Raw genomic sequence first — 57671 nt, forward strand, 5'->3', positions numbered from 1 at the left:
AGACTCTCTTTGAAGAGAACGGCACCGCCTATATGGCGATGGACTTTGTCGATGGGCGCGATCTGCAGCACATCATCGACAATGAGCGTGAAAAGCTGACTCCGGCTTATGTGATGGAGCTGACGCGCACGCTTCTGAATGCGCTTGATTACCTGCACCGCGATGCACCTGAGCGCGGCAAGGAACGCCTGCTGCACCGCGACATCAAGCCGGCCAATATTCGCATCGACACGCTGGATACACCCGTCATCATTGATTTCGGCGCGGCGCGGCAGGAAACCAAGAACCGCTCCCGCGCGGCGGGCACGTTTCGCGTGGTCTCGGACGGCTACTCCCCAAACGAGTTCTATGTCGCAGGCACGGAGCAAGGCCCGGCCTCCGACCTTTATTCGCTGGCGGCCACGCTACACCATTGCATCACGGGCAGCGCCCCTGCCCCAGCCGATGAACGCGCGCAGAAGGTCTCCAACGGCGAAGAGGACCCGTATGAGCCCATTGCAGGCCGCTTTCCCGACCATGACCCGCGCCTTCTGGCGCTGATCGACCGCGCCCTGTCGCGGCCCCTTAAGGACCGCCCTGCCGATGCGGCCGCGTGGTTTTCCGCCATTCCCGATGCCACCACACGCATTGTCGCCGCAGCCCCATCCGCGGTCGCAGTCGCGGCACCCGTAGCGGACACGCCCACCCCACCCCCGGGCAATGGTGGCTTTTGGAAAGGGGCTGCTGTTGGCGGCGGTCTTCTCGCGCTTTTGGGCGGTGGTGCCTATTTCGTCTTGCCCGATGGCGGCAGCACCGCAGGCAGCGATGCTGAAATGCAGCGCATGTTGGACGAGGCCACCTCGGCTCGTACGGATCTTGAGGCGGAGCTTGAAACCATGGCGACAGAGGCCAGCGCCTTGCAGGCAGAGGTCGCCAATGCAGCGCAAGCCCGCGAGATTGCCGAGGCCCGCGTGGGCGAACTGGGCGATACAGTTGCAGACTTGCGAGCCCAACTGGCCGCCGCAGAAGACAGCGACGATGGTGCGACCGTTGAGCTGCGCAATCAATTGAACCAGGCGCTGACCGATCAGGACAGCGCACGCGAGGCGCAATTGGCGCTGGAAGCGGAAATCACGAGCCTGCAAGCGGCTTTGGAAGCCGCACGGGCCGAGGCCCCTGCCCCGGAAGAAATGGTGCAACTTGAATCTGCACGGGCCGAAGCCGAAGCTGGACAAGCCGCCGCAGAGGCCCGCGCCGCAGCACTGGCCGCCGAGCTGGCGGCCCTTGAAGCCGCCATTGAGGCGGGTGGTGGTGAGATTGATGCCGACGCCTTGGCCGCACTGGAGGCAGAGCGTGCCGCGGCCATGCGTGATGTGGAACGCGCGCAGGCCGATTTGCAGCGCATGGCCGAAGACCTGTCGGAGGCTGAGGCTGAGGCCGACCGCCTGACGATGGAATTGCGAGAGGCACGTGCCGAGATCGACCTGATGCTGGCCAGCGGCACAACGCCCAATCCCGGCCCCAACACCCCCGGTGGAACCGTGTCGGGCGGCGGCGGCACGACGGCGAATTGCCCGACCTGGGCCGTTCCGGGCGCAGAATTGCGCTATACCGGTACCGAGATCTACACGCCGCAGACCCAGTTATTGCGCGCCAGTGGCACAGCTAACCTGGGCGATTGTGCGGATCTGCCCGCCAATGTCGTGGGCTTTGTGGACCAGATCCCTGATTTCACGCTCTACACCTCGGAGATGGCGCAATTCCGGCGTCTGGAGTTGGAAGTAGAGGCCGGTGAATGCGACACGGTTCTGCTGGTGAACACGCAAGACACGGTTTGGCATTTCGATGATAATACCGGCAGCATCACCGCCCCGCTTCTGAACCTGACCGGTCAGACAGCGATTGAAGGACGGATCGACATCTGGGTGGGCACGATCGACGGCGCCGGATGTGATGCGACGCTGGAAATCGAGACTTGGCTGAACTGATCACGCGTCAGAGCGTGGACGGATCATATTCCGTTTCGATCCAGAGCCTTATGGGTATGTCACCGTGCTTTAGGCGGTCTTGGTAGGCATCGAGAAAGCGGTCCAGAACGCCTGTCTTGGACCAGCTCAGATGCAGATGGCGCAGTCCAAGCGCGCGTTTTGCCTCAGCCACCGGATGACCTTCGATATGGATCCCCCATAGCGCGGCCGCCAACCCAGTGCGATCAGCGCCGGATTTGCAGTGGATCAGGGCGGGTCGTTCTAGCGTGTCGAATATATCGAGCAATGAAAGCAGGCGCTCAGGACGTGGGGCCGATCGCGCCTCTAGCGGGACATTGCGCAGCCGAAGCCCAAGGGCCTCGCAGGTTCGCGCCTCAAATTCGTGTACGGCGAATTGGGCGGGGCGCAGGCTGATAACCTCAACAATTCCACGCGCTTTCCACTGCCTTAGGGCGTTTTCATCGGGATGGTTTGCCCTGAACAGGCCGGGTGCGACCTCTCCCTCATTGCGCCAATGGCGCCGCAGGAGGCCGTGATCGTTCACAGCCGCAAAGTACCGCCCCTGCCACAGGCCAAGGTCGCTATCGATCCTTTGATCGTAGCGCCCCCGGGCCACGTCCAAGGCCCCGTGCAACTTCTGCATAAACGTCAATGCCATCCCGTTTGACGTGTCGCAGCACGGACCAGATTGCAAGCCCTGCCCGTACGATAGGGAAAACATGCGTTTACAGGCGGATGCGCGCGCGCAATTGTGCCTGCAGCCATGGCTGATGAAACACCAACCCCGCGCGGCCCGGATGCCGTCACTCACCAACTGCCCGCCGGAGAGCTTCCGCCGGGTTGGAAACTGTTGGGCGGCCAATATGAGATCAAGCGACTGATCGCGTCGGGCGGGTTCGGGATCACCTATCTTGCACAAGATACACTCGAGCGGGATGTCGCGGTGAAAGAGTGCTTTCCGCTAGGGCTGGCACAGCGGCAGGCGGCGACCCATGCTGTCAGCGCGACGTCGGCCGGCACTTCCGAGCATTTTGAGACCGCGCGTGCACAGTTTTTGCGAGAGGCCCGGATGCTGGCGCGGTTGCGGCACCCCAATGTCGTACATGTCCAGACCCTGTTTGAGGAAAACGGCACCGCCTATATGGCGATCGATTTCATCCATGGCCGCGATTTGCAGGAAGAGATCGTGGGGGCCGATGGCGCTTTCTCACCGCACCGCGTGCTGGAACTGGCGCGCGATCTGCTAGGCGCTTTGAAATATATCCACGACCAATCGGTCCTGCATCGCGATATCAAGCCACAGAACATTCGGATCGACCGGTTCGGAATGCCAATGCTGATCGATTTCGGCGCGGCACGGGCGGAAACTCAGGCGCGTTCACGCATGGCGGGAACCTTTCGCGTGGTGACAGACGGCTACAGCCCGCATGAATTCTACGTCTCAGGCGCGCAACAGGGGCCGTATTCGGACCTGTATGCACTAGCGGCGACACTGCACCACGTCATCACCGGCGCGGCGCCCATCGCCGCCGATGAACGTGCCAGTGCCATAGCGACTGGCCAGCCCGACCCGTACCAGCCGATTGCCGACGCGCACCCAGACCATGATGGCCGCCTTCTGCACCTGATCGACCGTGCCTTGCGCATGACTCCCGGAGACCGACCCAAGGACGCGGGCGCGTGGCTGGCAGCGCTGGCCGATGCGCCCACCACGATGGTCACACCAATGGCTGCCCCCGTGGCCGAAGCCCCTGCCCCTGCGCCCAGATCGGGCCGCCGGTTTCTGGGTGGAGCTCTGCTGGGTGGCGTCTTTGCAGCTTTAGTTGGGGCCGGCATCTGGTCGACCCAACCCGCCTGGCTCTCGCCCGGTATGGACGAGATGATGGCCGAGATGGGCCGACTGGAAGCCGCGCTGGCGGAGGCCGAGGCCGCACGTGGCGCGGCAGAGGCGGAGCTGTCTGAGATGCAGGCCGCCCTGAACGCGGCAGAGGAAAACCTCGCCCGACTGGAGACTGCGGACGGGGATATGGCCGCAACAATGGCCGAGCTGGAGGCAGCGCGCGCCGCCCGGGATGCCGCCGCCGGGCAAGTGGCCGAGTTGGAACGCTCGTTAGAGACGCTGGCCGTCACGCAAGCCGCCCTCGAAGATGCGCGGGCCGCGCGGGATGCCGCAACCCAGCGCGCAACTGATCTGGCCGCAGACAATGCAACGGCCACCAATCGGATCACAGAACTTGAAGCGCTGTTGGCAGCTGCACAAGCCGCCTCCAATGGATTGACGCAGGACGCGGAAGCAACCGCCGCCGAGATCGCACGGCTGGAGCGGGAACTAGCGTCAGAGCGGACCCGCGCAGCAGCTTTGGCCAATGTCGACAACGACCTGACCGCAGCGGAGGCCGCCTTGGCCGAAGCCGCCGAGGATATTGCCGATCTGGAAACGCGCCTTGCCGCCGCCCTTGAGGCCGGCGAAGGCTCTGCCTCGATGCGCGAAGAAATGGACCGGCTGGAGGGCGCGCTGGAAGTGTCCGAGGCAGAGCGCGCCCGCTTGTTGGCGGATCTTGCCGAAGCTGAAGAAGCCATGGGCGCGAGCGATGCCAACGCCTCGGAAATCGAGCGGCTCCGCGGCCGCATTGCTGAGTTGGAGGCCGAGAATGCCAATCTGGCCGAGGCGCTTGCCCTGACCGAGGCCGCATTGGCGGACGCTTTGGGCGAAGGGCCGATGTATCTGGTGGAGACCGCCACGCTCAGCGCGCCAAATGGCACTCTCTCGCTGCTGCCGCGCTTCTCTTGGGACAACGCCACGGTCGGTCTGGTCGACAGCACCGGCGGCATCGCCCTGTTCGATCGCGAAAGCGGCGTCTACCAAGCCCATCTGGCGCGCGGCATTCCGGACGAGATCACACGCTTGGGCTTTTCGATGGAAGGCGGCTACGCCATTGCCACAACTGGCCCCGGCACCCCCAACCGGCTCTACGACATCGCCAATCGCCGCGAAATCCTGCGGTTTGAGCCGACAACGGTGACAACCGCGAACCGTGCCATTTCCCGCAGCGAAACGCATTTCGTCTATACCCGCGCCAGTGTCGGTGGACAGACCGACATCGTGCTGGTTGATCTGGCCAACACGACCCTCGGCGCGCCGTCCGAACAGATCCTGACCTCGGTGCCTGATGGAACGTCCGTGCGTGTCACTTTCGCTGAGAATGCAGATCAGATCACGGTCATCACGCCAAGCCTTGTGCGGGTGTTTGAGACCGATGGGCGTCTGAGCCGCACCGCGGGCAACCGTATCGGCCCATTCGTGGCCATGTCGCCCATGGGCGGCGATCAGGGGCTGTTGATCCTGCGCAATGACGGGGGTGTCACGCTCTACGACAATGCCCTCGACCAACGCGAATTGGCGGACTTCCCTCCGTCTTCACCTTACACTCGCTATCGCCTGTCCGGCGACCGGCTGAGCTTCATGCGCGCCAGCGGCACCGCTTGGGAAATCATTGATCTGGTCGGGCGTAACATCCGGGGCAGCGGATCATTGCCCGAAGGCACGGCAGACGCCTTTATCTCGGTCTCCTCGGACGGGCAGATGCTGTTTGTGGGCGCAGCGGGTGGCAACACGGCGCAGTTGATCGATGTCGCCACCGGCGGCGCACTGCACGATTTCGGAGAGGCGGCACAAGGCTATTTCAGCTTTGACAACAGTCATATCGCCGTGGGCATCCCGGATCAGCCACAAGCCACGATCTTCCGGCGAGAAGGCAGCCCGCCCGAGCCGCTGTTTGACGAACCCGCGATTGTGACCATCGCACCGCAAGCCCCGCCGCCGGTTGTGCGGATCGACACCGGCAATTGCGCGCCTCTTGGCCCGGCAGAGGATGGCAGAGGGATCACGCCTGATCTGGAAGGCCGATCGCTTCTGTTCCCGGTTGAGGCCGGGGGCGAGATGAACCTGTCTGAATGCTGGTCCCATCTGCCGCAGGAATTGACCAATCTGGTCGAGGCTGTAGACCGCCCCCTTTTCGTCACGCCTGCCCCGGCCTATTCGACCACCATCCTCAGCACGTCACGGGCCCTGTCGCTGGACGTGTCGGCCCGTTCGGGCTGTGACGGCCAGTTGGTGGCCCAATTCGGCCAGACTTGGCGCGTGGCAGATCCGTTATCGGTTGATGGTGCATTGCGGTTTGGCGATGCGGGTGAGATCGATCAACCGTTGCGCGTGTGGCTGGCCACGGCAGATGCCAATACGACCTGCGACGCGCTCATCGAATTGCGCACAAGCGCGCCCAGTGGCGAAGGGATTGGAGAATAGGGTCAGGTGGCGAGCAGATAGATGCTCGACGCGATGATCCAGATCGACGCCAGCGTCTTGAGCCAAAGCGAGCCAAGCAAAGACGCAATGCCTTTGGCTAGGAACCCGCCGACAATGGCGCCGGGCACGGCGATCAGGGCAATCTCCAGCCGGACCAATTCGTTGAAGTAGCCATCCCAGAAGCCGGTGATCACGCAGATGACACTGACCCAGACGGCCACGGCTATGGCCACTTTCGTTGGGAAGCGGCGCAGGATCAGGTAGATGGCAAGGAATTCACCGATCCCGACCGAGAAAAGCGCCGTGACGGCCCCGCCTATGACGCCCAAGCCCATTAGCACCCACAACTCTCCGGGGGAGACCCAAAGCTTTCGGTCCTTCGCCGCCTGACGGCGCTGCACCCAAGTGAAGATCAGAAGCGTCACGCCAAGGGCGAGTGAGAATATCTTGAAGTAAAACAGCAGTTGCGCGCCCTCGACCTCGATAAAGGCTTGGGTCAGGAGAAGCGCGGGAATGCCCGTGGCCAGCGGCGCAAAGGTAAGCGCGGCAAGCGTCTGGCTAGAGACTTTCTCATCCCAGGCGAGGCCGTCTTTCACGAAGATCGAATACGCCCATGTCAGTGCCCCGATAGACATGCCGAAGCATTGGATGGTGAAGGAGACGGCCACGGATTCCTCAGGCTTCAGCGTGGCGATCCTGAGCAGTTCCGACGGGATCATGATGCCGCCGTCTTGCAGGGCCGCGAAAACGGGCACGAAGACCACACCACCGCCGGTGCCCGTTGCATTGGCGATGATCGCGCCCATGATGCCGACGGGAAAGAAGAACCAAAGGCCCATCAAGACGTCGAGGGTCACCTCACTTTCCTGAAACAGCAGATAATATGCGCCCGCCAGCAGCAGAAGGTGGATCGGAATCCACGCCTTGATGACCGGCTTCATGGCGGAGCTGTGCATCATCAGAGCTTGCCGAACTGGCCGCCCTTAAAGCGCCAGCGCACGAAGATCGCCTGCATCGGTCCAAGCAGGGCAAGAAAAGACGGGATGAACACGCATGTGAAATGGAGAGTAGCAAGGCCGATGGCCGTGGTGCTTGAGAAATCCACAAGCGGTGCCGATTGGCCTTCGACCGAGACCGGCAGCCACGGGATCAGGCCCGCACGGGCGACGGCGAAGACGATGCCGAATTCGACCCATGAGAAGAAGAATTGATAGGCAAAGGGCCAGTCCCGGTCCCACCGGGTGGTCTGGATGAAGATGTAGATCGGGTCGAGCAACAGGCCAAGGCCGGTGATCGTGACCAGGAACAGCAGGAACGGCATGGCGATGTCATAATCCCATTTCCATCCAGCAAGGATGAAAACGAAGGCCAACGTGACCGGCACACCGATGAAAAGAAACAGGAAAAGGCGGGTTTGCAGCCGTCCGGCGAGGGTGAGGATCATATCGCGTTCTCCTTCACGGCCGGGCGCCGACCATCCACTTTGTCCACCCCCCGAAGGACCGGAATGGCCCAAGGTTGCGGACTTTGTGGATGCGTTCTGTGACAAGATGATCGACGGATCGGATGGCGGAATATTGCAGGCCAAGGAAGCTATCGACCGCGAGGTAAGGCCCGCCCGTAGTGATCGTGCCGGCGGCGTAAACGCGGCCTTGATTGTTCCGCAGCCCCTCGATCTCAAAGTCATTGGTGCAGCGCAGGCCTGTGGCCCCGCCCTTCTGCGGCCCCTGTTCGGTGACGCGATAGCCGTGGTTGCGCGGCAGATGGTAAGTGTCGAGCAGGTCGGCCAGGAACGGCGAGCGCCGGATATCGGCAATCAGGCCGGTGCAATCGATCAGGTAATCGGCGTTCAGGACCTCCTCGTTGCCCTCGACCGTGTTGATCGAGACCTGCACGCCGTCGGGCTGATCGGGCCCCGGCGAAGGCAGCGGCTGCAGGTCTGAGATGTTGCCATAGACGGGCCTGTACCACCCCTCCTCCGCGCCGCGTTCGGCGATGGCGATCCAGTCGGAACGTTCGGCCGTGGTCGTCCCGCCAAGCTGCGATAGCATCACGCCGCGATCTTCCTCGCCGGCATTCTCGTATTCGACCCGCAGGTCGCCGCCCCAACAGCTTTTCGGCCAGTTGAAGGGCTGGATTTCCACATTGTTGCGCACCAACCGGCGCGCTTTGCGGAAAACCGCCCCATCGCGAGGCCCGATCGGCGTGCGCATCGAGTGCAGGATGCGGATCTGCGGGTTCTTGGCCCGCGCCTCGTAAAGCCGCTGGATGATGCGAGAGGCCACGATGCCCCTACCCCGCACCACAACCTGAACGGGGCCACCGCGCCGTTCGGCCTCCACATACATCTGATCGTGTGGCTCATAAGCATTGGCGACCTGCGCGCGACTGTCGGGGTGATTGGTGATAAACGTCTGAAAATCATCGACAAATCGTGTGGCCGGATAGCCTGTCGCCAGATGCACGACATCTGCGATGAGATAGCGATTGCGTGCCTCACCCTGCGCCTCACCACCCCAGAGCTTGTAGGCCACAGCATAGCGCCCATCGCTCGTCTTGCGCAGACCAAGCACCTGCGCCTTCACGAACATCTCGGGCCAGCCGATACGTTTGGCCTCGATATCGAGGCTGTCGAACACATCGCCCGCGCGCGGCGTGTAGCTTTCCGAAAGCGTCGGCTCACCGAAGACCTGGAAAATGCCCTTCACGCCGATGCCTTTGCCGACCTCGCGCAAAGCATAGCCCGGAAAGCCCCAGATATTGTCAGGGCGGCTGAGGGAGTTGGAGCGCAGGCGTTCATGGTCGGGGATCTGGGAGTTCTTGCAGTAGCGCTGGTAGGTCCGGTAGCAGACCTCTTCCGTCCCTATCGCCCTGATATCGCTGGCGGAAATGCCGTAGCAGCGCAGGTGGTCGACCCAGACAAAGCTTCCCAACCCGCCGCCCACGGCACAGAATTTGACCTCTTCCACCGGGTGGCCAGAGGCGCGCAATGCTTCGATCCCCACGATATCTTTGCCAGCAAACTCCATCTCCGGGAACGTCCGGCGCGACGGCGGCGGGGCATCGTCATCGGTGATGACCAATCGGCTGACGAGGGAGGCATCCACCTCCACCCCGGCAATGCGCGTGGCACTGGCCGCGCTTTCCGCCGGAGCCAGCAATTCCAGCAACCAACCGGGGATGGAAACCTGATCGCCCACCTCCAGCACTTGCTCGGCCACCCGCGTGCCGTTCACGTAAGTGCCATTGGTAGAGCCCTCGTCGCGCACCTGCACATCCTCGGCGCTCAGCACAATCGACATATGCTTGCGGCTGACCGCATCGCCGGTAAGCGGAACATCAGCCTCATCGGTTTTGCCAACCAAAAAAGCACCGGGTTCTTCACATAGAAGAATGCGCGACGAGCCCATCGTGTTGCCGTCTATGCCAATCTGGCGAACGCGGAAGCGGACCGGAAAAGTAATCATATCAGCCCCTTACGAGTGCACCCAGTACGATGTTCCATCCCCAAGGCGTTGCCCGCAATAGCGGCAATTCTCGCCTGGCAGATAAGGGTTGAGTTGGCGGCAGTCGCGGTTCGTGCAGCTCAAGCCCTTGCCCTCTTCCGCGGACATGATTCGCAGGAGCTGCCCACGAATGTCCAGCGTGGCGAGGTGATCCATCTGCACCGCTTCACCTTCATCGAGGGTGCGACGGTTGTGTTCGACCTCATTGCTCATGCCGCAAATGGCTTCAACGCCGCCCGCGCCATCTGGACCGACCATCACCAAAACCTGCGCACCTTCCGCCTTTGCGGCCTCCAGCGCCTGCGCTGCGCGGCCTTTGCGCCGGCGCATCAAAACCTCAGGGCCGTTGGCGACCAAGGCAATCGACACACCGTCCAGGTCAAGCGCCTTGAGCCCGCCTGTCGACGTGCTGTCGTAAACGAGATGCAGGGGCTGCCCGATGGCATCGACTTGCGCTTCCTTGGGCGAGCAAACTGTTAAACGCAGGCCTACCGTTTCAAACGCACGCATCGCGCCGGGTGCCATGCGCACGGTGCCGCCGCGCCCCAATGGCACGGGTGCAGAGCCTTCCTGCCCGATCTGGGCCACGCCATTGGACGACAGGTCCGTCACAACCAACCCACCATCGCCGGATGGCGTGATCGTCAGATGCTGGCGCGAAAGTGTGCCGTAGCCTTCGCCGAAATGGACAACGCGCCCGTCACCCGCGCTGACACGGCCCACATTATCGGCGCCGAAACGGCCGATCTCCACCGGAAGGCGCAGGGTTTCGGTCGCCAGAAGGACATTGCCCCCGGTCACTTGCCGAATTGAAAGCTCCACATCATCGGTCATCTTGGTGTTGGTCCCCGTGGTCCGTGTCTTCGGTGTGTTCTGTTATCTGCGACGTTGCAGGATGGTCACCGTTCCATCCGGTTGTCGAATGATGGCAAAGCATTGCTGTGCTTGGCAAATTCTTTGAATGCTGCCCGTGAAGGGCGGTAACATCGGCAGCACATTGGCCCCATCTTCTGCGCCAATGGCAGGGTCGATCAGGGGGGCGGAGGGCGTGCGCGGGGCCATCTGGGTCGCGCGGTCATCTTCGCCGATTTGCGGGCTGGTCGGTTCAACGCCAATCGGCGCGCGTGGAAGGGTTTGCGGGGCAAGCGGCACGGGCTGCGGGGCGGGTGCCGGCGCGGGCGCTGCATCCTCACCGCCGGAAGGCGCACTCAGACCCTCGCTGAGCGTTCCAACCCCGGGCACGGCACTAGGTTCGGGCGTTTCGACTTCTTGCGGTTGAGGCGAAGCTGGCGCAGGCGTGGGTGCTGGAGCGGGTGCGGGCGAAGGGGTCGGTGTTGGTGCAGGAGCAGGCTGCGGCGCGACGCTCGGTGCTTCGGGCGCTCCCTCTCCGATTGCAGGCGTCGTATCGGTCAGCGCAGATGGCTGAGTTTGCCCAAGACTGGTGCCTTGGGTCGAGCCTGTTTGCGCCCCGCCAACGGCAGGCGCATTGGGTACGACCTGAACGGGGGCAAGCACCTCCGCGCCATCTTCTGCGGGGCCTTCGGTTGGCGCAGGCGTCTGTTGCACATCTGCGCCCAGATCGCCGTCTAGCGTGGAGCCTTCGGTGCCACGATCCGCTGCGCCCGCATCGGGTGTATCGCTGTCCGGCGTATCACCGCCGCGCACGGGCTGTGGCGATTGTGGCTCCTCCGCCGGGGTCGCTTCCTCATCAAGAACCGGTTCTTCACTGCCCAGTTCGGTGCTTTCAGGCGTGTCTTCCGTGGGTGAGGCTTCCGCCCCCGCCGGGGCAGTTTCAGCGGCTTCTGTGTCTGCCGGACCCTCAGAGGGGTCAGCCTCTGCCTCTGCTTCGACGTCACCGTCCTCGGTTTGAGACGCTGGGGCAGAGCTGGTTTCAGGGTCGGTTCCTTCCGTTTCTGACGCAGCAACGGCCTCTTCCTCAGCGGGATTGGCCTCCAAGGCCGGGTCTTCAGCAGGGGTCGTATCTTCGGGGCTTTCAGCAGCGGGCACATCGGCGTCAGGGACGGCCTCGGGCGCGTCTTCCTCATCCGCTGCCGGTGTTGCAGGATCATCTTCGAGCAGCGTGTCAGGCGCTGGGTCCAAGGTTTCGAGTGTGGCAGGATCCGTATCTTCGACGGGGTCAACCTCGGCTGAGGCAGCCTCATCACTGGGTAGGGAGTCATCGGGAACACGCGCCTCGTCCTCAGCCACAGGCGTTTCATCCGCCGTGGGCGTGATCGTGTCTTGCTCGCTCGGCAGGCCGAAAATCAGCCCAAGTGCCAGTGCCGCCCCGCCGAGAAGGGCCGCAGGCACCAGCAGACTTCGTCGTTTTTCGGGCGGGTCAGGCTCAGATGGCTCCTCAGGCACGGCACTGGCCGTCGCCGCCCCGCCGCCGGTCGCCGCAGCTGCCGTGGCTCCGGCAACGGCGCGCTCGCCATCAGCATTTGCAGTGCCGGTTGCGGCCGCGATTCCGCCGCCGCCACCCATGCCTTGGGTCAATTGCAGCACCATGATCGCGGTGTTGTCCTGCGCCGGATCATCCAGATCAAACAGCGCCTGCATCAGGGCATCCGCAATCTCGCGGCTGCTCGCTTCCGCGCCAAGCCCTTCCAAAACCTTCACAATTTCAGCTTCATCAAGGTATTGCAGCCCGTCCGAGGCCTGGATCAGCACGTCGCCCGGATCGAGCACGGTAGCCGTCTTTGGCACATCCATCGACTTCACGCTGCGCCCCATCAGAACCGAGGTGAGCGCGTTACGATCCGGATGATTTGCGGCTTCTTCTTCCGTCAACTCGCCTGATTTCGCCATCTGGTCGATGATCGGCGCCATCGAATGATCTTCGTTGAGCTGCTTCAGCTTACCTTCCCGCCAAAGGTACAGCGGGCTGTCCCCTACGGAAGCCCAGTAAAGGCGATCCTCAAACAGGACCGTGGCAAGAAACGTCGCCCCCATGCCTTGCAACCGGCGATCATCGGCAGCGCGATCCTTGAGAACATCATTGGCCGTCTCGATGGCCGAGGTCAGCTCGGACTGGAGGGTTTGTTCCAGCGCCGCGCCGTCATGCATCAGGAATTTCAGGTGACTGACCGCGTCGATCACCACAAGGCGGCTGGCGAGATCCCCCGCCGCATGGCCGCCCATACCGTCTGCCAGCACGGCAAAGCCGCGATCCATCCCGCCATGGAAATCGGCAAGCAGCGTGTCCTCCTGATAAGGGCGTTTGCCCTGCCAGAGGGCCGTGGCGACGTCATATCCGATGGCGGTGCTGTCCCCGCCCGTGCCCTGCGGGGCGCTCATGCGTCGGCCCAATCGAAATCAGGGCCGCAGAGCGCGACAAACCGCAAGGCCGAGGCCCCAATGCGGATCGTGTCGCCGTGGGAGAGGCTTTCGGCGGTGAGCACAGGGGCGTCATTCAGGCGGACAAGGTTGGTTTTGCCGCCATGGCTGAGGTGAAAGCGTCGCGTTTCATGGTCGTACGTCACATAGGCATGGGCGTCTCGGCTGATCGTATCGTCGCCGAAATCGACCTGTGCGGCGTTCTCTGGCCCGCGCCCAACGGCGTTCATGCCCGCGCTCAACCCCACTGCCGCGCCGCGACCGGGCCCACTTGTCACCACAAGCCAGCCAACGACAGGCTGCGCATCCGGTTCTGCGGCCTCTGCCACCTCATCCACGCGCGATGCATTGCCATAACCATGAATGCGCGTCTTGGGGCGCGCGTGGCCGGAAGCATCCCGCCCCTTTTGCGCAGGCGGTGGATGCGGCGCTTCATCGGGGGTTGGATCATCCACCATCCGCGTGGACGCGCCCGTAGATTCCGCCGCTGGCACACCCAACGGCCGGGTCACGCCGGAGCTTGCGCCCGGTAAGGGCGGGGGTGTTGCGGGGCGCGGCGGGAGGCCGCCATCCAATTCGTCGTCCGTGAGGATGGGTTTCTTGGCCATGATCATCCTTTCACCGGCGCTGAGGCGGGTTGGGTTCAGTCGCCGAGTGTCTTGCTGTGTGGGCGTGGTCCAATTGGTAACACACTGGCGGCAAACGTGAAGGAATTTGGCAGCTTAGGCGAGTGGCGGAAATCCCTGCCGCGTGACCCTTTGCAATCACGGGCCCGTGTGCGGTGCTCTACGACCTCACCGCGCCGCAAAATGACAGAGCGTCAATCGTTGTCCGTCACACCGGCCCCTGCCCCTTTGGCCCGACTTTCCTCGGTCGCCGGGGCGTAGGTGCGGGATGCAAAATCCAACAGGATTTGCAGAGTCGCATCGTCAACGTCTGCACGGCGCACGGTCGTGCAAGGCTCAGGCGAAGCACAGCGCCCAATCCGCACCTCTGCCAGTGTTTGAGTCATGTCCGTGCCGCCGATCCCCCCGGCCCCGACCTGCACGACCTGATCGTCCACTGCCAGCGACACACCTGCCTCCGCATCTGCAAGCGCCACCAGAAACGGTGCAAGCAGCAACGGACAATGCACCTTAACCTGCATCCCACCTTGCAATGCGCCCGCATCGGACAGCGCCGCGCCCGTCGCAATCGGGCAGCCTTCCGCCACGCCATCAGTCGCCTGCAACAAAGTGGCCAAGGCGCCCGCGCCATCTTGGCCCCGCTCAACCAACCATCGTACGGCGAAGGCGGCTTCTTCTGCCATCCCGTGGCTGCGCCCTGCCCCGCGCGTGGCCTTCAATGCAAGGGATTGCACCTCACCCAGCGACAGGTCGTGCCTCATGGCGCAGGGTAGCTCCAATCATCAGGGTCAGCCGCCGCCAATTCATGCGGGAACGGCGCGTTCTGGAACATCGTGATCCGCAGCCAGCGGTCCGAGCGTGGATCAAACCGCGTCGCCCCAAAGAAGCTGAGTTTTGCACGCAATAAGTCGATCGGGGCCATATCGGCGTGGGTGGTGTTATCGCGCACCTCTGCATAGGGATGCGCCTCGGCAATCTGCAGGCGGCGCACCGTGTGGCGATGCTCCGGGTGGCGCAAAAGAAATGCGGCGACGGTGCCTTGCGCGCCGTCTAGCGCGGAATAAAGGGCTGCCGCATCCCGCGCCGGGCAAAGCGGCTGCGCGTACGGGTCCAAGTCTTCCTCCGCGCGTTCGCCCAATCGCGGCTCCAGCTTCTCGGCGGAGACATACCAGACCCTCGCCTGCTCTTCTGGCGCATCCCAATCCGTAGTCAGGGCTTCCGGATGCACCGCCTCGATCAGCTCCCGGATGTCGGCCACATCGCGCCCACCGTCGATCCGCACCGGTCCTTCATCGGCGGCCATGCAACCTGCCGCCGTGTCCACAATCGCGCCGTAGGGCTCAAGCAGCAGGGCGGCCAGTTGCTCCTGCCCCTCCAGGCCAAGCGTTCCTTCGCTCCAACGCCACAGGCGGTCCCACGGCAAAGGCGCCGCGAAATCAAATCGCTCCAGATGCGCAGACAGCGCCGCCATATCGGCCCGCAACTCCGCAAGCTTTGCCTGCTGGATCGGATGCTCCGACTGCCAGTCTTGCGCGTTCTTGGTCGCGCGCGCCGCATAACCGCGAAACACGTCGACCTTGTCGCCACTGGCCTGCGCCAAGCCCCGAACCTCGGCCAAGGCCCATTCGCGCGCGGCGATCCAATTGTGGATCAGGCGGGGGTGATTCATCAGGAACGGCGCCATGCCGAGGCCCGTCGAATTGCCTATGCCAAAGCGCCGCCGGAGCGCTGGATCAAGCGGCACGGCATCCGCGTTCCGCGCGCGGGCCATATGTTCCACCAGATCAAGCACAAAGGCGCGGATCAGGTAGACCGTCAGCATCTCTGCCTGAAACGGCGCGCTCAACTCGGGTCGGTCCGCGATTTCCACCCGATCCGCCGCGCCGAACTTGGCCGAGCCGTAAACAGCCGTCGTCCGCATCAGGTAGCCTACGCTTTCGACCAGATCGAGGTCCGGTTGCCGCCCCTCGGCCAGCCGCCCAACCACATGATCCCACAGCCGGACAGAGCGGTTCGCGCGGCTGAGCGTTAGCTCCCGACCCGAGACGCGGCCGGCCTCCTGCTTCGGCACATTGCCCCGCAACCGTTCGATATCGGCCGCCTCCGGCACGTCATCGAAAAGCGCAAACGTCGCGTCCCATGCGGTGGCGATCACCCGGTCAGAGCGTTGATCGGGCGGCAGATCATGCGCGAAGGCCACCAGCGAATAAGTCCGCTCAGGCCCCTTGGCGCTATAGACGGCATGGCCCACGCCCGCCGCGTCCACAGACCAGTCCGCACAGGAAAACTGCCAGTTCTCCGCCTTCATCCGTCGCAGGAGGATGCGCATGAAGCTGAGACGCGACTGGTGAAAACAGCCCATTCGCTTGAGTTTCATCACCACCTGCGGATCGCGCAGCGGAATGTCCTGATGTGCTGGCGCCTTCATGCGGCTGGCCCGAAGTTCTTGTCGAAGAAGTCCAGCCAATTGCCGCCCATAACAGCATCCACACCCGCCTGATCGAAACCGACCGCGCGTAGGCCCTCCTCCAGCTTTGGAAAATCGGAATTGGAGCGGAACCAATCGGGCTGCGGCGGGAAGCCCGCATTGTCAGCCGAGCCTTCGCCGTAGTCGATTTTCTTCGTCCAGCGCCCGACGCGCATCCATTCCACCACGCTGTCAGGCTGGTCCTGGCATAGATCGCTGCCAATCCCGAAATGCTGCACGCCATAGCGGTCCGCCATGTCAGCAATCATACCACAGAAACTGTCGAGCATGCAGTTAGAGCCATCTTTCAGATGATGCGGATAGATCGAGAACCCCATCATCCCGCCGCCCGCGACGACGGCCTCGATCACCACAGCCCGCTTGTTGCGCCGTGCCGGGTGCCAGTCAAAGGGATTGGCATGCGTAATCGCAATGGGCCGCGTCGAATGCTCCGCCGCCTCAATGGTCGAGCGATCCGCCGAATGGCTCATGTCCACCACCAGCCCCACCCGGTTCATCTCGGCCACCACCTCGCGGCCCATCCGCGTCAGGCCCATATCCTCGGCCTCGTAACAGCCCGTCGCCAGCAGCGATTGGTTGTTATAGGTCAACTGCATGAAGCGCAGCCCAAGCTGGTGCACAATCTCCACCAGCCCGATGTCATCCTCGATCGGAGACGGGTTTTGCGCCCCAAAAATGATCGCAGTCTTGCCCGCCGCCTTCGCCGCGCGCACCTCCTCGCCCGAGCCTGCGCGCACGATCAGATCGCCATGATCCTCGAAATACCGGTTCCACCGCTCAATCTGCAGAACGGTTTCCCGGAACACCTCATGGTAGACGATGGTGACATGCACCGCATCAACGCCGCCCTCCCGCATCTCCTCAAAGACGCGGCGCGACCAGTTGCAATATTGAAGCCCATCAATGCGCATGCTGACATCTCTCACTGACCCGGCGAACCCGGTCAAGCACCCTGCTTCCTTGTTTCAAAAATACCTCGGGGGAGTCGCCTCTGGCGACGGGGGCAGCGCCCCCAAAAAGGGGTGGGCGGGCGGGCCCGCACGCCCCTCACCCAAAGTAAATCGGCCAACGCGCCCGTATCGCTGCATCCATCGCCGGATCAACCTGACACGCGCCCTGCGCCAGTATCTCCTTCTTCCGCGCCGTCGCGTTCGCAATCAGATCGGGCTTTTCGGCCTCTTCCCATTCCTTCGGGCTCATCCGGTTGCCTAACGTCGGATAAACGAAGTCCGACTGCATCAGCGCCAGCGTTTTGTCGGTGCCCAGATAATGCCCCGGCCCGCCCAGACAGACCTCGGCCATTTGATCGAGCGCCATCGTCTCGTCATTCACTTCGATCCCCCGCACGCACCTTTGCGCCTGCCCGATCAGATCATCGCTCAAGATCAGGCTCTCCAGACAGAAACCCAGAAGCGAGGCATGCATGCCCGCCGCCTCGTAGACCATGTTCAACCCGGACAGGCCCGTCATAACGTTGGAGCACATCTGCTCCCACCCGGCCTGCATGTCGGGCATCTTCGCATCACTCGCCCCACCGGCCGCACCGCCCGGCACGCCATAAAACTGATGCATCTGCGCGCAGGCCGCCGACAAAAGCGCCTGCTCACCGGACCCCACGCTCATCGCCCCGGTGCGCAAATCCAACCCGAAGGGCCAGGTCCCGAATACCGCAGGATGCCCCGGCGCCATCGCATTCACATAGACAAGCCCGGCCAGACATTCCGCCGTCGATTGCACCACAGCGCCAGCTATGGTCGAGGGCGCCGTTGCACCTGCCATACCCGCACTCAACAAAAGCACCGGCATGCCCGCGCGGATGCAATGCTCCATCGTCTCACAGCTTTCCGTGGCGAATTTCATCGGCGGCACAACGAAGCAGTTGGTGTTGGAGATAAAGGGCCTCTCCCGCCACTTCTCCTCCCCACCTGCGAGCACATGGATCATCTCCATGCAAGGGGCGACGTGAGACGGATCACTGAACGACATGCCAATATGCTTTTGCGTCCCCGCCACGCAGGCGTAGATCGAGTTCAGGTCCATCTCCAGATTGTCTGCAATATCGCGGCAAACCATCGGGCGCTGGAAAAAATGCACGTTATCAAGAACCTGCGTGATGCGCGCCGCATCGTAGAGGTCCTGAGACGTCGAATGCCGATACGAATTCGTCTCGACCTCCACCACATTCACAGCCGCCCCCGCCGTTCCGTAATGCACTTTGGTGCCGTTCAGATGCAGGTCAAAGCGCGGATCCCGCCCGGGCAGCGTCACGTTACGGTTGGCCTTGGCCAGCATGTCCTCGACCAGTGCACGCGGATAGCGCAGCCGCCCGTCCTCGCCCAGAACAGCGCCTGCCGAGACCATGATGTCGATGCCCGATTGCGGGGCGTCGGCCAGTCCAATCGTCTCCAACGCCTCCAAAGCCGCATGGTGGATTTGCAGGATCTGCGCCTCGCTCAAGACCTTGAGCGTGCCGCCCTCCATCCCCGGACGGATCGGCCTCACATCATCCGGCAAAGCCGCCGCTCGTGCCGCAACCCGCGCTGCCCTTCCGCCGCCGCGCCGGCCCTTACGCTCCTGAACCTCAACCATCCGCGCTGCCCTCCCTAAGCATTGCATCAATCTCATCGCCCGACGCGCTCGCTTTGAACGGGGTCAGATCCCCAACCATCAGCCCGGCCATTCCGTCCCGGATCGCCGCATGGGTCAGCCGCGCCACCTGTGATCCCAGCGAAATCCGCCGCACACCCATCCCTGCCAGCTCCGCCACCGACAGGTCCTGCAACGGCCCGACCGCCAATGCATTCACGGGCGCTGATACCGCGCCCAACACCTGCGCCAACTCGGCCTTGCCCGGCGGCACAGGCAGGTAAAGGCAATCAGCTCCCGCATCCTCGAACGCTTGCAGCCGCCGGATCCCTTCCGCCAAATCGTAGACGCCGTTCATGATCCCGTCGGCCCGCGCCGTCAGTACGAATGGTCGCCCCAGAGATCGCGCAGCAGCCACGCCAGCCTTCACCTTTTCCAAAGCCAAATCAAAGTCATAAGCCGTCACGGACTCACCAAAGGCCATATCCTCGATCCCGCAACCCGACAGGCCCGCCTCGGCCGCCAAGCGGACAGTTTCGGCCACATCTTCGGGCGCATCTCCGAAACCGTTCTCAAAATCACCCGAGACCGGCAGGCTCGTCGCCGCCACGATATCCTCGGCATGGGCCAAGGCCTCGTCTCGGCTCACCCCCCCCATATCGGGCCGCCCCAGCGTGAAGGCATGGGCCGCCGAGGACGTGGCCAACGCCACCGCCCCCATTGCCGCCATCATCCGCGCGCTGCCACGGTCCCATGGGTTCGGCATCACGAAACATCCCGAACCATGCAAATCCGCAAACGTCTCGTGCCGCTCCGCCATCTTCATGCCAGCCTCCTCAGCGCACCGCGCAAAATCAATTTGTGGGGGATCAGAACCACGAGCAGATACAGCCGCCCGGCCCAATGGTTGTACCAGATCGAAGTGGTCACAGCCGCCGCGCCGTCGCGCATCTCGGTCAATATCGTGAAGGTCAGATGACGGTCTTTCAGGCCCAGTTCATAGGCTTCATCCGTCTCGGAGATCACCGGAAGGTCAGCCATCCCCTGCCCCATATCCGGTGTGTGTAGGCCGAATATCCCAACGACCCTATTGCGGATCGCCAGCGCCGCTTCAGCCCAACGCGGCATGGTTCTCAGCGCAGTTTCATAAGCTCCACGCGCCGTCGCAATCTCGGGCCGCACCGGTCCGGAATGCGTGTCCGCCCAATCTGGCGGCCGCAATGGGCGCTTCAGGCCGGTCACCGCCCCAGCCTCCGCGCGATTTCCGCGATATGGGCAGGCCCCGTCTCGCAGCAGCCGCCGACAATTGTGGCCCCCATCTCGACCCAAGTCATCGCGTGATCGGCATAGGCCTCTGGCCCCATATCCCGCCGCGCGCTCAGATCGCTGGCGGTGGTGCCGCCCTCCAGAAACGCCTTGGTGATCTGGGTGAACGCATTGGCGTATGCGCCATACGCCACACCGGTCCTCGCCAGAACCTCCAACGCCGCAGGCATCACCTCGGGCGCGGAGCAATTGGCCAATACTGCATCCGCATCCTTTGCGACGGCTACCGCATCCGCCACGGACTCACCTGAGCGCAAAAGCGACCCGTCCTCATCATCCACCGTCAGCGCCAGCCAGACCGGCCGCAACGTCTGCCGCCCCGCCTCCAGACAGGTCCGCGCGGCCTCAACGGAGGCAATCGTTTCAAACAGTAGCACGTCACAGCGCGGGGTCAGCGCCTTTGCGACCTCCGCGTAAAGCGCCACTGCCTCATCGAAAGGAGGGTTCAGGTCCGAGCGATAGCTGGCCCCGAGCGGCCCGATCGATCCCGCTACCTGCGCCTTGCCGCGCACCGCGTCGGCTTCATCCAGCGACCGCGCCAGCAGCGCCTCGAACTCCGCCTCCCGATCGGGCAGTTCAATCCCCTCACCTGCATAGTGGTTTGAGCTTGAGCCGCGAAGCCGGTCACGATGGATCGCGTAGGAATTGGTCGTCACAACCTGCGCGCCCGCGTCCACATAGTCGCTGTGGACCCCGGCCACCAGGCCCGGATGGTCGATCATCACCTGCGTCGACCAGAGCGGTTGGGCAGGCTGTCCTGAACGACGGATCAACTCCTGCCCCATGCCGCCGTCAAGGATCGTCACGTCCGCCATGTCACGCCCCCTGCGAGGAGGGTCGCAGACCCGAGGAGCGACGGCTCACGCACGGATTCGCTCATTCTGCGGATCCCAGAGCGGGCCATCACCTTGAACGGTAGCCTTGCAAATCTCGCCATAGATATTGACGTCCAGCTCTGTGCCAGGCTCGGCTAGATCAGCACGGACCATGGCCAGAGCTACGGAATGCCCAACCCGGTAGCCCCACGCTCCGCTCGTCGTCTCCCCCACCACGTCGCCATCCTTGATGATCGTCGACATATAGGGCGCGTCAGCCTCTCCGGCATCGACCTTGAGCGTCACAAACCGCTTTTTCACACCGCTCTGCTTTTCAGACAACAGCGCCGCCTTGCCGGGGAAATCCTGCGGTTTGTCGAACTTGATGAACCGCTCCATCCCGCCTTCCAACAAGGTGTAGTCGGTCGACAAATCGCCCTTCCAAGCGCGGTAGCCCTTCTCGATGCGCAACGCGTTCAGCGCGAACATCCCGAACGGTTTCGCACCAGCCGCCAGAACGGCCTCGTAAATCGTAGGCATCACATCGTTTGCCGCGTGGATCTCCCACCCCAGTTCACCGGCAAAGGACACGCGCGCCAGAAAGGCGCTTTGACCCGCCACTGTTGCCGTCTGATGCGTCAGCCACCCAAGAGACAGATCCGCGTCCGTGCCAATCTGCTCGAACAGATCGCGCGCCTTGGGGCCAGTCACGATCAGCGTCGATAATTCGGTCGTGTGATCGGTCAGGCTCACGCCCTCTGGCAGCCCATCGCGCCATAGCACCTCGTAATCATGCCACTGCGCAGGCGCAGCGGTGATCAGGGTGAAATGGTCCTCGTCATGCCGGATCAGCGACATCTCGGTCAGGATCCGGCCCCGCGGATCAGGGAAGTAGCCAAGGTTCATCCGGCCCACTTTAGGCAGCGCGCCCGCGATCCGGCCGCGCAGCCACTCCGCGGCACCGTCACCCGTCAGGTTGAAGCGCGAGAAACCAGGCAAATCGAGGACTCCGACACTATCGCGCACCGCCTCGCATTCTTCCTTCACCCGCTGTTCCCACGGGCCAGCACGCCCCCAGGTCTCGGTCGCCTCAAGCGAAGTATCGTCGCCGTCCTTCGCAAACCAATTTGCCCGCTCCCAGCCCGCAAACGCGCCCATCTGACCGCCCAGGTCACGCACCTTCGCATCGTTCGGCGACAGCTTCTTGTCGCGGCCCGCAGGCCAGGCCTTCCACGGGAAGTGCATCCCGTATTCGTGGCCATAGGTCTCAAGCGCCTTGGCCAGGCAATGCTCGTGATCGGTGTAGTCGGTGTAACGCCGCGGATCGACGGCCCACATGTCCCACTCGGTCATGCCTTCTGTGATCCACTCGGCCAGCACCTTGCCAGCGCCGCCGCCCTGCACGATGCCAAAGGTGAACGAGTGCGCCTCAAACGCGTTCTCAACCCCGGGCATCGGGCCGATCATCGGCAGACCATCGGGCGCGTAGGGGATGGGGCCGTTGATATTGCGGCCCACACCGCCCTCAGCCAGCAGCGGCACCCGCTCCATCGCATCCTCGATATACCATTCCAGACGGTCCAGATCGTCGGGATACAGCTGGAACGAGAAATCCTCGGGCATCGGGTCCTCAGGCGTCACCCAATGCGCCTTACAGTTGCGCTCATAGGGCCCGAGGTTCAGACCATGCTTGTCCTGCCGCAGGTAGTAGGAGCTGTCCACATCTCGGATCATCGGCAGCTTGCGCCCGTTGGCCTCGGTCCATTCCTTTACCTGCGCGATTTCCTCGGTCAGGAAATACTGGTGCGACATAACCACCATCGGCACCCGGCGCCCACCGAAGGGGCGGAACCACTCGCCCACGCGCTGTGCATAGTAACCGGCGGCATTGACCACGTATTCGCAGCGGATCTCGCCCTTTTCGGTCTCAACGATCCACTCGCCATTCTCACGCCGCACGCCGGTGGCGGGCGTGAAGCGATGGATCTGCGCCCCCAGATCGCGCGCGCCCTTGGCCATGGCCTGCGTCAACTGCGCGGGGTCAATGTCGCCATCATAGGGATCCCACAGAACCGCGCTCAGATCGTGGGTTTCCAGAAACGGGTAATACTCCTTGGCCTCCTCGGGCTCCAACATCTTCATGTCGATGCCCTGATACTGGGCCATGCCCATCACCCGCTCGAACTCCTGCTTGCGCTCTTTCGTGTGACCCAATCGCAAGGCGCCGGTCACATGGTAATTCATCGGATAGTCGACCTTTTCGGCCAGCCCGCGATACATCTCCAGCGAATAGCGCTGCATGTTCAGCACTGCCCAAGAGGTCGAGAAGTTCGGGCAGTTCCCCGCCGCGTGCCAGGTCGAGCCTGCCGTCAGCTCGTTCTTCTCCAAGAGCACGCAATCGGTCCAACCGGCTTGCGCCAGATGGTAAAGCGCCGAGGTCCCGACGGCCCCTCCCCCGATGATAACGACGCGTGCGGTGCTTGGCAGATCAGCCATGTTTCTCTCCCCTTGCGGGCGCTGCCATCCCGGCGCGCCTCCTGATTGTCTCGCGCGAAAGTATCGTATCGGAAACTCCGCAGTTCAATTCGCAATCAGCATCTGTTTTAATCGGACAAACCGATTAGACCACATCCCGCTCGCCCGCCGTCTTCCTTGTTTCAAAAATACCTCGGGGGAGTCGCTTCAGCGACGGGGGTGGAACCCCCAAACGGGGTGGGTGGGCGGGCCCACCCACCCGGCAAAAGGCGACACGGCCCATGCAGATCGAACAGGTCCAGACCTTCCTAGACCTCCTTGAAACACGGAGCTTCAATCGCACCGCCGACCGCCTCGACGTCACACAATCCACGATCTCGGGCCGTGTGAAAGCGCTCGAAAAAGCCCTTGGAGAGCGGCTTTTTGAGCGATCCCGCTCCGGCACACAGCCAACGACCGCGGCCCTTCGGTTCGAAACCCACGCCCGTGTTCTGCGCCGGGCCTGGGCCGACGCGCAGGCCGACGTCAAACCCTACGGCGCAGCCGTGATGCTCCGCATCGGCATTCAGCACGATCTTCTCGATAACCACGTGGCCGATTGGCTGACCGCACTACGGTCTGCCCTGCCGGATTGCGGCTTCTATGTTGATGGCGACTACTCCCGGCAGATGTGCCGCGACCTTGAAAACGGCGCCCTTGACCTCGGCGTCGTCTTCACGCCGCGCCCCTCGCCAGATCTGTATTTCGAGTCGATGGGTGAGATCCCATATCGCATGGTCTCGCTTACCGCAGACACGCTCGCTCAAGTCAAACCAACCGAATACATCCTGCCCAACTACGCCCCGGCCTTTGCGCAAACCCATGCAACACTCTTGCCGGGCCTCAGCGAAGGCACGATTAGCTCTGGCCAGGCCGCTGCCGTTCGCGGTCTGTTGATCGCTTTACAAGGCACCACCTACCTGCCTGCCGAGATGGCCGATGCCCTAATCGCCGATGGCACCGCGCAGGCGGTTGAAGACGCCCCCATCATCGCACAGCCAGTTTTCACCGCCATGCACCTGCGCAACCGCCACCGCGCGGGGTATCGTCGTATGGCCAAGGTTCTGCGCGGGCGAATGGCCTTAACCGGCCGCCGCTGACACGCGCACTCAGTAAAGGCCGATCTCACGCACCATCAACTCCGCCTCGTGGTCGCGTCCGTACGCCACTAGTCCTATGCTGATCACCTGATCCGGAGTGAAACGCGGCGCCATTCCGGCGTGGGAGGGCGTAAACTCCGCAAAAGGCAGCGAGATCTCAGTCCAATCCGCTCCGGCGGTGAACGACGCACGGTAGGAATGCCAAACCCGCGTCAGCCCCGTGATACGCAAAAACACGTAGTACGTCTCGCCGTTGCCCCGCACCGTAAGGCGCAGGCCCTCTGTCTGCTCCGGCCAGCCGCCCTCAAACCGTCGTCGCACCTGAATGAAGCCACCATTGTTCGCGGTGCTCACCTGCCCGCGCAGTGCTATAGCCCCGTCTTCCAGCACCGCCCCTCCTTCGGAGACGCCGCCCATCACACCGTCGGCGACGTAATCCCAACGCGAGTCTGCGCCCGCATCAAACGCGTCCCAAACCTGTGCCATCGCCTGCCCCATCCCAAATACACTCCACAGTGCCAAGCCAAACAGGCCCGCGCGGAAAGCCTTCCTTGTCGCTAAAGTCCACTCCATAATCGTCAAGTTAGCTCACAACGGGTGACGACAAAGAAGAATGTCCGCGGTTAGTTTGTAGCTATAGAAGTCGCCGAAACACTTCTAGAAATGTAGAAATATTCTTCTGCGCTTATCGTTGATTTCGTTGAAGAAAATCGCCCCAACCCCGTTTGATCACGCGTGATCAACATTGAGACCCAACACGGTCAGCCGCGTGTTACGACAACCTCGTATCCCTCTTCCTCCGGCTCGTCGTCGACCAGTTCCATCGGAAATCCATCCGCCCGTACATCCAATCCCGTCGCCGCCTCCAGCAACTCAATCATCCGGTCGCTCTGCGCGGCCTCGCCCAGCACGCGCTGCCCGTCGGTCAACATCTCGATCATCTTCGGGCTGATCTCCAACGGCACGTTATTGCGCTCAGCAATCGCCTGGAACAGCCCCACGTCTTTCTGGATCAAATCAAGAGTGAAGTTCACATCGCGAGAGCCCGAGAGGATCAACTGGCTTTCCGTCTCATGCACAAAGGAGTTGCCGGACGAAACCGCTATCGCCTCGTACGTTGTCGCCAAATCTACCCCCGCCGCCCGCATCACGGTCAACGCCTCGCACAGCATCAGCAGATGCCCCGTCGCCAGATAGTTGGTCATCACCTTCAGGGTCGATGCCGCGCCCAAAGGCCCCGTGTGCAGCACACGCCGCCCCATCTTCGTCAGCAGCGGGAACACCTGATCAAAGACGGACCGCTCCCCACTCATGTAAATCGAGATATTGCCTGTATCCGCCCTGTGGCACCCGCCAGAAACAGGGCATTCTGCTACTGCACCGCCGCGCGCCTCAACAAGTGGCGCGATACGCAGGATCTCTGCAGCATCGGTCGTGGACATCTCCATCCAGATCTTGCCAGCTGTAACCTCGGGCAACATCGCGTCAACTACCGCGGCACTCGCAGCAGGCGATGGCAGGCATGTGATAACCACGTCGCAGTCGCGCATCATCGCGGCAGGATCAGCGCCCGCAACAGCCCCCCGCGCCACGAACCCCTCAACCAAATCCGCATCAAGATCGTGGACCCGCAAATATACGCCGTTGCGCAACAGCGAGCCCGCCAGTTTACCACCGACGGAGCCCAAACCGATAAACCCTACCTGCATATGCCTGTCCCTTCCTGTGCGCCGCCACGCTCCCCCAGCACGCCGTACGCCCGCCCGCCTGTTTCCGACATCCCGTCAGCCAACGGAACCGCCAAGCGCCTCCAACTCCGCGACAAAGCGGCGATGTGCTGGTCCACCATGGGCCAAAAGCTTAACCTCGATCACGTGTTCGGGGTCTTCCTGCACCACGGACAAGAGAAGCGCGGGCTGACCATTCGGGGGCCAATAGCCCACAGCGCAATCGGCCTCGTACGCGATGGTCGCAACCTCGGACCATTCATCCTCTTCAGCAATCTCGTCATAGACGTCGTCCGGGATTGCCACCTGCAAAGGCCCACGCCCCCGTTGCGCGGTGATTTGGCGGGCCAGAGCATCGGTGAGGCGCATGACCTCGGTATCGATTGTTTCATAATCGAGGGAGAGTGACCGGGGCGGAAAGGTCAGAGCCAGGGGCAGATCGAAGGCGAAAAGCTGATCCTCCGCCGCGTGCGAAGGCGCGGAGGGGGGCTGGCTCGTCCAACCATGCCGCCATTCATCCCATTTGTCCTGAAGCCGCTCCCACAAGCTCGGGCGCAGGACGCGGTCCACGTCAAATGCGATCCCCTTGGCCTTTAGATCTGCAGCAAACGCACGCGCTTCAGCCATAGAACGCTCCGCCTGCCGTTCCATTGCGCTGGCAGCCGCGTCCTGCCGCGCGCCCGATAAGGCAGAAAGCTCCGCGACCGTTTCCGCCTGCAACAGATCGGCAAGGTCCGGAACCGTGCCGCCGTGCGGATGGTTCCACAGCTCATCACAAACCCTCACGTCAAAACCTCACAGACGTGCACAGCGTTCATGACCTCTGGCGCACCCACCGGGATCGTATGGAAAACTGGCGTGCGAAAAATCTCGCGCCAAAGACCATCAGCCTCGTAGCGAGCAATAGCCTCTAGATAAGCAGGCTCCTGCCCTGCATCGTGACGCATGGAGTAGATCAGGAAGCCGCCCTTCTTTGTGACCCGAACAAGGTCCTCGAATGCGTTGGGCGGGGCATGGCCGGGCGTGATCGTGCCCGCCGTCAGTGTCGCCGCAAACTTGTCATCCGCAAAAGGCAACGAGCCGCCAAGGGCCGCTTCGACAAGATCGTCATAGAGGCCCTTGCCCCGCGCCACGCCCAACATGCCCGGCGACAGATCCAGGCCAGTAAAGCCGCGATATCCCAGCAGATGCAACGGCTCCACTTGAAGCCCTCCACCGCAGCCAGCATCAAGAAGTGGTGTCGCAGAACGCGGAACGTACGAGGCGACTGCCGCTGCCATAATCCACGGCAAGCGGTAGCCGCCTGACATCAACTCCGTCTCATAAGCATCTGCCCATGCGTTATATTTCGCCTTCGCCGCTTCGGGCGTTGTTGCGTCATAGGCGTTGTCGAGCTCGGTCATCTGTCCCCCGGTGTCCGGTGCGTGAAACGACGATCACGCGCCCAATGGTGTGCGGTCAAGCAGCGTCTGGTGGATTTGGACTCATCAAAATCAACCCCTGGGCGAAAGAAATTACTTTGGGAATGAAAAGAATCGCGATTAGCCTTTTCGCCACAGACCAATAAACCCCGCGAAAAGCGGGTCAGAGGGCCGCCTAGGGCTTGCGACCAGCAAGTAAGGGACTGGCGGCACACTGCCATAAAGCGCGCTAGGACGAGGAGACCTGCATGGCTATCGAACCCCCACTTACAGATCTACCGATCAAAACCGCAGAGAGCGGCTTTTATCGGGGATTTAGTGTCAACGTTGCAGTTGTAAGTAAAATCATCATCTCTGTCCTGGTGGTGTGGTGTATCTTCTGGCCGATCCAGGCCGGGAATGTCCTGGGCGACTGGAACGGAGCGATCCTTTCCGCCTTCGCCGGTTGGTACATCTGGGTCGTTGCAGCCTTCATCATTGTCTGTCTTGGCTTGGCAATTTGGCCCACAGCCGGGCGCATGACGCTTGGCCTTCCAGGAGAAAAGCCCGAATTCTCAAACTTCTCATGGTTCTCGATGATGTTCGGTGCCGGTATCGGCGTCGGTATGTTGACATGGGCCGTGGCGGAACCCGTCGCGCACTTCCAGAACAACCCGTCGGTCATCACGGGTGAAACGACCGCGCTGGATGCCAACAATGTGCGCACGGCCTACGTCTGGTCGTTCCTGCACTGGGGTCTGGGCGCGTGGGCGTGTTACGCTGTTGCTGGCCTTGCCCTTGCATTCTTTAGCTATCGCCGTGGTCTTCCGCTCACCATCCGGTCGTCGCTGACACCGCTTTTCGGCAAGTCGCTATCGGGCGTTTTGGGTCACATCATCGACATCGTTGCTGTGGTTGCGACCATCCTTGGTGTCGCGCAAACGCTCGGCTTTGGGGTGGAGCAGTTCGTGGCCGGCCTGAACCGGATCGGTATTGGTGGCCTCGTGCTTGAGGATGGCTCAGCGACAACGCTCGGTATCATCGTGGCATTGGCCGTGATCATGGGGGCTTCGACGCTGTCGGCGCTGTCCGGTGTGGGCAAAGGCATCAAATGGCTGTCGAACATCAACATGGTGCTGTCGATTGTCCTGCTAGGCTTCTTCATCATCTTTGGTGCGACGTTCTTCGGGGCCTCGGCCTTCTTCGTGGGTATCTTCGACTACCTGCGCGAACTGCCGTTCTTGAGCTTCAACGTCTATTCGTCCGACGGGGTTGAAGGGTCTGAGTCCTTCCTGCTGACGCAATGGCAGGGCTGGTGGCCAGTTTTCTACTGGGCATGGTGGATCGCGTTCGCACCCTTCGTGGGACTGTTCCTTGCACGCATCTCCAAGGGTCGTTCGATCCGTGAGTTCGTCCTGGGCGCCATGATCGTGCCGTCGCTGATGTGCTTTGTCTGGTTCTCCTGGGCCGGTGGCACCGCCATCGATCTGGAGCTGAACGGCGACGCCAACGGTGTGATCCTGGATGCGGCCAATGGTGACAAGATCTTCGCCATGACCGAGTTCATGCTCGCGCCCATCGCGCAGGCTCTCGCCTGGGGTATGGCGGTGCTGATCGTGGTCTTGCTGATGACGTTCCTTGTGACGTCGGCTGACTCCGCCGTTCTGATCGTGAACACGATCAACGCGGCCGGTGACGAAGGCCCCAAAGCACGTCCGCACATCCTGTTCTGGGGTGGAGCGCTGGCCCTTGTGGTTGGCGGCTTGCTGATCTCGGGCGGCACAGGCGCGATCCAGACCGCCATGGTCATCGGGGCGCTGCCATTCTCGGCCGTGATGGCCCTGATGTGCATCGCGCTGATCAAGGCCATCTTCAACGATGGTAGGCGTGAAGCGGCGGGCGTGGCCACCACCCATGATGAGGTGCCTTCGGCAACACCTGCTGAATAAGGCTACTGACTGACCAACAGAAACGGGCCGCCATTAGGCGGCCCGTTTTCGTTTTGATGAACAAATGTGCCGGACACCTCCCGCAAGCTTTGGAGCGACAATCGCGCGGTGTCAGTGGGAACCATTCCATATTGAAGCCCATTAGCACTCGCTTCCGGTTTTCCTTACCTTCTGCCATGCTTGATCCGTGAGGACCTCGGCATAAGGTATTGAACATCGTTCACGAAGCGATCACCGAGCCACATTGAGGACGAGGAAGGATAGCCTATGGCCCAAACAGGAACGCTTTCCCGCCGCGCCTTGCTGTTGGGCGCAGGCGCAGCAGGCGGATATTTCGCAGGTCGCGCTTGGGCGCCAGGCCTCAGCCAGCTTGAGGGCGTGAACCGCATCGGCAGCACGCCTGAAGGATTGTTCCTCAACGACGCATCTGAGCTTCAAGCTACGCCGATCCACATCCACCGCCGCCCCACGGGCCACGACGATGCCCTTGTTGAAGCATTCCGAAGCGAACTTCGCGCCGCCCAAGCCGAGGGGCGCCCGGTCTGCGTCTCCGCCGCGCGCCACTCCATGGGCGGGCAGAGCATCCCCCGTGACGGCCATGCCATCACCGTCGACAATGCATGGTTAGAGCCCGACACTGCCAACGGCACTTACCGCGTGAACGGCGGTGCGCGCTGGCGCGACGTGATCGCGGCCCTCGACCCGATCGGCTTCTCCCCCGCCGTCATGCAGTCCAACCACGACTTCGGCGTCGCCGCGACCTTCTCCGTCGGCGCCCACGGCTGGCCCGTGCCCTATGGGCCCATGGGCGCGACCGTCCGCAACATCCGCATGGTCCTGCCCTCGGGCGAGCTTGTCACCGCTTCGCGTACGGAAAACTCCCAACTCTTCCAGATGGCAATGGGTGGCTACGGGTTGACGGGCCTCATCGTCGATATGGAAGTCGAAATGGTCCCCAACCAGCGCCTCGCGCCCGCGTTTGAGACCATGGCCGCCACTGACTTCCCCGCAGCCTTCCAAGCTGCCGTCGACGACCCGACCAAACCCATGGCCTATGGGCGCCTGAACGTCACCCGCGACACCCTCTTCGAAGAAGCGCTGCTGGTCACCTATTCCCCCACCGAGGACCAATCCGACATCCCCGCCGCCACCGAATCCGGCTGGATGTCCTACGCCGCCTCCTACCTCTACCGTGGCCAGGTCGGCCGCGAGGGCATGAAAGATTGGCGCTGGTGGGTCGAGACGTCACTTGGTCCGCGCTTCGCCGGCGAAAGCACTCGCAACAGCCTGATGAACGAACCCATCGTCACCCTCGATGACCGCGACTCGACCCGAGTCGACATCCTGCACGAGTATTTTGTCCCGTTCGACGCCTTCGACGGCTTCCTTCAGGCCTGCCGCGACGTGATCCCCGACGCCTTCGTCGAATTCCTCAACGTCACGCTTCGCTTTGTGGACGCCGATACCGACAGCTTCCTGCCTCACTCCCCCACCCCGACGATCGCCGCCGTCATGTCCTTCACCCAAGAACTGACCGCGCGCGCCGAGGCCGACCACCAGCGCATGACGCAAGCCCTGATCGAACGCATCATCGCAATCGGCGGGCGCTACTACTTGCCTTACCGCCCCCATGCGACCCTCGATCAATTCACCCGAGCCTATCCCCGCGCGGCAGACCTCGCCTCGCTCAAGCGCGAAATCGACCCGACGCTTACCCTCCGCAACAATCTGTGGGACAGCTACATGGCCAACCTCTGACTAACGCCACTCAAAAGACGCCCTGTCTCCCAAGATCCAGAAATATCTCCGGTCGAAGGCGATGCTTCTCATGCGCGAAAGGCCGGCGCAAACCGGACAACGAGGCAAAAGACTTGCGGCGCAAGCCACTCCTTGAGATCACGCCACACCAGGCCCCAAACGCAAAGACCCGAACCCATGTCCCTGATCCGTCGCCTCTGCCTCATCTACGCTGTCGTCCTCCTTGCCGTGGCTGCGATCAACTACATCCCCGGGCTCACCGATGATGAAGGTCTCGCCTTCGGCATCTTCGCTCTCGACCCGTTCGACGACGCGCTCCACCTCGCCTCCGCCATCTGGGCGTTCCTCGCCGGCCTGATCTCAAACCGCTCCGCCCGGACGTTCCTTTTGATCTTTGGCGCGGCCTACCTCGCCGATGGCATCTTCGGCATCTTCACCGGCTGGGGCTTCCTCGATTTCGCGATCTTCACGAATGAGAGCCTCGGGCCTGAATTCACCTTCCTGCGCGTCGCGGCCAACGCACCGCATATCGGTCTGGGCGCCATTGCGCTTGGGGCTGGCCTCATAGCAGGCCGCCAGACATGAAACTAATCGGCACTTTCCTGAAACGCGCGCTCCAGCTTCTGCTGATGCTGGTCCTCACGCTCGCCGCGCCCTCCATCTACGTCGAAGCCATGTGTCGCGGCTCTGGTGAACCTGCGCCCGCCAACCCGCTCAGCTCGGAAACGCGGCCCGAGATTCGCACGCTTCTGACCTATCCCGAATGGCACATCGTCCACGCCTATGACGATTACGCCACCGTCATTGACCAGGGCGATCCGCACGATTTCGGCTATCTGCGCGCAATTGCTGGCTATTGGTCGTCTCTCTGCACGCTGACCCGTGCCAGCGCGGAGCTTGGGGAAATCGACGGCGGCACGCGCCAACTAGTGCACGTCATCGGCGTGTCCTTCACCTTCGAGATGCTGATGAAGGGCCTCTACGAAGAGACCATTGGCCGCGTCGCGACTTGGGTTCGCGGCCCGCAGCAGACCCGGCTCGACAACCTTTCAGCCCTGCAAGCCGCCGAATACGCGGCCTTCCTGCAGCAGGTCCCTTGGTACCGCTACGATTTTCGCGGCGATGCCGCCACGCTGAACGCGGCGGCTACCGATGCGTTCCGTGATCAGGAGCGCGCGTTTGCCCTCGGCCTCGAACACCTGTCGCGCGCCGCTTACGCGGATGTCATCGCGCAAGCCGTTGCCGCCACGGGATTTGATGATCTGACCCTGCAAATGGTCGTCAGCGGCCTGACGCCCGTACAAATTGAAAGCATCGAAGGCGTCACGATCCTCGGCGATGTGCAAGGTGGCGGGATCGAGATCGAAACACCCCGCTATCGCGAACTGACGTCCATCCTCGCCTCATGGGCTGCTCAGGGCGCTAATTTCCTAGATATGGCGGGGAACGACCAAATCATGTTCACGGCCCTGTCTGAAAGCCCGGAATTTGCCGACGCGCTGGCCTCGCTTCCCCGGCAAGGCTATGGCGACACGCGGCACCTGTTTCTTGTGCCAGTAACCTCCCTTGCCGATGCCCTGCGGGAGCTGGAAGCGGCGGGCCTGACGCTGGAACATATCCATGATTATTGAGCATCTTGGTTGCAACGGCGTTTCGGTAAGATCGTGCTGAAACGCATTCTGATAGCACTTCCGGTCGTGTTGATCGGCTGGATTGCTATCCTCGCTTTGGTCATGCGTTTGGGTGGCGAGGCACCTGCGGCATTCGTCCCCTTTCCTCCAGCTGGTCTGATCTCAGCCCTGCCAGAAAATGTCACGATCACAGGACGTTCGCCCATTTCTCTCACTCTGAGGTCCGAGGCAGACAACCTTCCAGCACAGCTTTATGAGGCAGGCGCATACCTTGTTCTCCCTGCCGGGTTGGAGGCCTGTATCCCCAGATTTCTGCGCGATGATATTAGACGCAACGAATAAACGCCTCCGCTCACCCCCCCCTGACATTGCGCTGTCAGTACACTGCATGACGCAAGACCCGAAAGAAGCTAGCCTTCACGCCATGGACAGCGTCACCGAGACATACCAGGCCTTCAAAGGCCTGCACGGAAATCGCCTGCTTGAAATGCGCGACCTGATCTTCGCCGCAGCGGATGCCACAAACACCGCGCCACTGACCGAGACGCTCAAATGGGGCCAACCCGCCTATCTGCCTGCAAAGCGTGCCGGCACAACGGTTCGACTGGGTGCGGATGCCGAACATCCAGCGATGTTTGTCCATTGCCAGACTGATCTCGTTTCCCGGTACCGCGTTCTCTTTCCCACGGAATTCACATACTCCGGAAACCGCGCCGTGCGGCTCCCCGCATCCGGCCCGTATTCAGCAGCTGCCTTCCAACAGATCGCTGCAATGGCGCTTACCTACCATCGCGACAAACGCTGAACACCCTTTCATGTTGCCCAAAAAACCTCCGGGGAGCCGCCCAAGGCGACGGGGCAGAGCCCCTGAGAAATGGGGGAGCGCGAGGGGGGCTCCCCCTCGCATTGGTCGACGACGCAGTCGGCGAAACACCAATAGGAAAGGGCGCGCCGATCCCTCAGCACGCCCCCATCCCTCAGATTATTCAACGGCTTCAGCGATGTAGGTCGAAGCGGTCGTTCTCCATGACCTTGACCCAGGCGGCGATGAAATCATCAACCATCTTCCGCTCCGCATCGTTGCAGGCATAGACCTCGGCCACGGCACGCAACTGGCTATTGGAGCCAAAGACCAGATCGACCACCGTGGCTGTCCACTTGACCGCACCCGAGCCATCACGGCCTTCCAGCACGCCGCTGTCCGTTGGGGTCCACGATGTCTCCATGCTGAGCAAGTTCTTGAAAAACTTGTTGTTCAAGACTCCAGGCGTGTCGGTCAGAACGCCATGCTTGCTGTCACCATGGGTGGCACCAAGCGCCCGCATCCCGCCCATCAGAACGGTCATTTGCGGCATGGTCAGGCCCAGAAGCTGCGCCTTGTCGACCATCATCTCCGCCGGCTCGCGCAGGCTGAACGGCGCATGATAGTTGCGGAACGCGTCAGATTTCGGCTCCAGCACATCATAGGCCTCAACATCCGTCTGCTCTTGGCTCGCATCGCCGCGGCCCGAGGTGAAGGGCACGGTCACGTCGTGGCCACCGGCTTTTGCCGCCGCTTCAATGGCAGCGCCGCCGCCCAGAACGATCAGATCAGCCATCGACACCGGCTTGCCAAATCCGCTTTGAATGCCTTCCAGCACCTTCAGAACCTTGGACAATTCGGCCGGGTTGTTGACTTCCCAATCCTTCGCAGGGGCAAGACGGATCCGCGCGCCGTTGGCCCCGCCGCGTTTGTCGCTGTCGCGGTAAGAGGCCGCAGAGCCCCAAGCGACGCGAACCAGTTCCTGCACCGACAAGCCACTGTCCATGATCTGCGCCTTCAGCGCGTCCACGTCAGCGTCCGAAAGGGTCGGCCCCTCCGGCACCGGGTCCTGCCAGAGCAGCTCTTCACTGGGCACATCCGGACCCAAGTAGCGCTGGATCGGCCCCATGTCGCGGTGGGTCAGCTTGTACCAAGCCCGCGCGAAAGCGTCGGCGAACTTGTCGGGGTTGGCGTGGAAATCGCGGCTGATTTTCTCATAGGCCGGATCCATGCGCATCGCCATGTCTGCTGTCGTCATCATGATGAAGGTCTTGCCCTGCCCATCGGCAGTAGGCGCCATGTCTTCTTCTTTCAGATCAACCGGCTGCCATTGGTTTGCCCCGGCAGGCGACTTCGTCAGCGCCCACTCGTAGCCAAAGAGCATGTCGAAATAACCCATGTCCCACTGGGTCGGGTTCGGCGTCCAAGCCCCTTCGATGCCTGAGGTCGTGGCGTGTACACCCTTCCCGGATTCGAAGTCATTCTTCCAACCAAGGCCTAGCTGTTCGATCGGCGCGCCCTCTGGCTCCGCGCCCACGAGCTCGGGATCGCCAGCGCCGTGTGCCTTGCCGAACGTATGGCCACCTGCAACCAGCGCGACGGTTTCTTCGTCGTTCATGGCCATGCGCGCGAATGTATCGCGGATGTCGTGGGCCGATGCGAGCGGGTCCGGGTTACCGTTCGGGCCTTCAGGGTTCACGTAAATCAGACCCATCTGCACAGCGGCCAGTGGGTTGGACAAATCGCGGTCGCCAGAATAGCGCTCATCCCCTAGCCAAGTCGCCTCTGGCCCCCAATAGATATCCTCATCGGGCTCCCACACGTCTTCGCGACCGCCGGCAAAGCCGAAGGTTTTGAAGCCCATCGACTCCAAGGCCATGTTGCCTGCGAGGATGAACAGATCGGCCCAGGACAAGGACTGCCCGTACTTCTCTTTCACCGGCCACAGCAAGCGGCGTGCCTTGTCGAGATTTCCATTGTCGGGCCAGGAGTTCAGCGGTGCAAACCGGTGCGTGCCATTCCCTGCGCCACCGCGACCGTCATAGGTGCGATACGTCCCGGCGGAGTGCCATGCAAGGCGGATCATCAGGCCGCCGTAATGGCCGTAATCCGCGGGCCACCAGTCCTGGCTTTCCGTCATCAGCGCGACAAGATCCGCCTTGACCTGCTCCATATCGAGCTTTTGGAATTCCTTTGCATAATCAAACGCTTCACCCATCGGGTCCAGCTTTGGCGAATTGCCATTCAACGGCTTGAGGTTCAATTGGTTCGGCCACCAATGCTCATTCGCGGTGCTGGCGCTTGGTTGCTTGCCCGGCCCGTGCATTACGGGGCAACGGCCTGTCGAAATCGGGGCTCCGTCCATCATGTCTCTCTTCCCTATTGGCTATTTGACTGGCACGCGGCGCACCGGTCTTGCGACTCGCGATTGTCTTGAGGTTAGCAGCCACCGATCATTAGCTACAGTTGGATTTTCTGATAGTCATGATAAGCTCACCTGATGAATAATCTGACGCTTAAACAATTGCGATATGTCGAGGCACTTGCACAGCACGGCCATTTCGGGCGCGCAGCGGATGCCTGCGCAGTGACCCAACCTGCCCTTTCCATGCAGATTAAAGAGTTGGAAGAAAGTTTTGGCTTGGCCCTGTTCGAGCGCGGCGGAAAAAACGTGCGACTGACGGGTTTTGGTGAGCGGTTCCTGGAGCGGGCACGCAGGATTTTGCGTGACGTGGACGAATTGGGCGAGCTGGCCAGGGCCGCGGAAACCAGTCTTGTCGGGCGGCTGCGCCTTGGGATCATACCCACCATCGCACCTTATCTGCTGCCTCGCATCATAGGCGCACTCAGCAACAGCTACACAGACATCGACCTCCATATTCGGGAGACGCTGACCCCGAAATTGATCGAAGATCTTGGCGCGGGGCGGCTTGATTGTGCTGTGCTGGCTTTGCCGGTGTCCGAGCCTGGACTAACAGAAGTGCCGCTCCATGATGAGGAATTCGTTCTGATCCGCCCGGCCAGCGATGCGGAAAAGCCGGTCCCTGACGCCGAGACACTGGCCCAGATGCGTCTGCTTCTGTTGGAAGAAGGGCATTGCTTCCGCGATCAGGCGCTGGAGTTTTGTAATATCCGCTCTCCCCTGCCGCGCGAGGGGTTGGATGGATCTAACCTGTCGACCTTGGTGCAAATGGTTGGTGCTGGGATAGGCGTGACGCTGATCCCGGAAATGGCCGTGGGCGTGGAAACACCATCCGCCGATGTGTCTGTCGCACGGTTTGGACGGCGAAAGCCGAGACGCACAGTGGGTATGGTTTGGCGCAAAAGCAGCCCGCTTGGCCATCAGCTAAACGGGATGGCCGAGGTGCTGAGGGCCGCTGTTCAGGTCGTGTAACGCCAAGCGCCGACGCGCGCCTTGGGCTTGCGCCGCCAGATATGGGGCAAAATGAAGGTGGCGAAGAAACGGTCCATCGTGTGCTTGCGCGTCATCTTGCGATGGCGACGGGACAGCAGCGGGAACGCGAAATCCGCAAACCGTTGATCAATCACGGCCGGGCGCATCCGCTTTTTCGGCTTTTCTGACAATGTGGGGATGCCAAAGGCCCGAGAAAAGCCGCGCGGTTTCAGATCGTTGCGCACATCCAACATGTTCGTCAGGAACAGGCGATGAGACGGCAAGATCGAAAGGAAGAGCTCCGGGTTCGGCTCTTCGGGGATGTTCATGTTCTCATTCGCGACGCCCGCATTGAAGGCCGGATAGCTGTCGGCGACTTCAATTGCGCGGCGTGCAGCGCCGAACGGGGCGAATGGCGCGCGCACCACCAAAAGGGCGCGATTGGCAGTAAGGTGCTGTGCGTATTGCTGTGCCGCGTCGGCGGGTACGCCCGCCTCTTCAATCATGTCCTGGGCAGACCGCCGCGAGGCTTGCTCCACAACGCTCATGCAGCTTTCAGGGAAGCCTTCTGCCTTAAGCGTTTCAACAGCAGCGTCGGCGTTGGCCGGATCCTCATAGAGCCGGGTAACAATCGTGGACATTCGAACGGGCCTCCCCAAATGAACGGACGGTGGCAATCTACGTAATCGAGACTACCAAATCCTTATGTTAGGGCTCAATGCCCAGATTTCGAGGCGCTTGTGCATGTAAACGCCAGATTACGCATAAAGCCGCCACCAAGAAGACAGCTTCGAGCAGGAAAACAGGTATATACGGTGTGGCGGGTCGGGATGTGCCGGGCATGGCAAGGATGACATCGCGGATCACGCCGCCGGCGGCGATTGCGATCCCGGCGGCAGTCGCTTGCACCGCGCCCCATGCGCCGAGCGCCAAGCCAATCTGTGACCGCGGCGCGCGGCGCATAGTGGCCGTCAGGGTGCCGTGCCCAAACAGGCCCGCCCCCACTCCTGAGACGAACGTGCCAAACGTGAAGAGGGCAACACCCCCCATCTGAGCGGCGATGGCAATCGCGATAAACGCAGGCACACCGATGGCGGCCCCGAAAGTGGCAACGTTCAGGGGCTCTGCCCCGCGCAAGAGAACGTGACTGGCAAACCAGAACCCCAGTAGGCCGCCGCCCGCCAAAACTGCGGTCAGCCGTGTGGTCATAGCGACCGACATCGAAAGGACTTCGCCGCCATAGGGCTCCAGCAGAACCTCGGCCATTCCGTAGGCCATCGTTCCAAGTGCGATAACGATCAAAAGGCGCATTGTGCCTTCGCGGGCAGAGAAGACAGCCCATGCATCCGAGAACGCCTCAACCGGCGGCGGGTTGGCGGCGCGGGCGCGGTCGCGCGGCTCCTGCTTCCAGAGGGCGAGAAGGTTCAAAGCGATGGTTGTCACGGCCGCGCCTTGCACAACTTGAACAAGCCGCCCCGGGGTGTAGTCAGCCAGAAGATAGCCAAAAACCAACGCGCTGACGATCATGCCGACAAGCAGCATCACATACATCAGGCCCACGACCTTTGGCTGCTCTTCAACCTCCACAAGGTCAGTCGCCAAGGCGAGGCCGACGGTTTGGACGGTGTGGACCCCTGCCCCAACCAGCAGGAAGGCGAGCGCAGCGGAGGTGCGGCCGATCCAAAGCGGCGCATCCGCCGCCTGATCGTAGCCGGACAAGACCAGCAGGGCAAAAGGCATGATGGCAAAACCACCAAATTGCAGCATTGTACCCTTCCAGATGTAGGGCACACGTCGCCATCCAAGGGCGGAACGGTGTTGATCGGATTTGAACCCGATGAGCGCACGAAATGGCGCGAAAATCAGCGGCAGAGCCAGCATGATTGCGACAAGTGAGGCTGGCACGCCAAGCTCCACGATCATCACGCGGTTGAGCGTGCCGACCAGCAAAACAAGGGCCATGCCCACGGAAACCTGGAATAGGGAAAGGCGTAGGAGCCGCGACAAGGGAGCCGTTTCGCTGGCAACATCGGCAAACGGCAGGTAGCGCGGCGCGATCCGAGTGATGCGGCGCAGGATATTGTCACGAATGCCGCTCAAGAAGCTGCCCCGTTGCTGATGGTCGCTGGAGAAATCTGGCGACCGGGCCGGGTCAAGAAGCGACGCGCGCTTCTATCCCCCGGTCGTGGAGAACAAGGCGCTTATTCGAGCGCCGTGTCGGTTGGTAGCAATGTCCTCGCGGAGGCCAGCGTCACCGGGTCTTCGATGACAAGCCTTGCTGTCCGCCCATCGGGCAGAATTACCGTCATGCCGTCATCGGCAGCGGCGTCGAGATACATTGGCGCGTCAGGTGTGACGTCCGCACTTGCGGGCAGGATATTCGTTTCCGTTTCCAGCGCCGCCGAGCCCGAGCCGAGTTCCTGTCCAGACAGGAAATCAGACACCCAGGTGGTGTTGCTGACAACGGCGACATGCACCGCAAACGAGCCGACGGCTACCGCTGAAAGAAACAGCGGAATACCGACGGTGGGCTTAACAACAAGCCAGATCTTTGAATTGTTCATGCGATCTTGCTCCCGTCAGCCCAGCCAAGGCGTTGCAACAGCCACGAGGAAGTGAGCGACCAAAGCGATCCCCCCAAACACCCGCGTGCCATCGATGAGGTAGCTATGCACCTCTTCCGCCTCTTTGAGGGTCAGACCCGTAGGCCAGACTTTATCCGGATCATCAGACATGATGTTCCTCTCCTCTTCGCTTCGAGATTTGGTCCGAAGGTGCAGGCACCTCAGAACCGGCGAGCGACGGGCCCGCAGAGGCGAAGACACATAGGCGTCTGGCATCCGGGTCCATCGAGATTAAGAATGTCACACCAGTCTGACAGGTCAACTGTAAATTGTGATTTACACCACCTCCTCGCGTGAAACCGAAAGCCGTGTTGAGATCAAATCTCGGTCGGACGCACCTAAACCCTTGTCAATAAACGCTTTGCGAAGATTCAAAGCTGTTTCATCTGAAGTGATTTTTGTCCGTGGCGCCGCATCCAAAACCACGAAAAACCAACGCCTTGCTGTGTCTTTTGCATTGCGAAGACCGCCCCTTCACGATGTAAAGTGTCAATCCAGCATGACAGCAGAGTCGCCCTTTCCATAGCCTTTTGCGCGGTAGAGGAGGCGTTCAACCCTAGAAAAATCATCCTGAATTGCGCGCATTTGGCCTGAGTTACGCCACGGAGTGCCGCAATCGGGCCATGGTTGAAGCGCGACATAAGGGTCACGAGCGCGCTCCATCCGAATTGAGGGCGTTTACGCACTTTCGAAACCGCAGGAATTCAATGAAACCGGAACCAACGCTTCAAGGAGATGAGCTGCCCCCCGGCGCAACCTTGTGTGCCGGTCAGTACACCATTGAAGGTTACCTCAACGCTGGCGGCTTCGGTGTGACCTATTTGGCCTGCGACAGCCTTGGGCGGCGCGTGGTCATCAAGGAGTGTTTTCCTAGCGCGATGTGCTTTCGCTCGCATCAGACGGTCTGCGTTCGCAGCCAGGGAAATGCAGTCGAATTCGATGCGATCCTCGAGTTGTTCGAGAAGGAAGCGCGCGCGCTTGCAATGCTACAAAACCCCTATGTCGTAGGTGTTCACCAGTATTTTCGCGACAACGGTACAGCCTACATGGCCATGGATTTTGTCGAGGGGCGCACACTTCTCGACATTATTGAAACCACGCCTGATCGCCTGACGCCTGAGCTTGTGAAATCTTTGCTGTCGCAGCTTTTGCAAGCGCTCGACTACATCCACGAAAATGACATCCTTCATCGCGACATCTCGCCTGACAACATACTGGTGGATGATGACGACCTTCCCGTATTGATCGATTTCGGCGCGGCACGGGAAGACGCGACGCGGGTCAGCCGCGTGCTATCGAAACTGCAAACGGTCAAAGACGGCTATTCGCCCCAAGAATTCTATGTCGCAGGCAGCGACCAAACCTATGCGAGCGATCTATACGCCCTCGCCGCAACCTTCTTTCATTTGCTCACCGGAACCGCTCCGCCCAGTAGCCAGGTTCGGATGGCTGCCGCAGCGCGTGACGTGGCCGACCCCTTGCCGCCACAGCCACACATCGACGGATATGATGCCGATTTCATCACGGCCATTTGGCAATGCCTCAGCCTGTTCCCAAAGGACCGGCTGCCGGATGCCGATACATGGCTGTCAATGATCGACGATACGCGTCGTAAGGAGCGGCTGCTTGAACAAGCGGAACAGGATGAGACGCTGGACATGACAGTCTCTCAACTCGTCCGCGACTTCTTTCGCGATTTCACGCCGAAGGCTTCTGAACCACCCAAACCAGCAAACGACCCGCCAAAACCAGTCGTGGCAAAACCCGAAGTGCGCGTCGTACAGCCTGAACCGCCGATTGATGATGGGGGCACCTTTCCGCCCGCAGAAGTCGCAACCGCGCATCCCAATTGGCCCCGAAAACCAAAACTGCAACCGATTGAACGGATGCAGCTTCGGCACAGCCGTCCGGAAGTTTTGAACAGGAATGCGCCAGCAGAAGCTGCTTCGGGTCGCCCAAGCTGGCTGTCGCTGTTCGGGAAAGCCTCCAAAACCTCCCCCAGGGCGGTCGATGGGGATGATCAAACAGAGGAAATCGCATGAGTATCAAAAGACTACGCAATGTTGCCGTGCGGATGCGTCCACCAGCTTCGGTGGAAGAACCAACCGCAGGCGCACGCACCTCGCATCCGGTCTCACAACCGCCAGCCAAACCCCGGCGCGTAGCGATTAGTCGACCGCGAACGGATCAGCCGCGCCAAATATGGGATCTTGAAGCGGACACAGCCAAAGTTGCGCCGGTGCCAGCACGAAGTGAAATTCCAGCGCCTGCTTCTCAAGATGCCCAACCGCCAGATCGCGCGAAGACGCGAGTCATTGGCTTTCTTGGCGCTGGTCCGGGGTCTGAGGCGGCGTCCGAAGTTTCAACAGATGGCCCGACCTACCCTGCCGGTTTTCTTGTCGTCATCGACGGGCCTGGCCGCGGCGCCTTCTTTCCGGTGACAACGCGGGTTTCATCCATCGGTCGTGGCGACGATCAAGACATCAGCATGAATTTCGGGGATGAGAGCATTTCGCGCGCTGGACATGCTTCCATAATGTACGACGCCGAACAGAACCGCTTCTTCCTTGGGCACGGCAACAAGGCCAACGCGGTCCGGCGCAACGATATGCCTGTGCTTGCCACAGAAGAAATCCAACACGGCGACACGATCCGTATCGGTAAAACCACCCTGCGTTTTCATGCGTTCTGCGATTCCGGCTTCACATGGAATGAGAGCGGCGATGACTGATCAGCCCGAGTTTGATTTCGACATTGCCTCAGCCCTCGCGCAAGGCACGCGATCACGCCAAGAAGATGCTGTGGCCGTTTCATTCCCGTTTGGTGCAAGGGATGGATTTGCTATTTTGTCTGATGGGATGGGCGGTCATGCAGCCGGAGATCTGGCCAGCCGCGCGATCGTTTCGGAGGTCTTCGCCGCCCTGACAATGCAGGAAAGTGCGCGCCAAGCCGCACCGTCCGACGCCCTGAGGGGAGCTGTCGAAAAGGCAAATACCGGGCTGAAGGCTTGCCTTGCAGCACGCCCGGACCATGAGGGCATGGGCGGCACGGTTGTGGCCACGTATCTCGCGGGGCGCGACCTGCACTGGGTCTCGGTGGGGGATTCCGTTCTTTATCTTTTTCGGGACGAAAAGCTTTCTCGCTTGAATGCGGATCATTCCATGGCCCCGCAACTGGACCTGATGGCCGCAAATGGCGCTATGACCAAGGCCGAGGCTGCCGCTCATCCCCAGCGTAATTGCCTGACATCCGCTTTGACAGGCGAAACGCTCACCGAAATTGACTGCCCGGACGCCCCGCTTGAATTGCGCGCGGACGATATATTGGTTTTGGCCAGCGACGGACTTCAATACCTGCCCGATCCTATCATCGAAGCGCTTTTGCTGCGCGCCCGCAATGAACCGAGTCGCATCATTGCGAACGATCTTCTTGAGGCTTTGGCGACCCTGAATGATCCAGATCAGGACAACACGTCGCTCGTGGTTATCCGACCGATGCTGCGGAAATGCGTGACCCGGAACAGCGGTTTGTTTCAGGCGCCGAGCGCCATGCTCAAAGCCATGCGCCGCGCCGTCACCCCGTCCATTTCCATTGAGCCGCGGGGGTGATGATGCAGGGCCTTGCGCCAGATCCACGTGAGACCGTCGCAAAGCTGGAAGCGCTTGTGACGAACGCCCGCATCCCACAACGGGATGCGGATCGCTGCGTGCATCTGATCGACACACTGCGCAGGCCGGTTCGCGTTTGCCTGATGGGCCAGAGGGACAGCGACTTACGCACCTTGCTCTACACGCTGTGCGGCCGCGACATTGCGCCCGACGGTCTTTCCTTGCCGCCTGCCATTGAACTGCAATTCGGTCATTCTCCACAAACACATGCAACACTTGCGGACGGATCGCACTTAACCTGTGAGGGCTGGCCTCGCGCGGACCTGCTCGCGGAAGCTCCGGTTTTCCTGCGCATCACCGCGCCTTTAGACGCACTCACACGCATGTCGTTTCTGGCTTTGTCCCTGGATGTGAACCCAGCCATGCATCGCCCTGCTCTGGCATGGGCTGCACGACGCACTGAGATAGCGGTTTGGTGCACGACTGCCTTTTCCGACCTGGATGCACGCATCTGGGCCAATGCGCCCGAGCGACTGTCACATCGGGCATACTTAGTGGAAACGGCGCCGAACACAGGCGTCTCCGACCACAAAGCAGCCGCCGATTTCACTGGGCACTTGCATTTAGCCTTGCCCGGCGAGGTCGCCCCCCTACTCAACCGTATCGGCGACGACATTGACGAAGCACGAATAGCCGATCTGGATGCTGCTCATTTGTTGCTACATCGGCTTGGACATCTGAACGGGCCAATCAGCACGGCGAGTGACGTTGCAACAAAGGAGCCGCAGCGCAGCCCGGGACAGCTTTCGCGACTGCGCGACATCTTGTCGGAACCCACGATCTACCTGTCACGCCGCGTTCGAGCCCTGGCCGAAGATTTGGCATGGATCGACCCGGATGCGGAAGCAGCTTGGCACGAAACGGCGCTCATTCACTGCACAGAAACAGCTGAGGGTCTGAAAGACCGATCCAGCGAGTGGCCGGACGATTTGGCGGAATTCACTGCTTTGTCGGAAATGATCGACGACGCAACAAATTTGCTTTTGCTTCTCCAAATGGATTCTGGTCCTGATCAAGTAGAAGACGCGGCCGGACTTTTGCACCAGATGCGTTGCGCGTTCGATCAATGCAGGCTTGGGCACGGGGTGGCGGCATGAAACATGATCCCGCCCTTCAGGCGCCTCCGATGAACCAAGCTCTGCTGTCGCGTGCCTACCGCGGTTTCACGCCTCTCACGCGGGATCTTGCAAAGCTGGAAAAGGCCTTGGGCCATTTGCAAGTCGCGGGTGGGGACGCCCACGCGGATCATATCCGTGCCCTCCGTGCCGAGATGCAGGCCTTCGCGCCTTCGGTAACGTTAATTGGCCAAGTGAAGGCGGGAAAGACCGCGCTGGCTAACGCGATGGCCGGCACAGTTGGATTGCTGCCCTCCGATATCAATCCGTGGACGTCGGTGGTCACGTCCGTCCACCTTTCGCCACGCCGTACCAAAACGCAGGAGAAATCCAGTTATCGCTTTTTCACGGATACGGAATGGTCGAACCTGCTGACAACCGGCGGGCGGGTCGGAGAACTGGCAAGCCGTGCCGGTGCAGATCAAGAGCTTGAAAAGGTCCGCAAACAGCTTGAGGCCATGCGCGACGCGGCCCGCGCCCGATTGGGGGACCAGTTCGAGATGTTGCTGGGGCAAACCCACGACTACGGCTATGCAGATTCCGAGTTGGTCCAGCGTTATGTTTGCTTGGGCGATGACAGCGACGGCATTCCCGCACAGGGCCGATTTGCAGATATCACCCGGTCCGCAGACCTTTACCTGTCGCAACCCGCCCTGCCCTTGCCCCTATGCCTGCGCGACACGCCCGGTGTGAACGACACGTTCATGGTGCGCGAACAGATTACGGTGAACGCCATTCGCGGCAGCCGGTTGTGCGTCGTTGTCTTGTCGGCACATCAAGCCCTGTCCAACGTGGACCTTGCTTTGGTTCGGCTTATTGCCAACGTCCCGTTGCGAGATGTCGTGATCTTCGTCAATCGCATTGATGAACTCGCAGACCCCGCCAAAGACATCCCTGAAATCCGCGCCTCGATCGAGAAAACGCTGAAATCGCTCAGTATTCCGGCAGAGGCAGAGATTCTGTTTGGTAGTGCCCATTGGGCAAATGCGGCCCTTTGCGGTGATTTTGAACAGATGGGCCGTGACAGTGCGGCGGCCTTGCTCAACTACGCGCGATATCAAGATGGTGCGACGGGCCAGGAAAAAGACACCGCTGCACTGATCTGGGCCCTATCCGGACTCCCTGCTCTTGGAGAAACAATCGCAGAACGCACCCGCTGCGGTGACGGCGCGCGGCTGCTTGCCGGTATGGCCGCGGCCGCGCGCAACACCGCCGGTGCAATTTCTGCCAAGCGCGCCATGCGGGAACGGCAGATTGTCGAACGGACAAGCGGCACGGCAAACATGCAAGACCTCGCCGATGCCATTGATCGGATCTCATCCGATGCCCGCGCAACGCTTGATCAATCCCTCACGACCTTGACGGCTGATCTCGATCTGCGGCTCGGTAAAGCGCAAGAGGCTTTTGTCTCGCGCGGCACCACGTCATTGATCCGACACCTCGAGATTTACGGCGAAGACGTAGAATGGACGTATGAGCCCGCCGGACTGCGCCTGCTGTTGAAATCGGCATACAATGTCTATTGCGCGAAGACCCACAAAGCCGCGGACGCCATCTTGGAAAGGGCAGCGCGGCACCTTGAACGCCTATTCGAGGCAACCTTCAACCTGAGCCATACGGGCTTCACGCTAGAGCCGCCAGCCACGCCAGAGCCGCCGGTACCGGTCATGTTGGGCCAAACCATTGCGCTCGACATTAGGGGCAGTTGGTGGACCCGTTGGTGGCGACGCCGGCGCAGCTATGACAGCTACGCCGCGGACTTTCGTTTGTTGATCGAGGCCGAAATTGCACCCATCGTGACCGCCCTTTCGTCAGATCACGCAGCCCCGCATGCAAGTGCGGTGCGCAAGGCCCTCGACAACTTCCTCACCAGACAACGTGGCGTGATCCTTAGCCTTGCTGATCAAGGCGATGAAAATCTTGCACGTCTACGCGAGGAGCAAGGACAGACGGATGAACAGCAATCTCACGCGCTGAACACTGCGCAAGCGATCCTTGCAGATTTCGCGCCAGTTCAAAGAGAAAGGGCAAATTGATGAAACCGGAGCATAAAAAGCCCTGCATTGCCCTGCTTGGCGAATTCTCTGCAGGGAAAAGCACATTGGCCAACCTTTTGTTAGGTCGCACCCAATCCAGGGTGCGAGTGACAGCGACGCAGGTACCACCGCTTTGGTATCAACACGGCAATGGCGAGCCAGTCCGCATCCGAAACGATGATACGAAAGAACCATTAGGCCCCGATGCGGATATCGCGGTCGCCGTGGAGGATACAAAGGTCGTGCACGTGCCGTTGGACGCCCCCATCCTTGAACGGATCGATCTTCTCGATATGCCGGGAAGCTCTGATCCTAATATGGCGCCGGACGTTTGGGACAGTTTGCTACCAAGCGTCGACATAGCGATCTGGTGCACACCCGCGACGCAGGCATGGCGACAATCGGAGGCCGCAATTTGGGACAATATGCCGGATGCGGTCCAAAACCGGTCGATGATGTTGTTGACCCGGTTCGACAAGGTGCGCATGCAGGATCAGACCCGCGTCCTGAAGCGCGTGCGCACCGAGGTCGCGGGACAGTTTCGACATGTTCTTCCCGCCGCATTGCTCGCGAAAGACGCGGCGGGGCGAAGTCCTGCGCTAAAGACGATTATAGCGGCCTTGGACGACCTTATCGAAAACGCTGTACCGAAGGTCGTTGCGCCAGTCGAAGCTTCAAGGGCACAGATACCAAAGTGCCCGCCCAGGCCGCTTCACGAAGCTGTAACGCCACGCCGCGTCACCGCCTTGTCCGCTGGCACTAAAAGCAAACGCCGCTCTGGGCCGAGCGCGCTTTTCTGATCGAACCCATTATGAACGTTGATTGCCTCCATTCTTACCGCAACGCGCATCCACAATGCGCACTCGTCATGCTCAGTGACACACGCTCTGGCACTGTCTTGGCCGCGGATGGGGAACTGATCTACCCCCAAGAACACCTTGATGCACTCAGCATGCTCGCGTCCGACACGCTCGACGTTGTCAGCGTACATGCCATCCACGCCATCCTGCACACGCCCCATGCCACTCGCTTGTTTGTGCGGGTGCCGCATCTGGGCACCGTTGCACTTACGTGTATAGTCAATCCTGGTTCAGACATCACCGAGCTCCTTCCGGGATTGCTTCAATTCGCAGGCACCCTCGAGATTGGGGGCATCGCCGCATGACGAACCTTGCCCGCATTCAATCGACCCTGAACGCGGCTGCCAATGTGGGCAGCCCTGATGCACCGGTCGGTGACTTGTGGGGACTTTTTGAGAAGCTCAACCGCATTGTCCTCCCGCGGGAGGTCACACTCAACCTGACAAATGGCGCAGAACTAAAGCTGACCGCAGGCCATCGAAGACTGCTTGGTATGACCTCCAACCGAACCGGTGCCGCGCCTTGGGGGGATGATTTGAGCGCTGGAGACGAAAAGCGCGTCGTGGACGCACTAGCGAAAGAGCTTTCGGAACATGCCGTTGCCAACTCTTCCGAGATCGCGCTTTCGCAAGGCGCGGAGGCATCTGGGCTTGGTCTCGCAGTATCCCGATTGCTGGAGTTGATTGGTCCAGCCAGCGCGAACCCGACCCGTTCAGCCCTGCCATCATTACTGAAATCCTTCGTCGCTCGATATGCGGGAGAGATCGAAGCGAGCTTCATAGCGGACAGCCAGGAAATTGCGCCACTAACCGGAGAGCATCACGTTATTGAAGAACGCGGTCCTGAGGTCGCCGATATCCTTGCCCGAGCAACTTCAGAAGACAGTGCCTTGGCCTCCACACTGGAAACAGACGGTGCGCTCGCCTTTCCTCAGAGTACAGCGGAAGAGACTTGCATCTTGATCGTGGGATGCGTCGGCACCTACGGCGCGATAGTGTTTCGCCACACCAGCGCGCATCAAGCCATGGAATACTGGAAAGCAGCCTAAGTCGCTGGCACCGCACCAAGCGAGCCGCGCAAGCAAAGCTCAGTGTGCAAGTTCTCGCTTTCAAGCGGAACACCATCCTCCAACAACCCGATTAAAGACCGCGCCGCGCGGCGCCCCATTTCCCGATGCGGGATGCGCACCGTGGCAATCTCGGGCGATGTCACCTGCGCCAATTCGATATCGTCAAAGCCCGTCACGGATACATCACCAGGCACCGACAAACCCATCTTTGCGGCCTGCTTAATCGCGCCAACGGCTAGAACATCATTCGCGCACATTACCACCGTCGGCTTGTGCGGCGCCCCCATCACGGCTTCAAACCCTGCGGCCCCCGTCTCAATCCCGTACCGAGTGCGATGGATCGTAAGGCTGTTTGCAGCCAGTCCGGCCTGCTGAATGGCCTCTGAAACTCCGCGCACCCGTTCGGCCACGCGGTCATTGGTATCGGTCTCTGCGGCAATCAGGGCGATCCTGCGATGGCCCAGCTGCAAGACCTCTTCCGTCAGGCGGCGCATGGCATGGCGATTATCGAACCCTATCGTCGGGTCCGTCTTCGCGGCGTCAAAGGCCCAAGTGATCAGCGTCGGTACGTTGCGCGCCTTGATGAAGTCGGTGATGGCAGGTCCGCGTTGATATCCGATCAACAAAAGCGCGTCCGCCCCTCGCGCGATCAGGGACCGGATCTGCTTCTCTTCAAGATCGGTCTGATACGCAGAACTGGCGACCAGTAGCATATAGCCGCGCCCATCCAGCTCCTCCTGAAACGCCTGAATGCCTTGCGCAAATACGGCGTTTTCCATCGTCGGTATGATCGCCCCAATGGTGCGCGTGCGCTGCGCAGCCATGACGCGGGCCCCGAAATTGGGGGAATAGCCAAGTGTGTCTACAGCGGTCTGAACCCGCTCCCGTGTCCGGTCGGAGACCAATTCGGGGAAATTCAAACTGCGCGAGACAGTCGCCGTGGAAACCGAGGCAAGTCGCGCCACGTCTTCCAGTGTCGGCGCAGATTTGGCGTCTTTGGTCATGGGGTGCAAACGGTTAAAAGCATCTGTTCTGCTTAATGAAAGGGCTTTCACTGTCAACTCTTTGGCCACGCCAACACGCAGTCCGCCTTGTGGTCATATCCGAACTGCGCGAGACACGCGGGGCGCAGAAGGGTTCGCTTATGGCTTTATTCAAACGCTTTGGCCTGTTTTTCGTGCCCAACGGCGGCCTTTACGACCGCGGGGCATCTTGGCTGGGATGGGATAGTGTTGCCGGATGCCCGTTGCCCCATCCGTCGCTGCCCGAGCTTCGCACACCCGTAGAACGGCTAAGCCGCCGCCCGCGAAGATACGGCTTCCACGGCACAATCAAGCCGCCTTTCACCTTGGCGAAGGGGACGGATTTGGCAGAGCTTTCGACTGCAACGGCTGCGTTTTGCGCGGATCAGGCGTCGGTCGCCCTACCCTCACCCATCATCCGTCGCGTCGGTCGGTTCATAGCAATCACGCCGTCTGAACCGATCGGTGCCCTTAGGGCATTTGCGGCCGCGGCAGTCGAAGCATTGGACCCATTCCGCGCGCCCGCCACGGAAAGCGAATTAGCCAAACGGCGCAAGCACGGGCTGAGCACACGGCAAGAGGAAATGCTCCAGACCTGGGGCTACCCTTATGTGATGGACGAGTTTCGCTTTCACCTGACGCTCACCGGCCCGACAGACCATGCGGATCATGTCTGCGACATCCTACGCAACCACTTCGCGGGCGCCCTCAGCGCTCCGCTCACCATCAACGCGCTCTGCCTTGTTGGCGAGGACGCGGATGGTTTTTTCCATGTGGTCGAGCGCGTCCCGTTGACCGGCAAACGCGTGGGGTAGCAGTTTCCGTTTCCTCCCCACCCCAAGAGTGCGCTACGGATTTTGGCAAGAGGGAGGGTTCACCATGGCCGACATCACTGTTTTCGAGGCGCGCAAGATCGTCACCATGGATCGTAACCGCCCCACCGCCACCCATGTCGCGGTAAAGCACGGGCACATCTTGGCCGTGGGGGATGCATCCTGTGCTGACGCGTGGGGCGCGGTCACGCACGACACCACACTCGCCCACACGGTACTGATGCCCGGATTTGTGGAAGGCCATGCCCACATGATGGCGGGCGCGATCTGGGACTACGCCTATACCGGCTTCCACGACCGCATCGATCCCGATGGCAAGCTGTGGCAAGGGCTAGAAAGCCTTGACGCGGTTGTTGAGCGGTTAAGGGAGGTCGAGGCATCGTTGCCCGAACGCCAACCCCTGATCGGTTGGGGCTTTGACCCGATCTTCCTGCCCGATGAACGGCTCGGGGCCAGCCATCTTGATCGTGTGTCCACGACCCGCCCGATCGCAATCATATTCTCCAATTTCCACCTGATGTGTGTGAACTCCGTCGCGTTGGAGATGGCCGGATATGACGGCGGCACCAACGTGGAAGGCGTCGTTAAAGACAGCGCGGGAACGCCAACCGGCGAGCTTCAGGAAATGGCAGCCATGTTCCCGATCATGCGCCGCCTCGGCATTGATTTCCGCGCCCTGTCCCAACGCGAAAGCGCGATCCGGTCCTACGGTGAAGTTGCCCGCCGGGTGGGTGTGACGACCGTGACGGACCTGTTCTCGCAATTGGAGGATGAAGATCTCGCCACAATGCTCTCAGTCACGTCAGACACCGACTTTCCCTTGCGGGTCGTTCCGGCATTGGCTGCAACAGGCGACCCAAACGCGCTGGCTGAACGCGCGAAAGCCCTGAAGACACGTTCCACTGACAAACTGCGCCTCGGCGCGGTGAAGCTGATGACCGACGGATCAATCCAAGGCTGGACGGCGCGGGTAAAGTGGCCCGGCTATGTGGGCGGCCAGCCGAATGGGCTTTGGAACATGGCCCCGGACCAGATCTTTGAAACCTGTGCCGCGCTCCATGCTGCGGGCGTTCAGATGCACATCCACGTCAATGGCGACGAAGCCTCAGAGGTCGTCATCGACGCGCTGGAGGCCGCGATGCGTGCCTCGCCCTGGCCTGCCCACCGCCATGTCCTGCAACACGGGCAGATGATGGACGACGCACAATTCCGCCGCTGCGCCGAACTGGGCATCGCCGTGAATCTGTTCGCCAACCATCTGTGGTATTTCGGGGATCAACACGTGGCCCTCACCATCGGTGAAGACCGCGCCAACCGCATGGATGCCGTGCGCTCTGCCCTTGATGCCGGTCTGACTGTAGCGATCCACTCCGACGCGCCGGTCACGCCAATGGGGCCGCTTTTCACAGCATGGTGCGCGGTGAACCGGGTCACGATGTCAGGCCGCACTTTGGGCGAGGCGCAGAAGATTTCGGTGGAAGAGGCGCTCTATGCCATCACTTTGGGGGCAGCCCGAACGCTGAAGATGGATGCAGAAATCGGGTCTATCGAAGTTGGCAAGCGCGCGGATTTCGCCGTACTCGGCAGCGATCCGACAGAAGCCGCCCCGGACGCGCTGAAAGACGTCGACGTTTTGGGGACTGTGCTCGACGGTCGGGTCCGTCTGCTGTGAACCCTTTGCCGATGACCGTCATCTCCGGCTATCTAGGTGCGGGCAAGACGACGTTGATCAACCGCGTCCTTGCTGACCCGCATGGCTTGCGCATTTTGGTGATGGTTAACGATTTCGGCGCCATCAACATAGACGAGCATCTGCTGATCTCGCGTGATGAAGACACGATTGCCCTGTCAAACGGATGCGTCTGCTGCACGATGGGTGCCGATCTGTTCATGGCCATCGGGGACGCGCTGGACCGTCGCCCGCGCCCCGATCACCTTTTCATTGAAGCCAGCGGCATTTCGGACCCTGCGCGCATCGCGAACGCGGCGTTGGCCGAACCGGACCTGAGTTATGCAGGTATTGTCACCGTTGTGGACGGCCAAAGCTTCACGTCGCTGAAACGCGACCCGCTCATCGGCCCGCAATACATGTCGCAGATCGAAAAGGCGGACCTGATCTGGGTCAGCAAGGAACCTCATACCGACCAGCTAAACCAAGTAAAGGCAGAAGCCGCTGCCCCGGTCGTTGAGGGCATGCCCGCCAATGTCTTCCTTGAGCTCATAGGAAACACCACGACACCACCGGAGCCCGGCCAGCCTCACGCAGACTATTCAGCGTGGGGATCAAACGGCGCCTTCGCCGGGGATAAGGCAATGCTGCGCAGAAGGCTTGAGGAGCGCCCAACGGGTCTTTTCCGCGTGAAAGGGATTGCACAAGACCAAAGCGGCATTCACTGGCGCGTTCAGGTTGTCGGGCAACAGGTAGAAATCACACCCGCGCGAAACGCGGAACCGGGCCTTGTAGGCATTGGATTGTCATCACTGTGGGACGAAGAAGCCATCCAGTCGTGGTGGCCCATAACTTAAGCTGAATGGTGCGGGTGGAGGGAACAGTTGCACGGCGCCTCAACGTGTCACAGTGTTTCAAAATATTTTTTTTCAGACGTTTAGACGGTAGGCATCTCTCATAGTATTGCATGATGCGTCACGATATGCCACGCTCTTGGGTGGACGGAAGGGTGGATAGAGATGCGCGCACTGCACAAGCTTTCCTTTGCCCGCGCGAGAGCGGCGGCCCCAGGAAAATACTCTGACGGTGGTGGGCTTTGGCTGTTCAAGCGACAAGATGGGGGTGCGCAGTGGATCCTGCGCGTAACCGTACATGGACGACGCAGAGAAATGGGTCTTGGAAGGTTCCCTGAAGTCTCCATTCAAGAGGCTCGTGTCGAAGCGGATAAGTGGAGAGCGGAGGTGCGTGCGGGGCGCGATCCAATCAAGGTTCGGGAGCGACGACGCCGCGATGCCAAAATAAACCTCTACCTGTTGGAGGATATCGCACGGGACTGTTTTGAGGCACGTAAAGCTGAGCTCAAGGAGGACGGCAAAGCAGGTCGGTGGTTTTCTCCACTCGAACTCCACGTGCTACCCAAACTAGGAAAGATTCCCATCGCAGAGATAGACCAACGTGACATACGAGATGTCCTGAAACCAATCTGGCATTCAAAAGCCGCAACAGCAAAGAAAGCACTGGAAAGGCTGTCAGTTTGTATCGAACACGGCGCCGCGCTGGGCTTGGATGTTGACCTACAGGCACCGAGGAAAGCCCGTGCGTTATTGGGGGCTCAGCGGCACACAGTCGCCCACATTCCGTTTATGCCATGGCAAGATGTACCTGGGTTCTTCAAATCTCTGGATCCCGACAGTGTCGCGCATCTGGCGCTGAAGCTTCTAATTCTAACTATCGGGACCCGATCGAAACCGCTCCGTTTTCTCCACTTGGACCATATCCAGGACGATGTCTGGAACGTGCCAGGCGAGCTAATGAAATCCCGGCCTGGCGCTGCCGCGGATTTTCGAGTTCCGCTCTCTAGGCAAGCTTTGTCAGTCATCGAAAGGGCGCAGCCATTTCAGCGAGACGGCTTCCTATTTCCCAGTGCTAGAAAAGGAGTGATCTCGGATGCGACTATGGCGCGACTTATGGAGCGACGAGGCCTCGAAGCACGTCCACATGGGTTCCGATCCAGCTTCCGTGTTTGGTGTTCGGAAGTTGGAGATGTTACTTGGGAGGTTGCAGAAACCTGTATAGCGCATAGCACAGGAAACAAGGTCGAGCGGTCGTACAAGCGGACAGACCTTCTGGAGCAAAGGCGTGAGGTCATGCAACGCTGGGCTGATTTCGTAGATGGTTCAGAACCCTGAATAACGCGGATCTACGCAAGCCGCTGGAACGACGGCAAGTACGTTCTTGCGGCAATAAAAATAACGCTGTGCGCTGTTTTTGAAAATCTCCGGTCATAGGTGCCGGTTGCCACGCAAAAGGAGAGAATTCTTGCGCAAAACGCTACCAATGTTCGACGGGTCTCATGGAAATGCTAAACCCTTCGATGGTCTTTTTTTGATAGCCGCGCTGGGCAGTTCAAATTTCGACGAGATCATGGATACCCATTCCATGATGAAAGGCCTTCAAGAGCAAGATCGAGATAGCGCAACCAATTCCAGCCGAACCTTCCTCAAAAAAATAATTTTGGACGACGAGACAAATAAGATGCATGCTGGACATGTCGTCCTTGAGATCTCTTCTTTTTATCTGAGAACTGGAGAGTTCCCAACCCTCGACAAGACCTACAAACTCGTCGCGACGGAAACAGCCGCAGACGAAGGCAAGCCGGCAACGGCCTCACTCCCAGAGAGCATCCGAAAGGCCTTTAAGAGATATCGACCGACATCCCACTACCTTGCAGCTTGGGCGCTTGATCCCGATGTTTTTTTTGAGAGTGGGTTCTCTGCCACGAAAGCCGACCATACGCTTCGCTTGATAAAGTGGTTTGAGACTACGCTGGATCATTTTTTTGAAGTTCATTCCAGCAGCCAGTAGCACCCGGTCCTGTTACCGGATGTAATCCCCAAGATCGAAGATGCCAACGCAAGAAAGCTTCTGGTCCCGCCGACTCCATAGCGCTCGCGTTCCACTCTGAAAATCAACTCACTCGGCTGGGCGGCAGAAAGGTGTCATTTTTTTTATGACACTGCCGACAACCGATGTGCGGAAGTACTGGCTGCTCTTGAAAAAACAGGAGTAACCATGAATTATCTTACCCTATCTGACCTGAGCACCAAACTCGGCGGCCGCAGCCGCAGCTCGATCTATCGCGACATTGAAGCAGGCCGCCTCCCCCTGCCGATCAAGTTCGGCCGCCGTCTCTACTGGGCAGAAGCCGATGTCGACCGCGCCATCCAAGCCTTCGTCAAAGGGTCTGAATAATGACCCGCAAGCCGGACCAGTGGATGTACGATCTAGCGGACGAGCGGCGTTTGGACGGCTCATTGCGCTTTCTTTTTATCGAGCTTTGCCGTTTTGCCGATCGCAAAACCAACTGTTGTTTCCCTGCCGTGGACACGCTTGCCAAGCGCGTCAAATCCCATCGCCGGACCGTGCAGAGCAACTTGCGCAAACTTGAAGAGCGCGGCGCTATCGAAACCCACAAGCAGTCAAAGAACAACGTTCAGCTGACCAACAAGTACCAGATCTTGGGGGTGGCAAAAAAACCGCCCCGGGGGCGGCGCTAGGACCGCCCGAAGTAAACCCCTTCGGGGTTAGATTCTTACCAGAGAGAAAAGATCTATGACCTATCAGTCCAAACAAGTTGTGGATGAATTCACTGGTCTTTGGCGTCGGATTCTAGTCAACGCTGGCATACCTTCGGAATTTCTTTCTGCCCGGCACGGCCCGTGCCCGCTTTGTGGCGGGAAGGACCGGTTTCGCTTCGACGATGTAGGCGGGAATGGGACGTGGTTTTGCAACCAGTGCGGTAACGGGAATGGTTACGAGCTTTTGAAACGGCGGCTTGGTATTCGTGGTTTTCCCGAAGCGAAAGACGAAGCACGTCGGTTGCTCGGTGCTACTACTGGGCCGGTGAACGCCTTTTTTTCTTCTGGAAAGAAAAATAACCCCGCTGATTTTGACCAGCAGAAACGGCTTTGGGAACAAGCGCACCAAATCACTCCCAGCTCCGAGGCAGGGCTGTACCTAACTTCGCGCGAACTCGACCTACCGTATGATGCGGAATACCTCCGCGTGTCTGCTAGCCCAATTTCCTATGACGGGTCCCAGCGCTTCGTTGCGATGCTCGCCAAACTCGTTGACCAAGATGGGAATTTTGTTGGTCTGCACAAAACCCACTTGCTGGGCGGCATGAAGGCGCCTGTGCCCAAGCCCAAAACATTCGGACGCGGTTCGAAATTGGATGGTGGCTTCGTGGGAGACGGGCTGCACAACAGCGAAATCTTCGGGATCGCCGAAGGTATCGAAAATGCCATGGCGGCTTCCGTGTTGTTTGGTTGCCCCGTCGCAGCAGCAGTTACTGCAGACAACTTGAGCAAATTCAAGCCGCCCGTGGGCGTGCGCGTCGTGAACATCTATGCAGACAACGACCCCAGCGGTGAGGCTAAAGCGGAACGGTTGCGCCGTCGCCTTGAGGATGCGCACTTCGAGGTCCACGTCGAGTATCCGTGCGATGGCAAGGACTGGTGTGACGAACTATTAAGTTTGCCGGGAACGGGCCTGCGTGACACCGGCCAACTGCAGTTCAGATCAAGGGTAGTTAAATAGTTTTGGGGGTAATTTCCTAATGATTTGTGAAAACACTCCTCAAGTCGACATTCGCGATTACCTGCCGACCGGCCACGATATTTCGGCTCTTGGAACTAACCTCAGTGTATATCGTATAAGGTGCAACTACGGCGGCTACCGGTATTGGTTTCGGTGCCCAGCATGTCAGCGCAACTGCTGTATCCTGTATTTGGTCAATGGCTGCGTTCGCTGCCGGAAATGCGGTAAGCTTCGCTACCGCAGCGAGCTTCTTTCACCGCAAGCACGCCGGCTCCGCAAAGCGCTCAAGATCCGTGCAAGCCTAGGACAGACCTCTGGCGGTCTAGCAGTCCCGTTCCCTGAGAAACCGAAGGGCATGCACCGGAAAAGATACGAGCGGTTGAAAGAAGAGTGCATGACCACTGAGGCGGCGTATATGAAAGAACTCGGTGCATTTATGATAAGGCTTCAAAGGAGAGTTGAAGCTTGGTAGCGCGGAAGGCCGGGCCACATGCGGGCAGTCGTCGCTTGACCTACGCGATAGCTCATCACAACACTTTCAAAGAGGACCTGCGCCACAGCTATTTGACCGGGATTTCTTTCAGGACCGATGACAAAAACTGTCGCAAAATTTGCCGCTGATTATGATTGCTTCACTCTGTCTGCGGCCTTGTTCAAACGCACAGTGGGCGGGAAGCGGATATTCGCTGCGAGCGCGAACACTGACACGAAGTTTACCGTGAGTGCCTCGGTTTGAGAATGTTGCCTTTCCTAGGCTACCTGTTCGTTTGCCATCCAAAGTCGCACCGGAACGACAAGCACGACTGATTTTGAGCGCTCAGATAGCCGTTTCGCTTCCCCCGCCGTACTGGCACACCTATCACACGGCGGAAGTCCGGTGCCCGCACTCACCAAGTACAACGTTTTTCGGACTTTGAGCACAACTTCTTGTCAGTGGACACGAAC

At 60.7% G+C, this 57671-nt stretch carries 51 protein-coding genes (1 of these 51 cut by a window edge); 26 read left to right on the plus strand and 25 right to left on the minus strand.

Features of this window, described 5'->3' with window-relative positions; all coding sequences use genetic code 11:
* Positions 1–1967 carry the 3' portion of a serine/threonine-protein kinase gene (locus V8J81_RS10185; protein ID WP_368475643.1) on the plus strand. 331 nt of this gene lie to the left of the window's left edge, so only the last 1967 of its 2298 coding nucleotides appear in the window; the start codon falls outside the window, past its left edge; its stop codon occupies positions 1965–1967.
* A gap of 7 nt (positions 1968–1974) precedes the next feature.
* Here V8J81_RS10185 and V8J81_RS10190 read toward each other — a convergent pair whose 3' ends face one another.
* Entirely contained in the window at positions 1975–2625 is a 651-nt protein-coding gene (locus V8J81_RS10190) for a fused DSP-PTPase phosphatase/NAD kinase-like protein (RefSeq protein ID WP_368475644.1), read from the minus strand.
* A gap of 105 nt (positions 2626–2730) precedes the next feature.
* Here V8J81_RS10190 and V8J81_RS10195 point away from each other — a divergent pair, with 105 nt between their 5' ends.
* On the plus strand, positions 2731–6273 hold the full coding sequence (locus V8J81_RS10195; protein ID WP_368475645.1) for a protein kinase domain-containing protein: 3543 nt from the start codon (positions 2731–2733) through the stop codon (positions 6271–6273).
* A gap of 2 nt (positions 6274–6275) precedes the next feature.
* On the opposite strand, the gene V8J81_RS10200 is transcribed toward V8J81_RS10195, so the two are convergent.
* The 14 genes from V8J81_RS10200 to V8J81_RS10265 all read right to left on the minus strand — a co-directional run bounded on the left by V8J81_RS10200 (position 6276) and on the right by V8J81_RS10265 (position 23452).
* Positions 6276–7232, minus strand: a complete 957-nt coding sequence (locus V8J81_RS10200) for a TSUP family transporter (protein ID WP_368475646.1) — start codon at positions 7230–7232, stop codon at positions 6276–6278.
* On the minus strand, positions 7232–7717 hold the full coding sequence (locus V8J81_RS10205; RefSeq protein WP_368475647.1) for a hypothetical protein: 486 nt from the start codon (positions 7715–7717) through the stop codon (positions 7232–7234). Before V8J81_RS10205 ends, V8J81_RS10200 begins: the two co-directional genes overlap by 1 nt.
* Before the next feature lie 13 nt (positions 7718–7730).
* On the minus strand, positions 7731–9740 hold the full coding sequence (locus tag V8J81_RS10210; protein WP_368475648.1) for an FHA domain-containing protein: 2010 nt from the start codon (positions 9738–9740) through the stop codon (positions 7731–7733).
* A gap of 9 nt (positions 9741–9749) precedes the next feature.
* Entirely contained in the window at positions 9750–10613 is an 864-nt protein-coding gene (locus V8J81_RS10215) for a hypothetical protein (protein ID WP_368475649.1), read from the minus strand.
* 42 nt (positions 10614–10655) lie between these two features.
* A complete protein-coding gene (locus tag V8J81_RS10220; protein WP_368475650.1) occupies positions 10656–13076 on the minus strand; it encodes a protein phosphatase 2C domain-containing protein in 2421 nt (806 codons plus the stop codon).
* Complete coding sequence (locus V8J81_RS10225; protein ID WP_368475651.1) at positions 13073–13723, minus strand: FHA domain-containing protein; 651 nt, start codon at positions 13721–13723, stop codon at positions 13073–13075. Before V8J81_RS10225 ends, V8J81_RS10220 begins: the two co-directional genes overlap by 4 nt.
* 212 nt (positions 13724–13935) lie before the next feature.
* Positions 13936–14502 carry a DUF3726 domain-containing protein gene (locus V8J81_RS10230; RefSeq protein WP_368475652.1) on the minus strand — a complete coding sequence of 189 codons (567 nt, stop codon included), beginning with the start codon at positions 14500–14502 and terminating at the stop codon, positions 13936–13938.
* Positions 14499–16169, minus strand: coding sequence for a hypothetical protein (locus tag V8J81_RS10235; protein ID WP_368475653.1), 1671 nt, complete (start codon positions 16167–16169; stop codon positions 14499–14501). The genes V8J81_RS10230 and V8J81_RS10235 overlap by 4 nt, the downstream gene beginning before the upstream one ends.
* Complete coding sequence (locus V8J81_RS10240; RefSeq protein WP_368475654.1) at positions 16166–17140, minus strand: membrane dipeptidase; 975 nt, start codon at positions 17138–17140, stop codon at positions 16166–16168. The genes V8J81_RS10235 and V8J81_RS10240 overlap by 4 nt, the downstream gene beginning before the upstream one ends.
* A 136-nt stretch (positions 17141–17276) precedes the next feature.
* A complete protein-coding gene (locus V8J81_RS10245; RefSeq protein ID WP_368475655.1) occupies positions 17277–18818 on the minus strand; it encodes a trimethylamine methyltransferase family protein in 1542 nt (513 codons plus the stop codon).
* A complete protein-coding gene (locus V8J81_RS10250; protein ID WP_368475656.1) occupies positions 18811–19641 on the minus strand; it encodes an isocitrate lyase/PEP mutase family protein in 831 nt (276 codons plus the stop codon). The genes V8J81_RS10245 and V8J81_RS10250 overlap by 8 nt, the downstream gene beginning before the upstream one ends.
* Entirely contained in the window at positions 19638–20057 is a 420-nt protein-coding gene (locus V8J81_RS10255; RefSeq protein WP_368475657.1) for a DUF2867 domain-containing protein, read from the minus strand. Before V8J81_RS10255 ends, V8J81_RS10250 begins: the two co-directional genes overlap by 4 nt.
* Positions 20054–20956 carry a homocysteine S-methyltransferase family protein gene (locus V8J81_RS10260; protein ID WP_368475658.1) on the minus strand — a complete coding sequence of 301 codons (903 nt, stop codon included), beginning with the start codon at positions 20954–20956 and terminating at the stop codon, positions 20054–20056. Before V8J81_RS10260 ends, V8J81_RS10255 begins: the two co-directional genes overlap by 4 nt.
* 45 nt (positions 20957–21001) lie before the next feature.
* A complete protein-coding gene (locus V8J81_RS10265; protein ID WP_368475659.1) occupies positions 21002–23452 on the minus strand; it encodes a GcvT family protein in 2451 nt (816 codons plus the stop codon).
* Between the two features lie 260 nt (positions 23453–23712).
* Between V8J81_RS10265 and V8J81_RS10270 the strand changes: the two genes are divergently transcribed.
* Positions 23713–24570 carry a LysR family transcriptional regulator gene (locus tag V8J81_RS10270; RefSeq protein WP_368475660.1) on the plus strand — a complete coding sequence of 286 codons (858 nt, stop codon included), beginning with the start codon at positions 23713–23715 and terminating at the stop codon, positions 24568–24570.
* A 9-nt stretch (positions 24571–24579) separates the two neighbouring features.
* Here the strand turns inward: V8J81_RS10270 and V8J81_RS10275 are convergent, their stop codons facing one another.
* The 4 genes from V8J81_RS10275 to V8J81_RS10290 all read right to left on the minus strand — a co-directional run bounded on the left by V8J81_RS10275 (position 24580) and on the right by V8J81_RS10290 (position 27700).
* On the minus strand, positions 24580–25143 hold the full coding sequence (locus V8J81_RS10275; protein WP_368475661.1) for a CIA30 family protein: 564 nt from the start codon (positions 25141–25143) through the stop codon (positions 24580–24582).
* Between the two features lie 188 nt (positions 25144–25331).
* Positions 25332–26279 carry an NAD(P)-dependent oxidoreductase gene (locus V8J81_RS10280; RefSeq protein ID WP_368475662.1) on the minus strand — a complete coding sequence of 316 codons (948 nt, stop codon included), beginning with the start codon at positions 26277–26279 and terminating at the stop codon, positions 25332–25334.
* A gap of 75 nt (positions 26280–26354) precedes the next feature.
* Positions 26355–27083 (minus strand): hypothetical protein, encoded by a 729-nt coding sequence (locus V8J81_RS10285; RefSeq protein ID WP_368475663.1) that lies wholly within the window; start codon positions 27081–27083, stop codon positions 26355–26357.
* Positions 27080–27700 carry a class I SAM-dependent DNA methyltransferase gene (locus V8J81_RS10290; protein WP_368475664.1) on the minus strand — a complete coding sequence of 207 codons (621 nt, stop codon included), beginning with the start codon at positions 27698–27700 and terminating at the stop codon, positions 27080–27082. The genes V8J81_RS10285 and V8J81_RS10290 overlap by 4 nt, the downstream gene beginning before the upstream one ends.
* Positions 27701–27966: 266 nt before the next feature.
* Between V8J81_RS10290 and V8J81_RS10295 the strand changes: the two genes are divergently transcribed.
* From V8J81_RS10295 to V8J81_RS10320, 6 genes are all read left to right on the plus strand, one after another.
* Entirely contained in the window at positions 27967–29646 is a 1680-nt protein-coding gene (locus V8J81_RS10295) for a BCCT family transporter (protein ID WP_368475665.1), read from the plus strand.
* A gap of 267 nt (positions 29647–29913) precedes the next feature.
* Positions 29914–31404 (plus strand): FAD-binding oxidoreductase, encoded by a 1491-nt coding sequence (locus V8J81_RS10300; RefSeq protein ID WP_368475666.1) that lies wholly within the window; start codon positions 29914–29916, stop codon positions 31402–31404.
* A gap of 177 nt (positions 31405–31581) precedes the next feature.
* A complete protein-coding gene (locus V8J81_RS10305) occupies positions 31582–31989 on the plus strand; it encodes a DUF4383 domain-containing protein (protein ID WP_368475667.1) in 408 nt (135 codons plus the stop codon).
* Positions 31986–33035, plus strand: a complete 1050-nt coding sequence (locus V8J81_RS10310; protein ID WP_368475668.1) for a hypothetical protein — start codon at positions 31986–31988, stop codon at positions 33033–33035. Before V8J81_RS10305 ends, V8J81_RS10310 begins: the two co-directional genes overlap by 4 nt.
* Before the next feature lie 33 nt (positions 33036–33068).
* Positions 33069–33377 (plus strand): hypothetical protein, encoded by a 309-nt coding sequence (locus tag V8J81_RS10315; RefSeq protein ID WP_368475669.1) that lies wholly within the window; start codon positions 33069–33071, stop codon positions 33375–33377.
* 82 nt (positions 33378–33459) lie between these two features.
* Complete coding sequence (locus V8J81_RS10320; protein WP_368475670.1) at positions 33460–33840, plus strand: DUF1801 domain-containing protein; 381 nt, start codon at positions 33460–33462, stop codon at positions 33838–33840.
* Between the two features lie 190 nt (positions 33841–34030).
* Here V8J81_RS10320 and katG read toward each other — a convergent pair whose 3' ends face one another.
* Complete coding sequence (gene katG, locus V8J81_RS10325) at positions 34031–36202, minus strand: catalase/peroxidase HPI (protein WP_368477625.1); 2172 nt, start codon at positions 36200–36202, stop codon at positions 34031–34033.
* A gap of 135 nt (positions 36203–36337) precedes the next feature.
* On the opposite strand from katG, the gene V8J81_RS10330 reads away from it, so the two are divergent.
* Positions 36338–37231 carry a hydrogen peroxide-inducible genes activator gene (locus tag V8J81_RS10330; protein WP_368475671.1) on the plus strand — a complete coding sequence of 298 codons (894 nt, stop codon included), beginning with the start codon at positions 36338–36340 and terminating at the stop codon, positions 37229–37231.
* Here the strand turns inward: V8J81_RS10330 and V8J81_RS10335 are convergent.
* From V8J81_RS10335 to pufB, 4 genes are all read right to left on the minus strand, one after another.
* Complete coding sequence (locus V8J81_RS10335) at positions 37219–37872, minus strand: hypothetical protein (protein ID WP_368475672.1); 654 nt, start codon at positions 37870–37872, stop codon at positions 37219–37221. The two genes, V8J81_RS10330 and V8J81_RS10335, sit on opposite strands and share 13 nt — an antisense overlap.
* Before the next feature lie 67 nt (positions 37873–37939).
* Positions 37940–39331, minus strand: a complete 1392-nt coding sequence (locus V8J81_RS10340) for a PucC family protein (protein WP_368475673.1) — start codon at positions 39329–39331, stop codon at positions 37940–37942.
* 101 nt (positions 39332–39432) lie between these two features.
* Entirely contained in the window at positions 39433–39795 is a 363-nt protein-coding gene (locus tag V8J81_RS10345; protein ID WP_368475674.1) for a light-harvesting protein, read from the minus strand.
* Between the two features lie 15 nt (positions 39796–39810).
* On the minus strand, positions 39811–39966 hold the full coding sequence (gene pufB / locus V8J81_RS10350; RefSeq protein WP_339982414.1) for a light-harvesting antenna LH1, beta subunit: 156 nt from the start codon (positions 39964–39966) through the stop codon (positions 39811–39813).
* Positions 39967–40562: 596 nt separating this feature from the next.
* Here pufB and V8J81_RS10355 point away from each other — a divergent pair.
* From V8J81_RS10355 to V8J81_RS10390, 8 genes are all read left to right on the plus strand, one after another.
* On the plus strand, positions 40563–41897 hold the full coding sequence (locus tag V8J81_RS10355) for a serine/threonine-protein kinase (RefSeq protein WP_368475675.1): 1335 nt from the start codon (positions 40563–40565) through the stop codon (positions 41895–41897).
* Positions 41894–42586, plus strand: coding sequence for an FHA domain-containing protein (locus V8J81_RS10360; RefSeq protein WP_368475676.1), 693 nt, complete (start codon positions 41894–41896; stop codon positions 42584–42586). The genes V8J81_RS10355 and V8J81_RS10360 overlap by 4 nt, the downstream gene beginning before the upstream one ends.
* Positions 42579–43463 carry a PP2C family protein-serine/threonine phosphatase gene (locus V8J81_RS10365; protein ID WP_368475677.1) on the plus strand — a complete coding sequence of 295 codons (885 nt, stop codon included), beginning with the start codon at positions 42579–42581 and terminating at the stop codon, positions 43461–43463. The genes V8J81_RS10360 and V8J81_RS10365 overlap by 8 nt, the downstream gene beginning before the upstream one ends.
* Positions 43464–43636: 173 nt before the next feature.
* A complete protein-coding gene (locus tag V8J81_RS10370; protein ID WP_368475678.1) occupies positions 43637–44620 on the plus strand; it encodes a hypothetical protein in 984 nt (327 codons plus the stop codon).
* Positions 44617–46674 (plus strand): dynamin family protein, encoded by a 2058-nt coding sequence (locus V8J81_RS10375; RefSeq protein WP_368475679.1) that lies wholly within the window; start codon positions 44617–44619, stop codon positions 46672–46674. Before V8J81_RS10370 ends, V8J81_RS10375 begins: the two co-directional genes overlap by 4 nt.
* Positions 46674–47474 carry a dynamin family protein gene (locus tag V8J81_RS10380; RefSeq protein ID WP_368475680.1) on the plus strand — a complete coding sequence of 267 codons (801 nt, stop codon included), beginning with the start codon at positions 46674–46676 and terminating at the stop codon, positions 47472–47474. Before V8J81_RS10375 ends, V8J81_RS10380 begins: the two co-directional genes overlap by 1 nt.
* 68 nt (positions 47475–47542) lie before the next feature.
* On the plus strand, positions 47543–47839 hold the full coding sequence (locus tag V8J81_RS10385; protein WP_368475681.1) for a hypothetical protein: 297 nt from the start codon (positions 47543–47545) through the stop codon (positions 47837–47839).
* Entirely contained in the window at positions 47836–48582 is a 747-nt protein-coding gene (locus V8J81_RS10390; protein WP_368475682.1) for a hypothetical protein, read from the plus strand. The genes V8J81_RS10385 and V8J81_RS10390 overlap by 4 nt, the downstream gene beginning before the upstream one ends.
* Here V8J81_RS10390 and V8J81_RS10395 read toward each other — a convergent pair.
* On the minus strand, positions 48579–49607 hold the full coding sequence (locus tag V8J81_RS10395) for a LacI family DNA-binding transcriptional regulator (protein WP_368475683.1): 1029 nt from the start codon (positions 49605–49607) through the stop codon (positions 48579–48581). The two genes, V8J81_RS10390 and V8J81_RS10395, sit on opposite strands and share 4 nt — an antisense overlap.
* Positions 49608–49747: 140 nt before the next feature.
* Here V8J81_RS10395 and V8J81_RS10400 point away from each other — a divergent pair, with 140 nt between their 5' ends.
* The 8 genes from V8J81_RS10400 (at position 49748) to V8J81_RS10435 (ending at position 56726) form a co-directional block, all read left to right on the plus strand.
* Complete coding sequence (locus V8J81_RS10400; RefSeq protein ID WP_368475684.1) at positions 49748–50440, plus strand: DUF1045 domain-containing protein; 693 nt, start codon at positions 49748–49750, stop codon at positions 50438–50440.
* A gap of 64 nt (positions 50441–50504) precedes the next feature.
* Positions 50505–52130, plus strand: coding sequence for an amidohydrolase (locus V8J81_RS10405; RefSeq protein WP_368475685.1), 1626 nt, complete (start codon positions 50505–50507; stop codon positions 52128–52130).
* Between the two features lie 11 nt (positions 52131–52141).
* Entirely contained in the window at positions 52142–52984 is an 843-nt protein-coding gene (locus tag V8J81_RS10410; protein ID WP_368475686.1) for a CobW family GTP-binding protein, read from the plus strand.
* Between the two features lie 162 nt (positions 52985–53146).
* A complete protein-coding gene (locus V8J81_RS10415) occupies positions 53147–54316 on the plus strand; it encodes a tyrosine-type recombinase/integrase (RefSeq protein ID WP_368475687.1) in 1170 nt (389 codons plus the stop codon).
* Positions 54317–54446: 130 nt separating this feature from the next.
* The gene (locus tag V8J81_RS10420) at positions 54447–54992 is read left to right on the plus strand and encodes a hypothetical protein (RefSeq protein WP_368475688.1); all 546 of its coding nucleotides are present in this window, start codon (positions 54447–54449) and stop codon (positions 54990–54992) included.
* Positions 54993–55199: 207 nt separating this feature from the next.
* Positions 55200–55379, plus strand: coding sequence for a helix-turn-helix transcriptional regulator (locus tag V8J81_RS10425; RefSeq protein ID WP_368475689.1), 180 nt, complete (start codon positions 55200–55202; stop codon positions 55377–55379).
* Positions 55379–55684, plus strand: a complete 306-nt coding sequence (locus V8J81_RS10430; protein ID WP_368475690.1) for a helix-turn-helix domain-containing protein — start codon at positions 55379–55381, stop codon at positions 55682–55684. The genes V8J81_RS10425 and V8J81_RS10430 overlap by 1 nt, the downstream gene beginning before the upstream one ends.
* 55 nt (positions 55685–55739) lie before the next feature.
* Positions 55740–56726 (plus strand): primase-helicase zinc-binding domain-containing protein, encoded by a 987-nt coding sequence (locus V8J81_RS10435; RefSeq protein WP_368475691.1) that lies wholly within the window; start codon positions 55740–55742, stop codon positions 56724–56726.
* The last annotated feature ends 945 nt before the right edge of the window (positions 56727–57671 follow it).

It is taken from the genome of Gymnodinialimonas sp. 202GB13-11 (genome assembly GCF_040932485.1).
GTDB classification, from domain to species: domain Bacteria; phylum Pseudomonadota; class Alphaproteobacteria; order Rhodobacterales; family Rhodobacteraceae; genus Gymnodinialimonas; species Gymnodinialimonas hymeniacidonis.

Bases quoted from the DNA above. Each gene is read 5' to 3' on its own strand.
- V8J81_RS10385 (WP_368475681.1), top strand. From the start codon at position 47,543: ATGCTCAGTGACACACGCTCTGGCACTGTCTTGGCCGCGGATGGGGAA.
- V8J81_RS10310 (WP_368475668.1), top strand. From the start codon at position 31,986: ATGAAACTAATCGGCACTTTCCTGAAACGCGCGCTCCAGCTTCTGCTG.
- V8J81_RS10275 (WP_368475661.1), bottom strand. From the start codon at position 25,143: ATGGAGTGGACTTTAGCGACAAGGAAGGCTTTCCGCGCGGGCCTGTTT.
- V8J81_RS10345 (WP_368475674.1), bottom strand. From the start codon at position 39,795: ATGAACAATTCAAAGATCTGGCTTGTTGTTAAGCCCACCGTCGGTATT.
- V8J81_RS10330 (WP_368475671.1), top strand. From the start codon at position 36,338: ATGAATAATCTGACGCTTAAACAATTGCGATATGTCGAGGCACTTGCA.
- V8J81_RS10425 (WP_368475689.1), top strand. From the start codon at position 55,200: ATGAATTATCTTACCCTATCTGACCTGAGCACCAAACTCGGCGGCCGC.
- V8J81_RS10405 (WP_368475685.1), top strand. From the start codon at position 50,505: ATGGCCGACATCACTGTTTTCGAGGCGCGCAAGATCGTCACCATGGAT.
- V8J81_RS10365 (WP_368475677.1), top strand. From the start codon at position 42,579: ATGACTGATCAGCCCGAGTTTGATTTCGACATTGCCTCAGCCCTCGCG.
- V8J81_RS10220 (WP_368475650.1), bottom strand. From the start codon at position 13,076: ATGAGCGCCCCGCAGGGCACGGGCGGGGACAGCACCGCCATCGGATAT.
- V8J81_RS10400 (WP_368475684.1), top strand. From the start codon at position 49,748: ATGGCTTTATTCAAACGCTTTGGCCTGTTTTTCGTGCCCAACGGCGGC.
- V8J81_RS10235 (WP_368475653.1), bottom strand. From the start codon at position 16,169: ATGAAGGCGCCAGCACATCAGGACATTCCGCTGCGCGATCCGCAGGTG.
- V8J81_RS10270 (WP_368475660.1), top strand. From the start codon at position 23,713: ATGCAGATCGAACAGGTCCAGACCTTCCTAGACCTCCTTGAAACACGG.
- V8J81_RS10435 (WP_368475691.1), top strand. From the start codon at position 55,740: ATGACCTATCAGTCCAAACAAGTTGTGGATGAATTCACTGGTCTTTGG.
- katG (WP_368477625.1), bottom strand. From the start codon at position 36,202: ATGGACGGAGCCCCGATTTCGACAGGCCGTTGCCCCGTAATGCACGGG.
- V8J81_RS10230 (WP_368475652.1), bottom strand. From the start codon at position 14,502: ATGAGGCACGACCTGTCGCTGGGTGAGGTGCAATCCCTTGCATTGAAG.
- V8J81_RS10380 (WP_368475680.1), top strand. From the start codon at position 46,674: ATGAAACCGGAGCATAAAAAGCCCTGCATTGCCCTGCTTGGCGAATTC.
- V8J81_RS10390 (WP_368475682.1), top strand. From the start codon at position 47,836: ATGACGAACCTTGCCCGCATTCAATCGACCCTGAACGCGGCTGCCAAT.
- V8J81_RS10265 (WP_368475659.1), bottom strand. From the start codon at position 23,452: ATGGCTGATCTGCCAAGCACCGCACGCGTCGTTATCATCGGGGGAGGG.
- V8J81_RS10430 (WP_368475690.1), top strand. From the start codon at position 55,379: ATGACCCGCAAGCCGGACCAGTGGATGTACGATCTAGCGGACGAGCGG.
- V8J81_RS10305 (WP_368475667.1), top strand. From the start codon at position 31,582: ATGTCCCTGATCCGTCGCCTCTGCCTCATCTACGCTGTCGTCCTCCTT.
- V8J81_RS10320 (WP_368475670.1), top strand. From the start codon at position 33,460: ATGGACAGCGTCACCGAGACATACCAGGCCTTCAAAGGCCTGCACGGA.
- V8J81_RS10290 (WP_368475664.1), bottom strand. From the start codon at position 27,700: ATGACCGAGCTCGACAACGCCTATGACGCAACAACGCCCGAAGCGGCG.
- pufB (WP_339982414.1), bottom strand. From the start codon at position 39,966: ATGTCTGATGATCCGGATAAAGTCTGGCCTACGGGTCTGACCCTCAAA.
- V8J81_RS10375 (WP_368475679.1), top strand. From the start codon at position 44,617: ATGAAACATGATCCCGCCCTTCAGGCGCCTCCGATGAACCAAGCTCTG.
- V8J81_RS10245 (WP_368475655.1), bottom strand. From the start codon at position 18,818: ATGGTTGAGGTTCAGGAGCGTAAGGGCCGGCGCGGCGGCGGAAGGGCA.
- V8J81_RS10190 (WP_368475644.1), bottom strand. From the start codon at position 2,625: ATGGCATTGACGTTTATGCAGAAGTTGCACGGGGCCTTGGACGTGGCC.
- V8J81_RS10295 (WP_368475665.1), top strand. From the start codon at position 27,967: ATGGCTATCGAACCCCCACTTACAGATCTACCGATCAAAACCGCAGAG.
- V8J81_RS10410 (WP_368475686.1), top strand. From the start codon at position 52,142: ATGACCGTCATCTCCGGCTATCTAGGTGCGGGCAAGACGACGTTGATC.
- V8J81_RS10210 (WP_368475648.1), bottom strand. From the start codon at position 9,740: ATGATTACTTTTCCGGTCCGCTTCCGCGTTCGCCAGATTGGCATAGAC.
- V8J81_RS10355 (WP_368475675.1), top strand. From the start codon at position 40,563: ATGAAACCGGAACCAACGCTTCAAGGAGATGAGCTGCCCCCCGGCGCA.
- V8J81_RS10335 (WP_368475672.1), bottom strand. From the start codon at position 37,872: ATGTCCACGATTGTTACCCGGCTCTATGAGGATCCGGCCAACGCCGAC.
- V8J81_RS10200 (WP_368475646.1), bottom strand. From the start codon at position 7,232: ATGATGCACAGCTCCGCCATGAAGCCGGTCATCAAGGCGTGGATTCCG.
- V8J81_RS10205 (WP_368475647.1), bottom strand. From the start codon at position 7,717: ATGATCCTCACCCTCGCCGGACGGCTGCAAACCCGCCTTTTCCTGTTT.
- V8J81_RS10415 (WP_368475687.1), top strand. From the start codon at position 53,147: ATGCGCGCACTGCACAAGCTTTCCTTTGCCCGCGCGAGAGCGGCGGCC.
- V8J81_RS10360 (WP_368475676.1), top strand. From the start codon at position 41,894: ATGAGTATCAAAAGACTACGCAATGTTGCCGTGCGGATGCGTCCACCA.
- V8J81_RS10225 (WP_368475651.1), bottom strand. From the start codon at position 13,723: ATGGCCAAGAAACCCATCCTCACGGACGACGAATTGGATGGCGGCCTC.
- V8J81_RS10300 (WP_368475666.1), top strand. From the start codon at position 29,914: ATGGCCCAAACAGGAACGCTTTCCCGCCGCGCCTTGCTGTTGGGCGCA.
- V8J81_RS10260 (WP_368475658.1), bottom strand. From the start codon at position 20,956: ATGGCGGACGTGACGATCCTTGACGGCGGCATGGGGCAGGAGTTGATC.
- V8J81_RS10195 (WP_368475645.1), top strand. From the start codon at position 2,731: ATGGCTGATGAAACACCAACCCCGCGCGGCCCGGATGCCGTCACTCAC.
- V8J81_RS10250 (WP_368475656.1), bottom strand. From the start codon at position 19,641: ATGAAGATGGCGGAGCGGCACGAGACGTTTGCGGATTTGCATGGTTCG.
- V8J81_RS10240 (WP_368475654.1), bottom strand. From the start codon at position 17,140: ATGCGCATTGATGGGCTTCAATATTGCAACTGGTCGCGCCGCGTCTTT.
- V8J81_RS10215 (WP_368475649.1), bottom strand. From the start codon at position 10,613: ATGACCGATGATGTGGAGCTTTCAATTCGGCAAGTGACCGGGGGCAAT.
- V8J81_RS10395 (WP_368475683.1), bottom strand. From the start codon at position 49,607: ATGACCAAAGACGCCAAATCTGCGCCGACACTGGAAGACGTGGCGCGA.
- V8J81_RS10280 (WP_368475662.1), bottom strand. From the start codon at position 26,279: ATGCAGGTAGGGTTTATCGGTTTGGGCTCCGTCGGTGGTAAACTGGCG.